We start from the raw sequence: 57671 nt of genomic DNA, 5'->3' as shown, positions 1-57671 counted from the left end.
AATCGATGCAAATGCAGGGAAATTACCTTTGAAATGCGCAGTATCAATCTCAATTTTCTCAACGTGCCCCGCTTGTCCAAGCGCAATAATACACCAGTCATAACCTGGCGCACGGCGACGCTTGGTCTCCCAGCCATCCCCCATATTCACACCACGCCCAGGGCTAAGCAGATTGTTCGGATGACCAAAATGCGCATCACTATAACCGACAATCCGCCCGCCATTTTGCATCGCTGCCACATCAATTAATGTGCCTGCTGTTTGCGCTGGTAACACCACTTGACCATAAATACGCAGACGAGCAACACCGCCATCAGGGAAAATATTCAAACGCAAATGCGTGATTGGCTGATCTGCCTCAATATCAAAGAAATGATGATGGTCAGGTTGCAACTCACTATTGACCAGAATCTCAGTCCACGTAGCATTTTCGAGTTGATCATCTGGCGCATAGCAGGCTTCTAAGGACGCCGAAGCGGGATAATTTCCCGTAAAAAACGAGGTATCAATATCCACACCAGAGATTACACCTGCCACACCCAATTTGATCACGCACCAATCATAGCCCGCTTCACGCTTACGACGTGTCTCCCAGCCATCCATCCATTTGCCATGATCATCATATTTGCCTTCGATAAACTGCGCAGGATGACTTTGCAACATCCGATCTGCCTGCGCAAAAAATTGATCTGAACACGATACGATCGATGTGCCCATTTTGGCATCGGCAAGATTAATCAGCTTTTGAAAATGTGATGGCAATTCAACCACTTTGGCATGATGTACAGTCATAGTCATACTCTAAATTTAAAAAATAATTTCATAAGAAATACATAGGCAAATTTTATACCAACTGGTCAGACCAGAGTGTGATTTTTTTAGCAAATTCTCCTTTATTTATGCTGATCGGTGGTTAAATTCAATGGAATTGATCGATAGCACTTCCCATCAGGCGGACTTTGGCGCAAAATTTGAATAGGTTGAAGACTAGCTACTTGATGATGTACTCGATGAAATTACAATACACCTTAAAAAATACCACCACGCAAGTGACTGAACAAGCAGTACAAACGATATTACATGACATTCAGCAAGGCACCTATCCCGTCGATAGCACCTTGCCTGCTCAGCGGGAATTGGCTGGGCAAATGGGTATTAGCCGTGCCTCACTCCGTGAAGCGTTGACCCGTTTGGAAGCACTGGGCATTGTTGAAATTCAAGCGGGTAAAGGCGTGTTTGTCCGAGCGCTTGAAGCAAAGACCGCAGACAGTTGGCGCATGAATCATCAGATTTCGCTGAAAGACTTTTATCAGCTCCGTTATGTATTGGAAAGTTTTAGTGCATTTCTCGCTTGTGAATATATCGAAGCACAAGATATTGCGTATTTGACAGACAACCAAGCGCAGCTCAGTTCAGCGATTAACCAACAAGACTGGAGCAAGGCGGCGAAGTATGATTATGAATTTCATCAATATATTTTTCAGCTCAGTCAAAATCAAACCATTATCGAAACCCTCAAGCATCACACCCAATCCATTCAGCACAGCCAAATCTTACCCTTTATTCAGCCCAAACTCGCCCATAAAACCATCGCAGAACATCAAGCCATTCTGGATGCCCTCACCGCAAAAGATGCCAAACAAGCTGAACATGCGATGCGTAATCATTTAGTTTGCGCCGCTCAACGTGCAGGAATTTTCTTTATCAGTCACCCATAAGCTCGATTTTGGAAAAATGGAAATTAAAGATCGGCACGTCAAGATCATCAACTTTTATACTTGAATCCACCCTTTTTAAAATTTGATGATTATTAAAACTTGCGCATAGATGAATTATTTTAGTGCGTGATGCACCACTTTGAATGTTTGCGCACCATTTTTGTATCTCCCTGCATTCTTTCGTGAAAATTTGAATTTTATTCTAGCTATCTGGTCAGACCAGATACTTATTGACGTCAATGGATTTGATGATTTTTCTTTCATCGCACAAATATATTGCAAACCTTTAATATTATTTAACTTTTTTAAATTCCTGAAATTTTGTAAGGTTTTGGCATATTTTTCGCAGTAATCGGTTATATCTTATTGCGTGATTACACAAGGTCTCTCATGAATATTATTATTATCGGTGCAGGTATTGGCGGTCTGACAGCGGGCATTGGCTTAAAGCAACATGGGCATCAGGTCACGGTCTATGAACGTGTAGAAAAAATTCTGCCTGTAGGTGCTGCGATTTCGATTTGGTCAAATGGAGTGAAGTGTCTGAATTATCTCGGCTTAACTGAGCAAGTGAAGAATCTCGGCGGTGATCTACAGCAGATGGCATATATCGATGGGCTTAGCCAAGACACTATGACGCAGTTTAGCCTACAGCCACTCATCGATGAGATTGGTCAACGCCCTTACCCCGTTGCTCGTGCCGAGTTACAACAGATGCTAATGCAAGAATTTGGTATGCAAGATATTCGGCTGGGAATGAATCTTGTGGATATTCAAGAAAATAGCGAAGACGGTAGCGACAGCATTCAAGCGATTTTTGCCGATGGAACAATCGCTTCAGCGGATTTACTGATTGCAGCAGATGGGATGCATTCGATCGCTCGGGAATATATTCTGGGCAAAAAACTCGAGCGACGTTATGCAGGCTATGTCAATTGGAATGGTTTGGTGGAAATTGATCCTGAGATTGCTCCTGATCAACAGTGGACAACCTATGTGGGTGAAGGCAAACGGGTTTCACTGATGCCGATTGCGGATCATCGTTTTTATTTTTTCTTTGATGTGCCTGTCGAAGTCGGCTTAGAAAATGATAAAAGCCAATATCAAACAATGTTAAAACAATACTTTGCAGGTTGGTGTCCACCTGTGCAAAAGCTGATCGATACGATCAATCCGCAAACCACCAACCGTGTCGAAATTCATGACATTGATCCATTTAATACATGGTACAAAGGACGTTGTGTCTTACTCGGTGATGCAGCACATAGCACCACCCCAGATATAGGACAAGGTGGCTGTATGGCGATGGAAGATTCGATTTATTTGATTCGCTCGCTTGCTATCAATACCAACAGCTTAGACGATGCACTGAAACGCTATCAAGATGTGCGCAGTGTGCGTGCCAATGATTTGGTTATGCGAGCACGCAAGCGTTCAGATGTGACGCATATGATGGATCCAGCCACCACTGAAGCGTGGTATGCCGATCTGCGCAAGGAAGATGGCACACACATTATGCAAGGGATTTTGAGCAATATGGTCGGCAATCCGCTGGACTGATAAAACTAATAACACAACTCAGCCAATTCAATATCCTTAACTTCATGCTGAATCTATGTGCTTTGGTTTGCGCTTGGACTCAGCATTTTACTGGAAATCTTGGCATCATCTGCTGCGCTGATTTCCAGTAATCCATAGCGAAACGGACAATGTATTAGCCCAATATTGCTTATTCTGGATAAAATCTAAATCCACGATCAATGGCAAAATCGACACGGCTGTACATGGGAAAAATCAATATTTTACACCCAAAAATGAATCATTCATTTTCTACAATATTCATAACTTGATCGCACCCTAATTCTTTAGTTAAGCCAAAGTGGTTTAACAATTGTAATGCTACAAAAAAAACCGCAAGTCAGAACTTGCGATTTTCATCAACAAAAGGAAAGATTTAGTTAGAATTTATAAGTCAATGCCAAACGGTTTTGCCAGAATGGATCGTCATATCTTGGTGACACTTGCACCCCAGCAAAGTTACTCAGGCTCAGTCCTTTGAGTTTGCCGTCAAAGTTGTAGATACCAAACAGTAAGTATTCTGATTGATTGCGGCTATCAGCATCGGCACTTTCTTTGAGATCCATAAATGAATAGCGTGCACCTAAGATGGTGTTGTGATTGAGCTTGCCATCAAATGAGGTCATCAAGGCATGCCCTGCGCCCAAATCCTGTGTGCTGGTAAAAAATGGCTGAGCAAAGATCACACTCGAAGAGGTATTGTTAGAATATGGTGTAACCAACGCACCATTACGATAGGCATCTTCCTCAGGTTTGATATAGTCATAAGCAACTTTCCAATTTAATTTTGGCGTGAGTTTTAAGTTGCTTTGCACGCCAAACACTTGGCTGTCGACATTGCCCACAATAGCATCACCTTGCTCTTTACCCGTCAAATATTGCACTGAAATTTCAGGCGCAAACTGCGCATTAGGAAAAGCCACACTGCCTTCAGCATAGAGTAGGTCGGTATAATCCTCATAACGCTCAAACCAGAGTTGACCTTTGAGTTTGGTATCGGCGTTGACTGCATAACTTTTACCTAAACCAATCGCCCACATGCCATCAGTTTCGATGGTTGAATTTTGCCGTGTTGTTTTAAAGAACTCATCATTGGCAAAACTTTTAAACTTATTGATCTTGGTTAAGCGTAAGAAATCGCTTTGATTGCCCCATTGGAAATCGGCAGCTTGGTACACGGCTTCAAGTATACGCCAATCGGCATAATCACCGACAAATGGCAGATTTAAACGCTGATTACCGACGGTCAGTCGGACATCGTCATTTTTCCAAGTGACATAGGCTTCTGCCAGACCATCACGATCCTCTTTGAGCTCACCCACTTCATTATTGCCTTTTTCATCGTCTAAACGGCGCTGTAAGTCATAACTTGCGCCCAATTGAAAACCATAAAATGGCGCAGTTTCATATTTGATATATCCGCCTGCCGATGTGGTATCTTGATTAAAGCCTGAAAAATAGGCATTATTGGTTGAATAATAAAGCGTTTTTATTGCACCGTGAACACTGCCACACGTGAACATTTTGCTGAATTGATCCACACCATATTCACCCGTCGCACAGTTTTGCTCCAGATTAAACAGGTTATTGATTGAGGTATCTGCAGCAAATGCCTGCTGTGTCAGAGCTGTACACACAGTTGCAAATGCAACCACCAAAGGAGAAAGTTTTAATTTACGCATGACGATCGTTTCCCACCCAAAAACTGAAAATTCACTCTTGATCTAGCAAAAAATCAATCAATTCAAAATGCTAGACCACACCTACTAATACACCACCACATTCATTATTCGCACAAATTCCGAATAATGCGCACCACCGCCTTTTTTAAAGGCAAAAGCATCCTCGCTACGCTTTACAGCGCAGAATTTTTAAGTAATTAAAAACGAGGACTAGAAAAATTAAACGGCTTAGCTACCGCGATATGTCGTATAAGAATATGGGCTAATCAACAACGGCACATGAAAGTGCGCATTAACATCGCTCACCATAAAATCAATACATACCCTTGGATAAAAGCAAGCCACTTGCTTGGACTGAAAATAATCAAGAATCTCAAATACCAACTGATAATGCCCCGCTTTAAAATCAGTCAGTGTAAAATCTTTAATGCGACCATCTGCATCGGTACGCTTTTGATCGAGCAAAACATATTCATCGTGTTGAAAAAACTTGAGCTGTACATTAACTTGACTTGCGGGTACACCCGCAGATGCATCTAAAATATGTGTGGTAATCGCACTCATGCCTGAACCTCCGATTGCAACCGTAACAGTGCAATTTCACCCAATTGGTGGATCACTTCAGCCTGTTCTGTCTGTAAGTCGTTACTTAGACGGCGTTGCAACTCTGCCAAGATTTGCTCAGCACTACGTCCCGCAGCACGAATCAGAAAAATAAAGCCAAACTTCTGTTCATAGTCCACATTGCCCTGGTATAAAGCCGTCGATGTGTCTTCACTTAAATCCACTGCGGATTGCTCCTTCGCAGAGAAATTTTGCTCTTTTTCACTCAAATGATTGGCTGCTTTTTTTTCGCCAATGCGAGGATGGAAAACTAAGGTTTCTTCCACCTCACGCCATGTCCAAGTATCGATATTTTCTCGTGCACTGCTTTCGAGTGAAGCTAAGCTCTGATAAGGTCGTGCCTGAGATAAATTGTCTATCCACGATGGAATATGTACACAATTTTTCAGTATTTGCTTGGCTTCTGCTGTATCGAGCTGATTAAATTCATTTAACTGCATAAGTGACCCATTTTGAATTTGTCTTACTGGTCTGACCAGTATTGAGTAATAAATAGCAATTGTTATGCCAACTTTTTTGCCTTAATTGTCCTGTTTATTCAAGAAGAGTACCGATCAAACGGCAGAATGGATGCATTGGCAACGCTCACTTGAGCAATGCTAGTGCATAAATTACTTTGAATACACTTTTTTGCATTATTTTGGACAAGTTGCCAGATCCATGTGGTATTAAAAGAAGCCAGCGTGCCAATTGAAAAATCGAATCTAAGATGACACCAAGGTCTGTAAAAGTGCTTGTTCAAACCTGAGCCAATCTTGCGCAATGTCACTAATGATTTCCAAGCGATTGTCTCGAGCAGGTTGTGCCCTAAATTCTACATGAAGGTCATTTGGATGATCATTATGAAGGTCATTTACAGAATCATTTGGAATTGCATTGAAATTGATCCAGCCTTGCGTCGTATTGAGTGTGGCTTTGATCCTGACCACCTGCTCTAGTGTGCGTAATCGTGCAAGCAAGTCATTCGTATTAAACTGCCACGATTTTGGCATGTGCCAACCCGCCACATCAAAGCCCTGCTGCTCGCTGTGATAGTGATAAGGTAAGGTTTTCGGTGCAGTCTGAGCTGTAGCCTGATTTTTGGTCAATATGTGTTGTTTCGTTAATGTGTGCTGTTGAGTCAATGTCAATTGCTGGGTCAGCAAGGCTTGCTTTTGAATGCGTATAGCTGATCGTACTTTATCGAGTGCTGACAATGCCACATGACCATGATCCATGCCTTGCCAATGCTTTTTAGGATAGAAGTAAGTCTGTTGTAACTCCTGCAATTGCTGTTGATCTTGATCAGTCATTTGAGACTGATGTGAAATCAGCACAATATCTGCAACTTCAAGCTGTTGTAAAAAGATGTCATGCTTTAACCAAAGCTGCTCATGCAAACGATGCCCATTGAGCACCGTAACCACCTGCCGTAACGCTAAGCTATTTTTCCAGTGGGATTGACTGAGTTGCTCAATCAATTGTCGTGGATGTCCAAGTCCAGTCGGTTCGATAAACAGTCGATCGGGTTTAAACTCGGATAATAGCCGAGCCAGTGCAATCTGCATCGGTAGCTGTGACGTACAGCAGAGACAACCACCCGAAACTTCTTTGACCGCAATGCCCTGCTGTCCTTCAAGCCAAACTTGATCAACGCCGATTTCACCAAACTCATTCATCAGCACTGCCCAAACTTCATTCTTTGGTTTTTGTGCCAGTAAATGACGTAATAGCGTGGTTTTTCCTGCGCCGAGAAATCCTGTAATAATATGGGTTGGGACAGCTTGGATCGGAGTCATAAGACGATCTTGGTTAGAAAATATTGGTGATTAAAAGATATTTGTGATTAAAACCGTTGATGATTAACACATGATCTGGATGGAAAGACTATCTTAACGGAAAAATCATGTAACGCATCATTCGCTTTGATTGGCAGGCATGCTTAATAAATCGTGCAAAGTCTGTTGATAGATCTGAAAACTGTCCTGATCATAACAGACAAACAGAATCCGTTTGATCCATTTCAAGTTCGCCAATTGCTCGTCAAGTACCGCTTTCACCTCAGTCACCGCTTGCGCTTTGGGGTAGCCATAGACGCCTGTACTGATATTTGGAAAGGCGATACTTTCACATTTTAATTTTTCAGCTTGGGAAAAACAGTTGCGATAGCATTGACGCAGTAGCTTCGGTTCTTGATTTTGCCCACCCTGCCAAATCGGTCCGACCGTATGTATCACAAAGTTCGCCGATAAATTACCCGCAATGGTGACCACCGCCTGCCCTGTTCGACATCCACCCTGTTCGGCACGGATAATTTTACATTCATCCAAAATCTGTGAACCGCCCGCACGATGGATCGCCCCATCGACACCGCCACCACCGAGCAAAGATGAATTGGCTGCATTGACAATAGCATCGGCACTAATTTGGGTAATATCCCCGAGGATGACTTCAATGATCGGCATGTAATTTACTCACTGAGGGTTGACTGAGAATTGATTGAGGACTGACTGGAGATTGGTTGAATGTTATCGCAATAATACAATATAAATCATGTGGATATTACAAAAAACGCTTAATGATCCGATCTAGCTATTGTTCGTCCTTATTCCAAAAAAACTCACCAAGCCCCGCAATAAAACCGCCCAAACCAACGCCTAACAAGGCATAACCAAGAATACTGCTAAAATCATAATACAGTTGCACCGCACCTGCACCTGCCAATACCGCAGCGATCAATAACAGGAAAATAAATAATAATGGTCGAGTTTTTTGATTGCTCATTGAGATCAATACACATTTAAAATCATTGTGCCATTGTACACCGATCATTACATAAATTCATGTAGGGCTTGCAAATACAGCTTGAGTAGCATTTGTATATATGATAATTATTATCACTACGATTATTTGTTTTATTAAGGATTCCTCATGGCTTTTGAATTACCTGCATTACCTTATGCCTATGATGCGCTAGAACCACATATTGATAGCACCACAATGGAAATTCACCATACCAAGCATCATCAAACCTATATCAACAATATCAATGGCGGGATCGCAGGCACTGAATGGGAAAAACTATCTGTTGAAGAACTGGTCTCTCGTGTCAACGATGTGCCTGCCGAACTGAAAGCCAATGTCACCAATAATGCTGGTGGACATGCCAATCACAGCTTATTTTGGACCGTGATGTCACCAAATGGTGGCGGGAATCCTACAAGTACGATCGCTACTGAAATCGATCAGGCTTTTGGCAGCTTTGATGTGTTTAAAGAGGCATTTATCAAAGCGGCATTAACTCGTTTTGGTTCGGGTTGGGCATGGTTATCTGTGACCCCAGAGAAAAAACTGATCGTGGAAAGCTCTGCCAACCAAGATAGCCCATTGATGAGTGGCAACACGCCAGTATTGGGCTTGGATGTGTGGGAGCATGCGTATTATTTGAAATATCAAAACCGTCGCCCTGACTACATCGCTGCATTCTTCAATGTGGTGAACTGGGATGAAGTGAATCGTCGTTATGCTGAAGCAACGCAATAAACAAAATCGAGGAATAGTCTGATTTACTTAAAAGTTGCTTGAACGAAGACCAACCTGACAGCCATTTCAATCATGAAATGGCTGTTTTTTATTTTAGAATTTCTATCAGGCACAGCCATCTCACTAAGAATCAGTTAAAATAGCGCCATACTTTCAATATCATTGCGATTTTATTTTGCCATCATGACTCAAAGCAACAGCAACATCTCTCGCCTATCTAGTAATAACAGCACCGATCTCGATACACAGCAGGTCTGGACGGCGGTTGACGATTATATCGAGGCGCATTTACTCGAGGACAATCCTGCACTGAATCAGACACTTGAAAACACCGTACGTCAGGGTTATCCAAGTCATTTACATATCGCCGCCAACCAAGCGCAAATGCTGTCGATGCTGATCAAAATGAATGGCGCAAAACGCATTTTGGAATTTGGCACTTTTGCAGGCTATAGTACCATTGTCATGGCGCAAGCCTTACCTGCAGATGGCTATCTACTCACCATTGAAAGCCGTGATACACATTATGCCTTGGCGCAGGAAAATATTGCACATGCAGGTTTAACAGATATCATCGACGCACGACTTGGACTCGCCAATGAGGTCATACATAGTTTAGATGCAACGACCCCAGCCTTTGATTTTATTTTTATTGATGCAGACAAACAAAGTTATCCAGAATATCTGGAACTGAGTTTAAGACATGCTCGCTCAGGGACGCTGATTATTTTGGACAATGTGATTCGAGCTGCCGAAATTATCGATCCAAACAACCATAAACCAAGCATCGTCGGTTTACGTGAATTATTCCAAGCGCTACAGAATCATCCGCAAATCGCCGAATCTACTGCGATACAAACTGTGGGATGCAAAGGCTATGATGGCTTTGCTATGGCAGTCGTCAAATAGTTTAACTTTTACACATTCTATCAAACATCGCCAAATCTGCTGATCTGATATTCTTCTCTTTTATTCAGTGCTTTTATTTAACGTGCTCGTTCAAAATCATGGCAGGTCAATTGGGCAAGGATGCTGTTATTTTCACCGACTTGAGCATTATTTAATTCGAGTAGTTATTTTTTAATCAAGTTGCTTCAAAGCATGTCAGCACAAGGGATTCACGCTTTTATGCGCACAGTTATCCACATATTTTGAGGATAACTGTGCTTAACTTTTACAATGTCTACCGAGCGACCAACATCGGCACTTCAGATTCTTGGAAGATTTTTAACGTGGTGCTTCCCACAAAAAATTGTTGAATCCGACTATGACTAAAGGCGCCCATGATCATCATGCCAAGCTGATGTTGCTGTTGGTATTCCAATAGACTCTCGGCAATATCGCCATAAATATACGCACTCTGCACATCCAGCCCTGCGTATTTGAGGTAATCCGTCGGCTGTGCCAAGATGCCATTTTGATCACCGACATAGACGATATGGCAGGTCATATCTTTGAGTAGCTCACTTTGTCCGACCCGTTTCAACATGGTTTGACAGACTTGAGAGTGTTCATAGGCAAATAGGAAACTGCTCGGTGCGACGAATCGCTCGCCGACTGCGAGCACGGTTGATTTCGTCCCACGAATCAAGCCTTCGACATTACTGCCGACAGGTTTATTTTTTTCCGCCGCATTTTCGCCAATCTTGCCAATCACGGCAATATCTTCAGGCTGGAGCTCATCAAAACTTTGTTCTAAAAATTCCCCACGACGCTGGATAATGGTCGCTTCGATGTCATATTTTTCTCTGATCAATTTGGAAATATGTTGCAAAAGATCGTCACTATATTGCTGTGCTAATTCATATTGTTTTTCATCCAGCTCGGTCAATTCTTTGAGTAACATGGCATTGCTCTCAAAACCAATGACGCCACTGATCTCCCCCAGATGGTAGCTTGCTGGGCGATAATCCAAAACTTGCAGTAACACCAATGGTCGTTTGGTCTTTTGTGCATACCAAACCGCCGCCTCAGCAGTGGCATTGACACATGGTGACGCATCGATACAGGCAATGACTCGTCCAGTGGTATTCGTCATCATTTTCCCCTGCTTGTTATTTTTGATGATTTTTATACTAAGCCAAAATCTGGCGATGTAGTGCATTTTTTTGAGGCTTTATGTAACTTTTTTCACTGCGCTCAGTTTTTTACTGCGTTCATTTTATTTACTTTTTAGCTTTCAAAACCTTTATTTCTTGTTTCGGCGATCGCCAATCACTTGTGCAGGATTTCCAGCCACGATGGCATAGTCTGCAATATCTTTGGTGACTTGGCTATTCATACCGATCACCGCATGGTCGCCAATGCATACACCATCGACAATCCCCACATCTGCACCAATCCAGACATCACGACCAATGTGAATGCCTTTGGAGCTAACCGCCTGATCGTAAATTGGCGCATCCATTTTCATACCATGATTAAAAGCGTAGAGATGCGTGTACGCAGCGAGGCGAGCCTGATCGGCAATGATAATGCCTGATCGACCGCCATCTAAGGTACAGTGATGATTGATCGCCACTTCATTGCCAATCGTCAAGGGTCCATGAAGAACGCTATCGGCTGCGACAAAACTGTTATTGCCTATACTGATCTTCCGCCCACGCTCAGCAAAGATATGCGCCAACGGTGAAATAAAACAATTTTCACCAATCTCAACATCTTCCATCTCACGCAGATAATCTTGATAGTCTTGTTGCCACGATCTTGCCCACACAAGATGCTTATCTTTGAGTCGCCAATACAGCCACGGCATATAATTCAGCCGATGTTTATGCTGTTCACGATATTTTAATAAAGGATCAGAATCTGCCATATTAAACTTCAAAATTTATCTTGAATGGACAATTGTTCACGCCCACGAGTGAGATTTTGCAAAAAAGGATTGATCAACCCGATCTGATCTTCAGTCATTTCCGCAGTGATAAATACTCCATCCGCCAAATATTCTGCCTGAAAAGCAATCTCCAGCTGTCCGAGTTCATACTCGATCTGCGCCAATTCAGCAAACTCGCAATGCAATGTCACGGCTTGCGTGGCGATCAACTCAACACGCTGTGCCAACTGTATCGCCTGACTGGCACAGCCACCATAAGCTCTCACTAAACCGCCTGTACCGAGCTTGACACCGCCATACCAGCGATTGACCAAAATCAGCACGTTGCTTAAGTCCTGCCCCTCGATCACCGCAAGGATAGGACGCCCTGCTGTGCCTGATGGCTCGCCATCATCATTAAAACGCACATGATGTCCAATTTTCCATGCCCAACATTGATGCGTGGTGGTTGGATCTCGATGACTTTGCAAAACATCTTTCACCGCTTGCTCCGATTTGACAGGCACAGCAATGGCTTGAAAGCGACTTTTTTTCGCCTCTAGCTCTGCATTCACAATCGTTGCAATGGTATACATGACCTTCTTTATATCTCAACTCAACAACAGTTGGCATCAATAACGCCAATTCTTTCAATGTGCTTGGGCATCATATCGATTTCTGGTTTGATATGCAAAATGATTCTATTTTTCAATAACTGGACGATAGTTGGTTGATTTGCAGTCATTTTTTTAAACAAATTTCATCGAATTGATACAAATCATTGCTTTTTTATGAATTGTTTTTTGCTAATTTATTGATACGGCTTGATTCAAATAAGGAAAATCAAATGTCACACTTTTCACACAAACCTGATTACTTCTTACATGCGCATCTTTTGGCGAATTATTTGAGTAATCGTATTCAAAAAGCTGGGGAAATCACAACGCTGACCATGACGGGTAAAGAGGTTTATGATTTGTTCGACCATGATTTTGCTTCTACCACCAGTGATTTAGAAGGCATCATCAATATCACTGACAATTATCATGTGGCAGAAAACAGCCCTGAATATAAGCTGATCGCAGATTATAAAATCCATGCTGAACACAATACCGTGACGTTTAATTTTAATCCCAAAGCAGTGCAAGCCTTAGTTCAAGGTCAAGCCTTGCTCGCACCAGACGCTAACAGCTATGAATAAATCGCCATGAATAATGAATAGCGCCATTTGAACAATAAAATTTTGGGGCGTCATGCCCCTGATTTTTTGACTCAATTTTAGGATCACAGTGACCACAGATCAGTAGAAATACCGTTTAGAAACAGATCAAGCCCAAATCACCAAAATCGCTGCAACCACTACCAGAATTAAACCGAGATGATCACTACGTGCCAATTTTTCTCTGAAGAAAAACGCCGAAATCAATAGACTAAATAAAATCTCAATCTGTCCCAAGGTTTTCACGATCGCTACACTTTGCATACTCATCGCACTAAACCATCCCAGCGATGCCAAGAAACTACAGATACTGACCCGCAAGGTTAAACCTTTATGTTGCCACATACGCGTCAATGTCTCAGCTTGGAATATACCCAGTGTCATCAGCATAATACTGGCTTGAAAGCTGATCACCAAGCACAACACCCACGCTGCACGGATCAGAAAAGGCAAATTACCCAGCTCCAAACTGGCTTCTCGAACCAGCAAAGAGGTAATGGCAAAGCATAAGCCACTGCCGACACCGATGATCAGCGTTTTCCATGATAGTTTGAGTTGTCCTGCGCCTTTACTCAGCAAAAATACAGCGACACCACCAATCAATACCCCGAGCCAGCCAAAACCATCCAAATATTCTTGTAAAAATAAAACACCGATAATGGCTGCTAAAACTGCTTCACTTTTGGCAAGTCCAACGCCGATGGCATAATTCTTTTGTTTAAACAGCATCACCATCAATGCGGTAGCGAGAATTTGGCTCAATCCTGCAATGACAATGTATATCCAAAAGCGTGGGGTAAAATGAACGACGTCAACTTGCGCTGCATAATGATGATAAAGCAATACTAAATAGCTGATCGCAAATGGCCATGCAAAAATAAACCGTGCCAGCGTCACCCCATACACATCAACATAATGACTAAGCTGCTTCTGAAAGGCATTCCGCCAAGCCTGCATAAATGCCGCCATGATGGTAAACGCAATCCACGCCATAACCTGCGCTCTATTTTGAAATGAGTTGAGAATGATACCGTAAATATCAGACTGAATATCTTGCAATTTATCTCATTATAAAAAAACCCAGCCAAAAAGGCTGGGTTTTCGCATGGTCATTGATGATTTTATTCATCAGCTCACATGAATATCAATTCACATAGTTATTGATTTGCAGGCACAATCGGGTAGCTAACATTACACATTTGCTCTGCAATGCGTAGCACTTGGCAGCTATAACCGACTTCATTGTCATACCAAACATACGCAGTTAAATGATTCCCTGAAGAAATCGTTGCTTGCGCATCATATACACCTGCAGTACGTGAACCGATAAAGTCACTTGATACCACTTCTGAGGAATTGGTATAACCGATCTGACCTTGTAGGCTCGATACGATCGAGATTTGACGAATATATTCGTTCACTTCGTCACGATCCGCAGGATTCTCAAGGGTCAAATTCAAAATTGCAAGCGATACGTTTGGTGTTGGTACACGTACCGAGTTACCTGTTAATTTGCCTTTCAGCTGTGGCAAGGCTTTAGCAACGGCTTTGGCTGCACCCGTTTCAGTGATGACCATGTTCAAGGTTGCCGCACGACCACGACGATCCGCCTTGTGATAGTTATCAATCAAGTTTTGATCGTTAGTAAATGAGTGAACAGTTTCCACATGACCATTTAAGACTTTGTATTTCTCATCAATGACTTTAAGCACTGGTGTAATGGCATTGGTCGTACAGCTTGCAGCAGAGATGATTTTGTCTTCATCCAAGATGTCCGCTTGGTTGACGCCATAAACCACATTTTTCATGTCGCCTTTACCAGGTGCAGTCAACACTACACGGCTGATGCCTGCGCATTGTAAATGTTGCGCCAAACCATCCACATCACGCCATTTACCTGTATTGTCGATCAACAATGCATCTTTGATACCATAATCGGTATAGTCAATTTCACTTGGGTTAGAGGCATAAATCACTTTGATAAAGTGACCATTGGCAATGATCGCTTCATTTTCTTCATCCACAGAAATCGTGCCTGCAAATGAACCATGAATTGAATCACGACGGAGCAACGATGCACGCTTTTCCAAATCGCCATCTGCTGTTTTACGCACAACGATCGCTTTTAAGCTCAAACCACGACCAAGACCCGATTGACCAATGATCAAACGTGCCAAGATACGACCAATACGACCGAAGCCATACAATACCACGTCTTTGGTTTCGCAAGTTTGTGGCTGACCTTCGATTGGTTTTACAGCTTGTGCAACGAATGCATCCACATCACCACCTTGGGCTTTATACTCAATCGCCAATTTACCCAAGTCAATTTCAGCTGAACCGATATTATCGATTTTCACCAACGCCTCAAGCAAAGGAATGGTATCAACAACCGAAAGCTCAACATCCATCATACGTGTACGACGATGCGCTTTGAGGATTTGAATCACAGAACGATTCACCAAAGAACGAGAGTAAATAGACGTGACGATGTTTTTTTCACGATATAACTGACCAATTAAAGCGATCATGCGCTCGGCAATTTCTTCGCGGTTTTTCCAACGACCTTGATGTTCTTGATGTAGGGCGATGATAGTGTCTTTACTCACGGATGACGTCCTCTAGTGATGTAGGCAAAACATGGCTTTGTCGATGCGGTCACAAATTTTTTGCAACTGCACCGCAAACAATGTCTCTAAAAAATGTCCACATTCTAAAGGAAAATGATTATTTTTAAAATCGAAAAACACCGCAATCACAAGACTTAACAGTTCATCATCCCAAAGTGCTTAAAAATGATATGAACAAACAAGGAGATAAGTGACTTTTGAGCGCATTAGACCTTAGTGAATCTTGATCAATCAGCGTAAAATTCATCCGCAAAAAGGCGCATCAGGTAATCTTTCAGTCAAATGAGTGCAGAAATGCCTGAAATACCAACAAAATCAAAACTAACGGACAACTGCAATTCTTGAAGGTGCGATTTGCGGATTATGATCGACAAAAATCAGATCATCAGTATCAAAGCCCTGCTCACGGGCAAATTCCAAATAATCATCAACAATGCGTGGATCGATATTGGACTGACGGGCAAATAACCAGAGCCGTGTACGCTTTTTATTGCCGACCAAACAGACTTGATAGTCATTGTCCAAACGCATAATCCAAAAATTGGTTTTTTTGCGTTTTTTCAGCATTTTTGGCGCATAACTGACCAAATACTGGCTGTTTTCAGGGGGATTTTTCACCATCGCTTCCCCTGAAAGCTGAATCACCCGACCCTCTTTGGTTTGATAGCGCAATACTGTTGACAGTTTATTTTCACCCACCACGTGATATTCATAAGTAATATGATGAAAGGACTTGCGCTCAATACTGACGGGCTTACGGGCAATCTCAAACCACGTGCCACTAAAACGATGCAAATCAACATAATGCGCCACATCGAGTTTCTTTGGAATCATGCCCCAAATCAACCGCCCTGCACCTAAACCAGCAAGTGCGGCAGCACCGACAGCGAGCTTTAAATGGCTGAATGGTTTACTTTGATTATGACTCATCGTGACTGAAATCCTTGTGACATGTGCATTAATTTTTTTGGTGTACAGAAATATAGAGTAAAAGCACTAATCATGACAAGCAAATTGTCAAACAATCATCCCTGTGAATACATTTAGCGATGCTTTTCTTCACTACTTTACTGTAATAACATTGCTTTTAAACGCAAAATTTCATCACGCAGTCGTGCCGCCTGTTCAAATTGAAGCTCTTTTGAGGCTTTGAGCATTTCTTTTTCCAGTTTATTGATGTGTTTGGAAAACAGTTTTGGATCAGCGATTAGATGTTGTTCATCATTGGTGAGCTTTTTCTCCGATGAGTGTGCTTGAATTTCTGCATCTTCATCATAGACCTCACCAGTGTCTATCTCTTTAATCACTTGACGTTTGGCACTACGTGGAATGATGCCATGTTCTTCATTAAACTGGATTTGTTTATTACGACGACGCATGGTTTCATCAATGGCTTTTTGCATCGAATCGGTAATTCGATCGGCATAGAGAATCGCTTTACCTTTGATATTCCGTGCTGCACGACCAATCGTCTGAATCAGCGAGCGCTCAGAGCGCAGAAAGCCCTCTTTATCGGCATCAAGAATCGCCACCAAGGATACTTCGGGCATGTCCAAACCTTCACGCAGTAAGTTAATCCCGACTAGCACATCATGAATCCCAGTACGGAGTTCATGGATAATTTTTACTCGTTCCACCGTATCAATATCTGAATGCAGATAAGCGACTTTGACGCCATATTCCTTGAGATAACTGGTCAAGTCTTCCGCCATGCGTTTGGTCAAGGTGGTGACTAAAACTCGTTCATTGAGTTCTTTACGAATGTTAATTTCGGACAAGACATCATCGACTTGGGTGAGCACTGGACGGATTTCAATCTCAGGATCAATCAAACCTGTTGGGCGTACCACTTGTTCGACCACTTGCGCCGCATGTTCCAATTCATAATTGGCAGGTGTCGCTGACACATAAATGGTATCAGGCGTAATGCGTTCCCATTCTTCAAATTTCATCGGACGATTGTCCAAAGCACTTGGCAAACGGAAACCATAATTGACCAAATTTTCTTTGCGTGAGCGGTCGCCCTTGTACATCGCACCGATCTGTGGAATGGTCACATGTGACTCATCAATGATCAGCAAACCATCTTCGGGCACATAATCAAACAAGGTCGGCGGTGCTGCGCCCGCTTCACGCCCTGACAAATGCCGTGAATAGTTTTCAATCCCATTACAATAGCCAAGCTGTTGAATCATTTCTAAATCATAGCGTGTACGTTGCTCAAGGCGCTGTGCTTCGACCAATTTGTCATTATTCTTAAAAAATTCCAGTTGTGATTTGAGCTCGGTTTTAATTGTCCCGACTGCACGCTCTAAACTTTCTCGTGGTGTGACATAGTGACTTTTTGGATAAATGGTCACCCGTGGCACTTTACGTATCATCTTCCCCGTCAGTGGGTCAAACCATTTAATCGATTCGACTTCATCATCAAACAGTTCAATGCGAATCGCATTTTGCTCCGATTCCGCAGGAAATACATCGAGAATCTCACCTCGAATCCGATACGTCCCTCGGGTAAATTCGAGTTCATTGCGACTATATTGCATCGCCACCAAACGACGAATCAAATCATCACGATTGACTTGATCACCCTCAACCACGTGCAACAACATCTGCATATAGGCTTCAGGATCACCCAAACCATAGATCGCAGATACCGAGGCAATGATGATCGAATCGCGACGCTCTAACAGCGAACGTGTCGCCGAGAGTCGCATTTGGTCAATGTGATCGTTAATGGAAGCATCTTTTTCAATAAAAGTATCCGACGACGGCACATAGGCTTCAGGCTGATAATAATCATAATAACTGACGAAATACTCCACCGCATTGTGCGGAAAAAATGCCTTAAACTCGCCGTAAAGCTGCGCCGCCAAAGTCTTATTATGCGCCATGATAATGGTTGGGCGTTGCGTCTGCGCAATCACATTCGCCATGGTATAGGTCTTGCCCGAACCCGTCACACCAAGGAGCAATTGATTCTTCTGCCCTTGCTCAAGCCCTGCCACCAATCGCTCAATCGCCTGTGGCTGATCACCCGCAGGGGCAAAATCGGTGACGAGTTTAAAGGCTTGAGATTCGCTCACAGGACACTCCAAGGATAAATAAGGAAATAGTCAAATTAAAAAAGATGATGACAGTTTTAATGGGGCTAATTTGGCAGAATTAAAGCATAGCAAATAAAAAGCACGAAATTGACAATGCCGTTGTAAAATCCACAATCTTGACTTGACCAAAGGGTGTGATACACGCAAGATAAAATGATTCTGAAATCAAGCAAAACTAGAAGTCATCTATGCCCTATCAATATCACGACGAAACCCATATCCATCAACTTCCTGAAGATACCGTTTTTGTCTTTGGTAGCAATCTTGCAGGCAAACACGAATGTGGCGCAGCGCTCACGGCGTATAAACATTTTGGTGCAATGACACATTTTGGACGTGGCTGGGCAGGACAAAGTTTTGCCATCGCCACAGAAAATGAACATCAGCAGGCGATGCCGATTCATCAGATTGCACATTATATTGACGACTTTAAAATCTACACAAAGAATCATCCACGACAGACATATTTTGTCACGGCGGTCGGATGTGGACATGTTGGCTATGACGCCAAAGACATTGCGCCACTGTTTCAAGGTGTTACTGACAATGTGATTTTGCCGATACGCTTTAAGGTGTATTTAGAGGCTTAGACTGCTCGTATAGAATCACTCAAAATTTTCTATTTCGGCATCGCATTTTAATTAGGGTCTGTTGACATTTCAACAAACCCTATTCTGAACCACTTCGATAAGGTTCTACAGAAGTCCACACCCGTCCACGCATATTATTCAGCTCATAGCGATCTGTTTCAACGTTATAGCTAAATTCATAGTAGGGGTTGGCAGCCCAGATCTGGTCTAAGTTGCCCGCCCAACGATAGCTATAGAATTCCGAGCCAAAGTTACGTGTGAAATAGCTTTGTTGTTCACCGATTTCACGGATAAAGTCATCGGGATAAAGCAAACTCAAAATATTCATACTTTGAAATGCTGGCGTTTCTCCGAGGCTGGTGTCTTCTTCAATAATAAAGACTTTATTCTCGGCAATACGCTCATCCAAGACAATGGAGTTGAGACTTGCAGATTCAGCCAACTCCGCATCACTGACGGGTTGTACGGCGAGACTGAGCTGAGAAAGACCTAACTGTAAGCTGATTATTGGCATGACAATCAACACTGATCGCTGTGATTTTAACCAAGATTTCATAGACATCCCCTTGTCTGCTTTGTTGTTTTTACATCTATCCGATGCTTTTTTATACATGCCTATTTAAGCTAACAAGTTTGTCATGATCCTGCAATCAAATCGCTCACCATCTGTCGAAAACTCATTATTTTTAGGGTCTAAGCAGAAGTTAATTTTTATTATTCATTTTTATAAATTATTTTATATGTCACAAAAAATAAACCATTGACGTCAATCAATGGTTTTATTTCTAAGTCAACTTAACGATTGAACTGGGAGTAGTCATCATCGTTAAAACTTGGGCTAAAGTCTTCATCTAAATGCTGAAGATGCTCATGCATGGCACGCTCGTGTTGAATTCGTTGATAGATTTCTTCACGATGCACCGAGACTTCTTTCGGCGCATTAACACCGATTCGCACTTGATTCCCCTTCACACCCAATACTGTCACACTCACTTGATCACCGATCATGAGTGTTTCACCCACACGACGTGTTAAAATTAGCATTATTGCCTCCTTGCTAATAATTGCGTGAAACTGATGAAATTTCAAATTTAAATACAAGACAAAGAAAAACTTCTTTTCGCACAACCGCTTTTAATTGATTGTAAATAAATCCGAGGTTTAATATAACAGAGCCACTATAGAAGTATAGTGGCACATTGTCGGGCAAAATTGAAAATAATGTGCAATTGCCCTGTATTTCGTCGCTATTTGCTTATTTTTTAAGCACGCGCGCTACTTTCACCAAATTCACGATCAAGACCAAAGGCAGTGTGTAAGGCACGTACTGCAAGTTCAAGATATTTTTCATCGATGATCACAGAAATTTTAATCTCAGAGGTTGAGATCATCAAAATATTGATGCCTTCATCAGCAAGTGCGGTAAACATTTTACTTGCTACACCTGCGTGTGAGCGCATGCCGACACCAACGATAGAGACTTTAACAATATCATCACGGGTGTTGACTTCACGTGCGCCAATGTTTTGCGCTGTTTCATCCAGAATTTTTTTGGCTTTTGCCAACTCGGTACGATTCACAGTGAAGGTAAAATCTGTGGTGCCATCTTCTTCGACATTTTGTACGATCATGTCAACTTCGACGTTTGCCGCACCAATCGGAGAAAGAATTTTTGAGGCAATGCCTGGCTCATCTGGCACACCAAGAATTGTTAATTTTGCTTCATCACGATTGAACGCAATACCTGAGATAATTGGTTGTTCCATAGTGTCTTCCGATTCTGTGGTAATCAGTGTACCGACCGTTTGTTTAAAATGATCATCAAATGCGCCGTCATCGTCATTATCAAAACTTGATAAGACCCGTAGTGGCACTTGATATTTCCCTGCAAATTCAACCGAGCGAATTTGTAATACTTTTGAACCCAGTGACGCCATTTCCAGCATTTCTTCAAAGGAAATTCGATCGACTTTTTTCGCCTTTGGTGCCACACGTGGGTCTGTGGTATAGACGCCATCGACATCGGTATAAATCTGACATTCATCTGCTTTCAATGCTGCAGCGAGTGCCACACCCGAGGTATCCGAACCACCACGTCCTAAAGTTGTGGTGTTGCCATCAGCATCAAAACCTTGGAAGCCTGCAACCACGATCACCCGACCAGCATCTAAGTGCCCTGTCATGACATCGGTATCAATCGCTTCAATACGTGCCTTGGTAAATGCGCTGTCCGTTTTGATACCGACTTGGCGACCTGTCAACGACTTCGCTTCAACGCCGATCGAGTTGAGCGCCATTGACAACATCGCAATGGTGACTTGCTCGCCTGTAGAAACCATTTGATCCAATTCACGTGGATCAGGGCTTTCGGTAATCGCCTTAGCTAATGCCAACAAGCGGTTGGTTTCACCACTCATCGCAGATACAACCACGACCACCTTGTGACCATGATCATGCCAACGTTTGACACGTCGAGCCACATTTAAGATGCGCTCAGGTGTACCCATCGACGTGCCACCATATTTTTGAACGATTAAAGCCATAGCATTATTCCAAATTCACCCAAAAAACCTAAAAGCTAAATTTTAAACACAGATTGAAATCTTCACTTTCAATTGTAAATGCTTAAAATCAAAATTTCTCACCCAATGATTTGCTATTGATCATTAACAAATCAATCAATTACTGATTTGAGAGCCAAGCACCTAGACCCGCCACCACACTATCAACTTGATCACTCATTGGCGCACCACCTTGTGCCAAATCAGGCTTACCGCCACCTTTACCACCGAGTTCATTGGCAAGATGTTTGATAATGTCGCCTGCTTTGACTGTAGCTTGATGTGATTTTGCCACTGAGGCAATCAGACTGACTTTGTCAGATTCTGTGCCCACAAGAACGATCACAGCATCATCCAATTTTGATTTGACACTGTCATGTAAATGACGCAAAGATTTGGCATCGACATTGTTGACCTGTGTAATCAAGGTCTTACGCCCTGCGATCTCTTGTACATTTGAAAGCAACTCTGTCGCTTGGAAGTTAGCCAATTTTTGATTGAGTTGCTCGATTTGCTTTTGCAATTGCACCGCATGATCAGCTGTGGCACGGACTTTTTCCAAAGTTTGATCTTTTTGCGCTTTGAGTAAGCCATTGATCTGTGCAATGGTGGCATCGGCATGTTGCACATTTTCTAGCGCTTTACTGCCCGTCACCGCTTCGATACGACGAATACCTGCTGCCACACCACCTTCAGAAGTGATCTTAAACAAACCAATATCGCCAGTACGCTGAACATGAATACCACCGCAGAGTTCGATCGAGAAATTACGCTCATCACGCACTGTCCCCATGGTCAAGACACGCACTTCATCGCCGTACTTCTCACCAAACAGCATCATTGCGCCTTTGGATTTCGCCGTTTCAATGTCTAAAACTTCGGTCAATACTGGGGTATTGGCAATCACTTCACGATTCACCAAACGCTCGATGTCTTGAAGTTGCTCAAATGTCACAGGCTGATCATTGGCAAAATCAAAACGCAAAATATCACTGGCAACCAATGAACCTTTTTGCTGTACATGCGTACCTAAGATTTGGCGTAAAGCAGCATGCAATAAATGCGTTGCAGAGTGATTCTTTGCAGTATTGGCACGAATATCAGCTTTGACGATCGCTTCAACTTTTTGTGATGCTTTGAGTTGACCGACAGTGACAATCCCTTGATGCACGAATGCACCGCCAGATTTCTTGGTGTCTTGGACTTCAAAAATCCCTGTTTCATTTTTGAATATGCCTGTATCACCGATCTGTCCGCCACTTTCTGCGTAGAATGGCGTTTGATTGAGTACAATCAGTGCTTCATCACCTTCAACCACTTCGTCAACTTGCTCACCGTCTTTGTAGATCGCAACGATCTGACCTTGACCTTGTGTCGCATCGTAGCCGTCAAACTGGGTATCGCCTTCGACTTTAACGATAGCGTTATAATCAACATTGAATTTGCCTGCATCACGAGCTCGTTGACGCTGTGCCGCCATTTCCACTTCAAAGCCTGCTTCGTCAATGCTGAGTTCACGTTCACGTGCAATATCGGCGGTCAAATCTGTTGGGAAACCATAGGTATCATAGAGTTTAAAGACAGTTTCGCCTGCGATGACTTTGCCTTGTAGATTCGCCAATTCACCTTCAAGCAATTTCAAACCTTGTTCCAAAGTCTTGGCAAATTGTTCTTCCTCTTTGATCAATGCCGCTTCGATACGGGCTTTATTGGCTTCCAGCTCAGGATAGGCTTGACCCATTACCTCGATCAACGGTTGCAACATCTTGTAGAAGAATGTGCCAGTTGCGCCGAGTTTATTACCATGACGCACCGCACGGCGGATAATACGACGTAGCACATAACCACGCCCTTCATTCGACGGATTCACACCATCAGCAATCAAGAAACAGCATGAACGTGCATGATCGGCAACCACACGTAGCGACGGCTGACCTTCATCTTGAATGCCAATAATGTCCGCAGCAGATTTTAATAAATGTTGGAATAGGTCGATTTCATAGTTGGAATTAACATGTTGTAATACCGCAGAAATCCGCTCTAAGCCCATGCCTGTATCAACTGACGGTGCAGGCAGTGGATGCAATACGCCGTCCGCAGTGCGATTGAACTGCATAAAGACGTTATTCCAAATCTCGATAAAACGGTCACCATCTTCTTCTGGTGTACCTGGTAAACCGCCCCAAATATGATCGCCATGATCATAGAAAATCTCAGAACACGGCCCACAAGGCCCTGTATCGCCCATCGCCCAGAAGTTGTCTGATTCGTATTTTGCGCCTTTATCACCGATACGGATAATACGATCTGCGCTTAGCCCAACGTCTTTGTTCCAAATTTCAAAGGCTTCGTCATCTGTTTCATAAATGGTGGCGTATAGACGATCTTTAGGCAGACCAAGCGTTTCGGTCAAAAATTCCCATGCGAATGTAATGGCGTCTTTCTTAAAATAATCGCCAAAGGAGAAGTTACCCAACATTTCAAAGAAGGTATGGTGGCGTGCGGTGTAGCCGACATTGTCTAAGTCGTTGTGTTTTCCGCCTGCACGCACGCATTTTTGTGAGCTAGTTGCACGCACGTAGTCACGTTTTTCCAGTCCCAAGAAACAGTCTTTAAACTGGTTCATGCCTGCATTGGTAAACAGCAAGGTTGGGTCGTCACTTGGCACCAATGAGCTTGAGGCGACACGTGTATGCCCTTTTGATTCGAAATAACTTAAAAACGCTTCACGAATATCAGCGGCGGTCATCAAACGTGTACTCACTACAAGTCACTCCATAGATTGGGCATTACAAAAAATTAGTTGATCGACGATACGAATTTCACGCAAAACATGAAAATACGCAGACGAAGGCGTAAAAGCGCTAAATTATAACGGAGTTTTGGGTCAAGACCAATGTTTTTACATGAGTTCAACGATGTTTTGGAATATGTAAGTTGACTGATTTATTTTTGAAAAGATTTAAGCAGATTTCGGTCGCCTGTGGCGACCGAAATCTGCGGGCGGGGTTGGGGGCGAAGCCCCCATACCCCCACTCGCCTCGACACCGAAGGTGGCGAGGCGAGTAAATCGATTTAAATATTAACTCACTCGATTACAATCAATTTAGTTATGGAAGATTCATGCAATGACGATGATAGCCTCAAATTCAAGCAACTTCCACCTGCTTCACCACTCTTCCAACATGATGATAGCTACGGTTAAAGTACACCAAACTTTTATCGCTTTTGCTTTCCTGATCAGCATTGTGCTGTATCGCCACAATCCGACAGATAAAAATATCATGTGTCCCCACCGCTTGCACTTGCTCGATCTCACAATCAAAACTCACCAAAGCATCGTTTAACACAGGCGCACCTGTTTCTAAAGTCGTCCATTCACCATGCAGAAAGCGTTCATCAGAATTCATTTTAGAAGCAAACACATTGGAAATGTGTTGATGCTGTGCACCAAGCACATTTACCGTCAGGATTTTATTTTCAGCAAAATGTGTATGCGAACGTGAGGATTGATTCATACACACCAACAAAGTCGGTGGCGTATCAGTAACACTACACACCGCCGATGCGGTAAAACCATGACGATCCGCCACACCTGCCGTCGTCACCACACTGACGGCACTGCTCAATAAAGACATTGCATCTCTAAAATCTGTTGCTTCAACCATCACATTTTCCTCATAAACACAATTTACGACGCCCCCTCTTTTTTAAAGAAGGATGGTCAAATAAAACCCCATCCCGACCTTCCCCTTAAAAAAGGGAAGGAGACACGAATCTAATACAGATGAGAATTCGAGTAAGTCTCCCTTTTTTTAAGGGGAGATTTAGAGGGGTTAAATCACATTCTCGATAGCTATTTGCCCAAAAGCTCTTTACGAATAATTTCCGCACCTGCGCTCAGCGCTTGCAACTTGCCTCTTGCCACGGCACGTGGAAGTGGTGCCATACCACAGTTGGTTGATGGATAGAGTTTATCCGCATCGACAAATTGCAATGCTTTGCGTAAGGTATCAGCCACTTGTTCAGGCGTTTCAACTGTATTGGTCGCCACGTCGATCGCACCGACCATGACTTTTTTACCACGAATCAATTCGATCAAATCCATTGGTACACGTGAGTTTTGACATTCTAAAGACACAATATCAATTTTCGATTGTTGTAACTTTGGAAAGGCTTCTTCATATTGACGCCATTCATTGCCCAATGTTTTTTTCCAATCCGTATTGGCTTTGATGCCATAGCCGTAGCAAATATGCACTGCGGTTTCACACTTCAAGCCTTCGATGGCTCGCTCAAGTGTTGCCACGCCCCAGTCATTGACCTCATCAAAGAACACATTAAATGCTGGCTCATCGAATTGAATAATATCCACCCCTGCCGCTTCGAGCTCTTTGGCTTCTTCATTGAGGATTTTGGCAAATTCCCACGCCAATTTTTCACGGCTTTTATAGTGCGCATCATATAGCGTATCAATCATGGTCATTGGACCAGGCAGCGCCCATTTGATCGGTTGTGAGGTTTGCTGACGTAAGAATTTGGCATCTTCAACAAATACAGGCTTTTGACGAGATACCGCACTGACGACGGTCGGCACACTCGCATCATAACGATTACGAATACGCACCGTTTCACGTTTTTCAAAATCAACGCCATCCAGATGCTCAATAAAGGTGGTGACAAAATGCTGACGGGTTTGCTCTCCATCACTGACAATATCAATGCCTGCTTGGACTTGCTCATGCAAAGACAAACTCAGCGCATCTTGCTTTGCTTCGATCAGCTCATCGCCTTGTGGCTTCCACGGTGACCAAAGTTTTTCAGGTTCTGCCAACCAAGATGGTTTCGGCAAACTGCCTGCGGTTGAGGTCGGTAATAAAATGCTCATAGTTAATCTTCTATCCAATATCTTCTATTCAATGCTTAATAAAATCGTCGATAAATCAGTTGTTAAATGGCGTATCCGTTTTAAACGGCGTAGTTGTTCGACCATTGCTCAAGGATGGTTTTGTACGGTTTGATAAAGTGCTGTTCCGTCCATTTACCCTGTTCAATCGCCAGTTGCGTGCGCTCTTCACGGTCATACACAATCTGCGTCAATGAATAATCTTGATACTTCAAGCTCGGCTGATACGTCTGACCTGCGCTCGAGTTGGCATTGTAGATTTCAGGACGATAAATCTTCTGGAAAGTCTCCATGGTGCTAATCGTACCAATCAACTCCAACTCACTATAATCATTGAGCAAATCGCCACTATGATAGAACGCAAACGGCGCAGCACTGTTTGGCGGCATGAAGTAACGCACCTTTAAACCCATTTTTTCAAAATAAGCATCGGTCAATGAATATTCATCTTGGCGATATTCCAAGCCCAAAATTGGATGTACATTGGCGGTACGATGATAGGTTTTGGTGCTGGATACGCTCAGGCAAATCACTGGGGCTTTATGAAATTTGTCTTGATATGCATCGGATGCGATAAATGACTTAAAAATTTTGCCATGCAAATCACCGTAGTTTTCAGGAATGCTAAACTTTGCTTGATCCTGATTGTACGCAGGCAACAACACACTAAAATCATAATCACGCACATACGATGAAAAGCTATTACCGACAATACCCTCGATGCGTTGATTGGTTTTTTGATCAATGATGGTCGGTTGCAATATTTCGATGGTCGGGAAAGTCTCACCATTGCCCTGCACATCAATATCAACGGATACAATGTCAATTTCTACCGCATAGCGATCTGCAGTCGGATTATCATAAGATGCTAAGGCATTGAAACGATTATTAATCATCGCCAAAGTCTTGCGCAGATTTTCCTGACGGCTTTCGCCACGAGCCAGATTGGCAAAGTTGGTGGTCAGGCGCGTATTCGATGACGGCTGATAATGTTCGTCAAAGCGAATGCGTTTGATCGAAAAGGTAAAATCTTGATTCGAATTATGCTGAGTCATGGCAGTGTTGCCCCTAAAATTTGAGAGATAAACAGTGGATCAATCTATGCCGCTATTTATACCGAAAATCCAACATGAATAAAAACGACTTAATTTCACAAAAAGCTGAATAAAATTCACCTCAACCATCTAATTAGCCATCTAAGCACCTCAAATGCCTAAATTTTCCACTGAATCATCTGCACCAGTCGCTATTTCTGCATCTATCGTGCATTTGCAAGGGATTTCATTTTTGTTTTTTGCCACTTTTGCTTTAACATGGCAGCACTTTTCTTGCGTCATCATTTTCTTCGAGGTTTGCCATGCAACGTATCGCCATCAATGGTTTTGGTCGGATCGGACGCAATGTGCTACGGGCATGGTTTGAGCATCCGCAAAGTTATGATTTTCAGATCGTGGCGATCAACGATATTGCTGATGCCGAAACGCTACTGCATTTGTTCAAATACGACACCACACATGGGCGTTTTGCAGGACAGGCAGAGCTGGTTGAGGAAAATGATCAACGCACCTTAAAGGTCTCTACCGCACAGAAGTCCTTAGACATTCAACTGTTACAACATCCTGATCCCATTGATCTGCCGTGGTCTGATATAGCACATGGATTAAATGTCGATGTGGTACTGGAATGTACAGGATTGTTTCGCTCCCGTGCTGATGCAGGCAAACATCTGCAAGCAGGCGCAAAGCGAGTGATTATCGGTGCGGCGCCATTTGATAGCGTCGATGCTGCGGTGGTCTACGGCATCAATCATCAAGACATCAAAGCCACCGATCAAATCATCTCTAGTGTATCTTGTACTACGCAAGCATTGGTGCCTTTGGTCAAGATCATGGATGATGCTTTTGGTATTGATACTGCCCTGATGACCGAAATTCATGCGGTGACAGCCGATCAATCGGTGCTCGATCATGCCCATCGTGACCTGCGCCGTGCTCGTGCTTCGGGACAAAACATCATTCCGACCACGTCGAGTGCACTCGGTGCATTAAAACAAGTCATGCCACATATGGAACATCGCATTGATGGCTATTCCATCCGTGTGCCAACCATCAATGTCGCTGCGATTGATTTAACCTTTGTGGCAAAAAGTAAACTCGATCGCCAAGCAGTGAATCAAACTTTAATCACCGCCTCAAAAAAGCAATTTAGCGACATCATGCAAACCACCGATGAATATTTGGTGTCGAGTGATTTTAATCATTCACCGTATTCCTTGATCGTCGATCTGACCCAAACCATGGTGGTTGGTCGTCAGGTGAAAGTGTTTGCGTGGTATGACAATGAGTGGGGTTATGCCAACCGTTTGCTGGATTTGTGTGCACAGCTTTAAATTAGCTCACCTTCTCCTTCTTTCAACTGCTTTGTTGCTTAGCCGTCAGTCCGATGCGCATCTGATCATCGCCATGTAATATCACACGGAGTATCATCAGGCAATATCACTACGTTACACAAAAAATTAAACAAATGATTAAAATTTTGGTTTAAAGGCTGGTTTTTTTGGCAAAAAATGCCATAATCTCAGGCTGAAATTGTTCAATTTTTGATGGGGTATTCCATGTTGCAACGTACACTCCTGCTTTCGCTGAGTATAAGCATGCTCACGCTGACAGGTTGTCAAATGGTGAGTGTTAAAGAACAAAAAGTCGGCACTACACTCAGCAATGAACGTGACAGTATATTGACCCGAGATGAGCTGAGTGAAGCCAGTCTCAATGTCCTGTCGATGTCTGGACAAGAAACCAAAAAATGTATCAATGATCCCAATCAATGCATGGAGGATTTGGCGCAAATCCCTGAAATCATTGATGAACAATATCTCTCTGCAGCCAGTGAGATTTACCTTGCGCATGCGATTCAATTAAGCAAATCCTCAAACTGTGATTTTGCCAAAACCCATGCCAAAAAAGAGCAAGATCAGCTCAATGATGAACAAAAAGCCAAGTACGATACGCTCGGCAAACAGTATATTCAATGTACCACGCAACAACTCGAGTCCTTAAATCACGCCATCCGTTATAGTTATGCCTATTTGTTTGATACCAAGCGCCCACCGACCCAGCGTTTGTTTGACAACCGACAAGTGCAAGTGCGAGATTTTTATAATCAAGCCATCGCCAATTTGGTCAATAAATTTAACGAGCAAAAAATTCAAGAAAAATCATATAGCCAAGGGCAAATGACCATTGGTGATAGCACCTATTTGATCAACTTAGAGCAATACCCAAGCCTGAAAAAAGATGATGTTGAGCGCCTGATTAGCACCTACAATTTGAGCTTCTCTGGTCTACGCTCGGTGAGTCGTCGTGATGGTTTTGGCTCTGAATTTGCCATTGAACTGAAAAAATCGGATAAAAAACCATTTAGCGAATTTAAAATCGATCCATTCTTAAATCTGCAAAATATTTATGATCACCCCAATATTCATCAAGCACAAAACCTACCAGCAACCATTGTGGTTGTACCTAAGCAACGAGAATCTGTAGATGCCGTACTCAAAAGCAAAGAGTTGATCATCAACGCAGTTGATCCCAACAAATATCAAGACATTAAAGTTGATGAACACACTTACCCTTTGGCGGCAAATTTCTCTGCGCCTTACGGGCTCTGGCTTGCCAATAATAAACTCGGTGCGGCGGGCTATTTGACGCTACTTGATCGTGAGCAAGATCTGATCATGCCGCACTTGTTTATGCTTGAGCCGTACAATCCGAACAAAAAAATTATTGTGATGATTCATGGTCTTGCCAGTAGTCCTGAAGCATGGATTACCATGACCAATGATATTATGGGCGATAGCGTGTTGCGTGAGCACTACCAAGTATGGCAAGTGTTTTATTCGACCAACATGCCGATCATGGAAAGTCGTTATCAAATCTATGCGTTGCTCAAGCAATCCTTTGATGGTGTTGCCAAGCTCTATCCCAATCAACCACCGAAAGATGCGGTATTACTTGGTCACAGTATGGGTGGCGTGATTGCACGTTTGCTCATTAGTGATGCGGATTACACCCAGCCTATCATGAAATATCTACAAACCGAAGATCAAAAAGATTTCAAAAAAATCAAAAACATGGGGGCTGCTCAGCAACGCTTTAAAATGCATGCTTTAACGCCACCATTTGATCGGGCGATTTTGGTGTCTTCACCTTTTCATGGCACCGACTTTGCTGATCGCTGGTTTACCCTCGCTGCTCGAAAAATTATTCGCTTACCACAAAACTTTTTAAAAGCAGCATTAACCACAGCAAAAGCAGGCTTGGGAGATGATGAAGCGCAAGCGGTGATGGAACGCATTGGCAAAGACTTTTTGCAAAATGGACCAAGTGATCTGAGCAAAAAATCTGCTTTCACAAAAATTACGGGTGATACCAAAATCAATAGCCATGTGAAATATCATTTGATCATGGGCAATGATACCGATTCCACCAATCCTGATGAGATCACCGATGGTATTGTGCCGTATCACAGTGCGCATATCGACGGTGCACAGTCGGAGAAAATCATCAAAGGCGGACATTCGATCCAATTCACCCCAGAGGCGGTGCTTGAAGTACGCCATATCTTGCGCCTGCATTTGCAAGAGCTTGGACTGTATAACCCTTAAACTTTATTTAGGACGGGACAGGTGCTACACAAAAAAGCAGATCAACCGATCTGCTTTTTTTTCGAACCGGCCTCGAAACAATAAAATCCCCTTGCGGAGTATACTCCTCATCCTCCTTCACAGGGGAAAGACCACTCAGTTAAATCAAATGGTTAGAATTCCTCCCCTTATTAAGGGGAGGTTAGGTGGGGTTGAAAATTGGATTTTGAGACAGCTTCTTTTTGTTAGCTCATATAGAACTGTGTTGATGGAATCAACTGGCTGCAATTTTCTTCAATACGATCGAGCCAATCGAATAGCCCGCACCGAATGAACACAGTACACCATATTCACCGACTTCGACTTCATGTCCCGTCTTATGCATGGCAATGATCACCCCTGCCGATGAGGTATTGGCATATTCATCCAGCACAATCGGCGCACGTTCTTGCTCAATATCTTTACCCAACATCAGCTTTAAAATTAGTGCATTCATGTTGGCATTGGCTTGGTGCAACCAAAACCGTTTTGGCGCATTGACATCAATATTCAGTCGTTCGAGTTGTGCCGTAATGGTTGACGCCACCAATGGCGAGACTTCTTTAAAGACTTTACGCCCATCTTGTTTAAATAATAATCCTTGAGTTGCTTCCTCACTTGCGTTCAGGAAGCCAAAATTATTGCGGATATTATTGGAAAACTTGGTGACCAATTGACAGTCTTGAATCTCAAAACCTGCTTTAGTCTCCGTACGCTCAACGATTGACGCTGTTGCCACATCACCAAAAATAAAGTGACTATCTCGTGTGCCAAAATCATTGTGACCTGAGGTAATTTCAGCGTTCACCACCAACACACAATTTGCCCCGCAGATGATCGCATCATGCGCCTGCTTGATCCCAAAGGTCGCCGCCGAACACGCCACATTCATATCATACGCATAGCCATCAATGCCGAGTGCATCTTGGATTTCGATTGCCACCGCAGGATAAGCACGTTGCATATTCGAGCAAGATAAAATCACCGCATCCACATCTGCTGCGGTCACGCCTGCTGCTTCCATGGCGAGTTTCGCCGCTTTGACACCAATCTCTGCTTGGATCGAGATTTCATCGTTACTACGCTCACGTAACTTTGGACGTAATCGGTTAATGTCTAAAACACCCGATTTTTCCACCACATGGCGAGATTTTACCCCAGAGGCTTTTTCGATAAACTCAGGTGTAGACGGCTTTAACGCCTCTAACTCACCTCGTTCGATGGCATCGGCATTTTGCGTATTGTACTGCGCCACATAAGCATTTAAGCTGGCAACCAATTCTTCGTTGCTAATCGACTCAGGTGGCGTGTACAGCCCTGTGCCAGTGATACGAATGCTCATGTAAAACTCCTTATGACTTCTTTCCAGACCACGTACTTATTGATGCGCATGATCTACTTATTGCTTTCGATTAAATTGTCTCTCGCTTAAACTGACGATTGCTTAAATTGACAATTGCGTGAAATACGTCTTCTAAATTCAGCAAATGACTCAATTTAAGATTTAATACCCAGTTCATCCCAAGCCTTTTGCAAACGCTTGGAAGAGATGGCGAATTTGGTTTTCATCGGCTGTGCAAACAATGAAATACGCAGTTCTTCAACCAATGGGTAAAAGTCTTGCGTATGCTTGCGCGGGGTATTGAAAAGTTTATCCATCCATGGATCAATAATTTCTATAGCATCATGATCTTTGTTAAGATTATGCGCTAATCGCTCCAAACGCAATTGCAAAGCTGCTAAATATCGTGGATATTCTAACCAAATCTGACTACCCAGCTGATAAACAAAACCATCCAATTGCATCAAATCCAATTGATCTTCAATATCATCGACACTGCGTGCAAAGACATTTAAATCAACACCCAACAACATCTGCCTGATCGACTGCCACGTCAGATAAATCTCAGACAATGTCTGTAAAACCGTCTGACCAATCGATAAAAACTGCTGTTTGCAAAACTGAAGCAACTCATCAAAACTTTGTGCATCTGTTGCATCAACATGATTGACCGTCTTAGATTGTTTACGATTAACCGCCCAGCCGTGTTCATCTAAACAGCGTTGTAAGGTGGCATAAATCAGTATCTGTTCCAGCTTTTGCTTATTGCCAAGCGGTGAAAATGCCAAAGCAAATGACTTACTAATTTGCTTTTTCAACTGACGTTCTAAGTCACCGAGTTGCAAATGGATCAAATGAATTAAACCTTCACGATGCACTTGCATGGCTTGCTCAACATCATGGAAATGCTGAATCACTACACCAATCGTTTTATCATTTAAATCCACATCTTGGAATGCGACTTTTGGTGCAAGTGCTTGATAACGCTGTACCATCACACCAGACACTTTCGTTGCAGACTCAAACACAAAATCGTGAGGAAACTCAGTGAATGTGCCTTTGGACTCAGTCACTGGACGCTGTGTTTGCACCTGACAACGTGCTTGCAACTCGTCCAAATCACGTCCTTGAGCAATGATCTTTTTGCGCTCATCAATGACTTTAATCAGTGGTAACAGATAATTGGGCAATGACTCCAAACTAAAATCTGTTGCTTGAATTTGTTCGGCACGTAATTTAAATGCCAGCACATCAAAAATATGCTTTTGAAGATCTTGCTCGCTCAAATTCTGATGAATCTTTTTCGCTGTATCTGGAATAGGTACCAGTTGACGGCGTTTATCTTTGGGTAGATTTTTTAATAAGGCTTCGATCAATTCTAATCGCCAACCTGCAATACCCCACGACCAACGGGCTTGATCAATCTGCGACAAGGCTTGCACAGGAATCGTCACCATTGCACCATCTTCATCATGGCTTGGGTCAAAGCGGTAATTCACCGCAAAGCGCAATTGTCCATTATGAATAAAGTCTGGAAATTGGTTTGTCGTTGGGCGATCACTTTGCCATAGTACATTTTCATCAAAAAATAAAATCTTGGGCTGTTTTGGCTCAACCGAAGCACGCCATTCATCAAAACTACGCCGTGAAGCGACTTCTTTGGGAATGCGCTCAGCATAAAATTGATACAAGGCTTCTTCATCAACGATCAAATCACGACGGCGCAGCTTATCTTCAACCCGTTCAACTTCTTGTAACTTCTGTACGTTATGCGTTAGGAATGGCGGATTTTGCCCAAGCTGATTGGCCACCAAAGCATCTCGTAAGAAAATCTCATGCGAGGCTTCGACATCGATTTTTTCAAAATTGACCAATTGTTTGGCTTGAATAATTAGACCGAATAATGAAATCTGTGCATAAGCATTGACCACACCATTTTTCTTCGACCAATGTGGCTCAAAATAGTGATATTTCAACAGATCTCGTGCCGCAAGCAAAATCCATTCTGGCTCAATCTTAGCAAGGGTTCGGATAAAGACTTGCGAGGTTTCCACCATTTCAAATGCCATTACCCACGGCACTTGCGCTTTATGCAAACTACTAGCAGGGAAAATCCGTGCTTTTTGCTGACGCACTGCTTGATAGACATTGCGTTCATCGGTCTTTTGCGCAATAAAGGACAATAAACCTGTTAAAAGTGCACGATGCAGATTTTCATAGTTTGCAGTTTGACCAGTGCTTTGCTCATTACTTTTCTCAGAATTTTTTTCGGCACCTGTCTTAGAACTGCCTTTCGACATGTCATTCATCGACATGCCAAGCTGTTCCGTCATCTCACGCAACTGCTGATAGGTCTGTCGCCATTCTCGCAGGCGCAACCAACTGAGAAAGTGCTGTCGAGCAAATTGACGACGTTTATTTTCACTGAGCTGATGTTCTTTTTTGAGATTATCCAGTGTATTCCACAGCTTGAGATAAAACAGAAAATCAGAATCGGCTTCTTTAAACAACGCATGCTTTTGATCGGCTTGGGTTTGTTTATCGGCAGGACGCTCACGTGGGTCTTGTACCGCCAAGGCACTAACGATCACCAATGTTTCCGCTAAGACACCGAAATGCGCACCACCCACGAGCATACGTGCTAGGCGTGGATCAATCGGCATTTTCGCCATAGTTTGACCGACTTTGGTGAGTTCTCCACCTTTGTGTGAATCTCCCCTAGCCCCTCTTTTTGAAAGAGGGGAACTTCCCCCTTTTTCAAAGGGTGAGCAGTGCTGCTGCGCAAGAGCGGAATTTGACGAATTTCCCTCTCCTTCCAATGTTGATCGAGGAGGATTCAATGCACCCAATTCGATCAACAATTTCCGCCCATCATTGACCAAGCGATGATCTGGTGGCTCAATAAAATCAAATTGCTCCAAATTGCCCAAACCGAGACTTTGCATCTGCAAAATCACCGAGGCAAGATTGGTACGCTTAATTTCAGGCTCGGTAAACTCTGGGCGAGATTGAAAATCTTCCTCGCTATACAGACGAATACAGACACCTGCTGCGATACGACCACAACGACCTTTGCGCTGATTCGCCGCCGCTTGGGAAATCGCCTCAATCGGTAAGCGTTGCACCCTCGAACGATAGCTATAGCGTGAAATTCGTGCAAAACCACTATCAATCACATAACGAATATTCGGCACCGTCAACGCCGTTTCTGCGACATTGGTGGCGATAATGATACGTCGCCCTTTACCACTTGGGCTAAAGATTTTCTGCTGTTCGGACAGTGCTAAGCGTGCATACAGGGGTAACACTTCGGTATGCCGTGGACCATATTTTTCTAGCGTTTCTTGGAGCTCCCGAATCTCTTGCTCGGTGCTGGAGAAAATCAGAATATCGGCATATTCAGGATGACCTTTGGCTTCGGCATCAGCAAAACATTCCTCTACCGCTTGCACCACCGCCCGAGGCAGATTTTCTTCAAAATCGTCAAATTCATCATCGTCACTTCCGCCAATGGTCATCTCAGAAATTGGGCGATAACGCACTTCCACAGGGAAGCTCCGTCCTTCGACTTCAAAGATCGGCGCATCATGAAAATATTGGCTAAAACGGTTCACATCAAGCGTCGCCGAGGTGACGATAATTTTTAAATCAGGCCGTTTCGGTAAAATGTTCTTCACATAACCGAGAATAAAATCAATATTCAGCGAACGCTCATGCGCTTCATCAATAATAATCGTATCGTACTTGATCAGATAGCGATCATGCGCAAGCTCAGCAAGCAAAATCCCGTCGGTCATCAGACGCACAAAGGAATCTTGATTGCCTTGCTCATTAAAACGGACTTTAAAGCTAATGCTTTTGCCGAGTGGTTCTTTCAGCTCTTCTGCAATCCGCTGTGACACACTTCGAGCCGCAAGACGGCGTGGTTGGGTATGTCCAATTAATCCTGTTAATCCACGTCCAGCAAGCATGGCGATCTGCGGTAGCTGAGTGGTTTTCCCTGAACCTGTTTCCCCTGCGACGATGATGACTTGATGTTGTTGAATCGCCTCAATTAACTTGTCTGCATATTGACTGACAGGCAGATCTTGATTGAGCGAAATGTCTGGCAAGCGATTTCGACGCTCAATGACTTTTTCATGCGAACTTTGCAAAAGCTGTTGGTACTTATCTTCTGCTATATTTATTTGGTCTGTTGATTTTTGATCTGTAGGCTTTTGCTTTTGAGCTTTTTGTAGATCTTTTTTTAGACGTGACAAACGATGGCGATCTTTTGCCATGACGGGTAGATTTTCAGGGTATAGCGATGTTTTTTGCGTAGCTTGCGGATTTGACAACAATTTTTCCTAATCGAATACAGTAAATAAATTTCAACAGAAATTTTAAGGCAGTCATTTTACTCCTTTTTTTTGATCTTTGCTTTGTTTCGCCGATCTTTTCAATGTAAACGACGTTCCGCTACTTTTCTGTCATATCTAGTGACGTTTTTTCCTGCGAACTTGAGCAAAATCACGCAAAAATCAGGCAATTGACCTTGAATTTTAACCAAGACCCCTTACATTAATGTGCAGCGAGAAGCGATGGTGGATTGGATGATGATTTAATTTTCCGATTAAAGGTATGTAAAAATACTGTTTCACCAATCGAAGAAAATCACTTACTCTACTTTCCGAGTTAAAACATTTACTCTTTTTCTTTTCGTGCTATTTATGAATTTTTTGAAAAATTTTTAAATGGTCATGAACATGAACTTAAACATGGAGACATATAATGAGCTTGATTAATACTGAAGTTAAACCTTTTAAATCAACTGCATACCACAATGGTCAATTCGTTGAAGTGACTGAAGCTGATCTTAAAGGCAAATGGTCTGTTGTATTTTTCTACCCAGCGGATTTCACATTCGTATGTCCAACTGAGCTTGAAGACTTGGCGGACAACTATGCAGAATTCCAAAAATTAGGCGTAGAAATCTATGGCGTATCGACTGACACGCATTTCACGCACAAAGCATGGCACGACACTTCAGAAGCAATCAATAAAATCCAATACCCATTGATCGGCGATCCAACTTGGACTTTGTCTAAAAACTTTGACGTGCTTATCGAAGCCGACGGTCTTGCAGATCGTGGTACGTTCGTGATCGACCCAGAAGGTAAAATCCAAATCGTTGAAATCAACGCTGGTGGTATCGGTCGTGATGCATCAGAACTTCTTCGTAAAGTAAAAGCTGCACAATATGTTGCATCTCACCCAGGCGAAGTTTGCCCTGCAAAATGGAAAGAAGGTGACTCAACACTTGCGCCTTCAATCGACCTTGTTGGTAAAATCTAAGTTTTTATTTATTAAAAATACTTAAAGATTTCAAGAAAAAGGACAGCACATGCTGTCCTTTTTCATGTAAATCAATAAAATACTCAAATCAGGTAACTGATGATGCTTTAAAGTATTTCTTCCTAAGCCACAGTGATACGCTCACTAAGGCAATCAATACAGGCACTTCGACCAATGGTCCAATCACCGTGGTAAATGCTACAGGTGATGCCAAACCAAATGTTGCAATCGCTACCGCAAGCGCCAACTCAAAGTTATTCCCTGCTGCGGTAAAGGAGATCGCCACCGTGCGTGGGTAATCATTGCCCATCCATTTACTCATAAAGAAGCTGATAAAAAACATCGCCACAAAATAAATCGTCAATGGGATGGCAATGCGAATTACATCCATCGGCAAGCTCACCACATCAGCGCCTTTTAGACTAAACATCGCCACGATGGTAAAGAGTAACGCTAATAAGCTGAGTGGGTTGATTTTCGGTAGAAACTCATTTTGATACCAATCTAAGCCCTTTTTCTTGACTAAAATCAATCGTGTTAAAAAACCGAGTAAAAATGGAATACCTAAATAAACCAACACCGCATGAGTGATTGTCCAAAAGCTCACATCAATCACTTGCGATGCCACACCAAAATACGGCGGTAAAAAGGTGAGGAACAGCCACGCATAGGTACTAAAAAACACGATTTGGAAAATGCTGTTAAACGCTACCAATGCCGCAACATATTGATTGTCACCACATGCTAAACCATTCCACACCAAAACCATCGCAATACAACGTGCTAATCCAATCAATATCAAACCCGTCATATATTCAGGATAATTTTGCAAAAAGATAATCGCCAAAGCGAACATCAGACACGGTGCAATCAACCAATTCTGAATCAAGGACAAAGCGAGTGTGCGCTTATCCTCAAAGACTTTGGGTAAGGTCGCATAATCGACTTTGGCAAGTGGTGGATACATCATCAAAATCAAACCCATCGCAATCGGAATATTGACTGTACCGATGCTCATCTGGTTTAAGGTATTTGAAGCCTGCGGAACAAATACGCCAATCGCCACACCTAGTCCCATGGCAATAAAAATCCATAAGGTCAAATGACGATCTAAAAAAGATAATTTTGCTTGTGCCATTTTTCTATCCGTTAATCCGTCGATTCAGCAACTTATTCAATATTGGAAATCTGATTGATTTGCGTAGTTAATTCTGTTCGTGTCAAATTATCCAAATCTAAGGCAAATAAGGCATCCAAACGACGATTGATATGCTCAACAGTGCGCATAAACGCCTCTAACTTTTGATCTTCGGCTAAGTCTAGATGTGATGGATCAGACAATCCCCAGTGTGCCTTGATTGCCCCACCGAGATATAATGGACAAGATTCTTGTACAGCTTGATCACAGACGGTAATCACCACGTCAGGCTGATATTGCTCACAATCATCAATGGTTTTACTGGATAGTCCGTAGGATGGTAGACCTAAGTTTTCTAAAGTTTTAATGGTCAGCGGATGGACTTTTCCAGTCGGTTTACTCCCTGCACTATAAGCAACCCAACCTTGAGGTGCACGTTGATTAAACAGCACTTCAGATAAAATGCTACGGCAACTATTTCCAGTACATAAAAACAAAAAATTCATAGCGAAACCCTAAAACAATGAATAAAAATGAACATTAAAATTCTAAATTTTGGTGACTAATCACAATGTGTAGTGATTGATACGTGCTGTGTATCCAAGGGTTGATGAGAATCATCCGACACAAAAATCTGATGTAATACCGCAACAGCCCACTCAGGCAGATCGGCATTCAAACTGTAATAAACCCACTGCCCTCGGCGCTCATCCTGCAAAACCGATAAATTACGCAATAACGCCAAATGCCGTGAAATCTTCGGCTGGCTTAGATCCAACTGCGCAGTCAGCTCACAAACACAGACTTCTTGCTTATCGAGCACCAGTTTTAAAATATCTAATCGAGTTTGATCAGATAAACATTTAAAAAAATCGGTCTGTTGTATCGCATTCATCCTGCACCACGAATCACAAAATATCTATAAATACAAATATACGCACATCCATATATATTATCAAGCCGAAAATGCGACAATTTGCTCCGTACTAAATATGCATGTAATCGTTGCGCATGAAATCCTGCTGTTGCATGTTTTTTTAGAAATGATTTGACAAGCCAAATTCTGCTCTATATTATACGCACACCTCACAACGTCCCTATCGTCTAGAGGCCTAGGACATCGCCCTTTCACGGCGGTAACCGGGGTTCGAATCCCCGTAGGGACGCCATTATTTTTATAAATTTAATCTCAATTTTGATCTATATTTTCGCTTATTTTATTGATTAAGTGCTTATTTTTACTTTTTTAATCTTCAGTTTCATCATACACTTTAGCCTATCTTTGATTTGATTACGCTGCGCCTATGTTCTCGCATTTAGATGATTATTATTGTTTTGCTATGGTCGTTGAACACGGCGGTTTTAGTGCAGCAGAGCGTGCCACAGATATTCCCAAGTCTAAACTCAGTCGGCGCATTCAAAAGCTCGAAGAATATTTGAATATTCGTCTGATCCATCGTAATTCTCGGCAGTTTTCGGTCACGGATATGGGCATGCAAGTCTATGAACGTGCCAAAGTCATGATCGAAGCGGCAAAGTCCGCCGAAGATTTGGTACAGAATTTAAGCGATACGCCACGAGGTACGGTGAAACTCAGTATTCCCACATCAATGGCACAAAATGAATTTACCAAAATATTGCCTGAATTCCTAAACCGTTATCCCGAAGTACGCCTACAACTGGTGATTAGCAATCGTCGGGTTGATCTGATTAACGAAGGGATTGATCTTGCGGTGCGCGTGCGTACGCAACTGGATGAAGATAGCAACCTCATTATTCGCCGTTTTGGCATTAGCGAACAGCATCTCTGTGCCAGCCAAGCCTATCTCAACCAATACGGCACACCGAGTACGCCAGAAGAATTAGAAACGCATCGCATTTTGAGCATGTCAGATCAATTTATCCAACAAAGTATTGAGCTCAAATGCACTGATGGCAGTTTGGAAAAAGTACAGATTCAACCTGTTTTGCTCGGTTCTGATTTAATTATGCTGGCGGAGCTTGCTGCCAAGGACTGCGGGATTGCGCTACTGCCCGACTCGGTGACGACGGATAAAATCGCCTCAGGTGAATTGGTCTATGTACTACCTGACTATCATGCACAGCACGGTATCTTCCACATGGTCTATCCAAGTCGCAAAGGTATCTTGCCTGCGGTTCGAGTATTAATTGATTTCTTGGCAGAAAAATTAACCGAAGAATGTGAAATTGTGCTGACCTAATTGACAAAGTTTGTGCAAAAACCGATTGAAACTCAACTTTCGTTGCAAATTTAAAACAGTGTATTGTAAATACAATACTGCATGATATTTCGTTCAACTTTATACTGCATCTGTCTTGTTAAATTATCTGAACAATCAGCACATATTGAAGGAATATCACCATGTCATTTCTTGATCAAATCAAACAACGCCGTTCAATCTATGCAATCGGCAAAAATGTCAGCCAAACCCCAGAACAATTAGATGCCGTGATTCATGAAGCGATCAAACAGTCGCCATCATCGTTTAACTCACAATCTTCTCGTGCAGTGACACTTTACGGTGATTCTCATCACAAATTTTGGGAAATCGTGCGTGAAACCTTGCGCAAAATGGTACCAGCGCAAGCCTTTGAAGCGACTAGCCAAAAAATTGATAGCTTCTCTGCAGGTTATGCAACGGTTTTATTTTATGAAGATCAAGCCGTTATCAAAGGCTTACAAGAACAATTCCCACTCTATGCAGACAACTTCCCTGTATGGTCTGAGCATTCAACAGGCATTGCACAATTTGCAACTTGGACAGCACTTGCAGAAATCAATGTCGGCGCATCTTTGCAACATTACAATCCAATTGTCGATGAAGAAGTTGCACAAACTTTTGATATCCCTGCAGATTGGAAACTTCGTGCACAGCTCGTACTCGGTTCGATCGAAGCGCCTGCGGGTGAAAAAACATTTATGAATGATAGCGAGCGTTTTAAAACATTCCGTTAATTCGAATTTTCAATGCCGTAAAAAAATCCCTCATCGTGTTGAGGGATTTTTTTGCATACTAGAATTCTAAAATACGATTAAAAAGTACAGCTCAAAAATACGATTTCAAAATGCAAGTTAAAAAAACAGCACTAAAAATAAACCGCATTTGCCGCTTTAAAGGTACCAACATGCAGTGGGACAAGGTTGTACATCCGCTGATAACCACCCGCCAAGACAAACATGATCGGAATGTTATGTTGCTTTGCCAACTCGAACACATATTTATCACGTTGATAAAGCATATCCGAATCAAACCATTCTGAACCAAATTTATCCGCTTGATGGCAGTCCATCCCCGCTTGATAAATGATTAAATCCGCACCCCAGTTGATCGCCGTTTCAAAGCCCTCATCGACCGCATGCAAATATTGGGTAAAGTTACCATTTTTTTGATCAATCAAACGCGTCACACTTCGGTCATAGGTCGCACAACCAAATTTATGCCCGAAAATCGTGAAATTAAATAAATTGTCTAAACGTAAGGTAAATTCTGCCGTACCGTTACCGCCATGTTGATCGCAGTCGAGCACAAAGATTTTTTTATCAGGGTACTCTTGAGCGACTAGCGCCAAGCCATTAAAAGTACAGTACGCCCCGCCATACTCATAGACCGCATGATGAAAACCTTGCGCAATATTGGCAGCAATCCCTTCTTGGAATGCCAGCTCGGTGGCTTTGAGCTGTCCCGCTTGCACTGACAGCACTGCATCTCGAAGTTGCTCATTCCAGTTGCGAAAGCCCTGAAACGATGCCAACGGCTTGATGCCATGCAAAAACGCATGCACATACTTTGGATCGTGCAAGCGATTCAAGATTTCAGTATCGATCACCCCTGGATCGACCAACTCTGCAATGTGTTGTTCTTTCAGAACATCCGCCACTGCGGTGAGTTTTTCCATACTTTTGGTATGGGTTTCAGCATAATATTTTGCCGAATAACACGCTTTTAACATAACATCATCCGCACTTAAAATTGCGACTGAGCAACCTTAAGGATTTGATTAAGTTCAGTAATATGTGGATTTAGCAAGCCATTTTGTACTTGTTGTTTGAAATGTGTTGTAAATGCACGCGCACGGTTTTTTGGCGTCACTGCCAAAGTGGTAAATCGTAAAAACCACAACTTCACGTCATGTATCGGAATGATATTGCCCTTATATTGTTTGTTTTTCGGATAATCTTGATAGTGATTTTCTTGATAATCTGTTGAAAATAATGAACCTGCTGGCAAACGCACGCCGTTCAGCATCAATGGTGCAAGACTAATACAGGAATGATTATCACCCATATTGAGCTTTTCCATCAGCACAGGACGATTGTTTTCATCGACAAAAATGTTGATTACACCCTGACGTAGCAACTGATCATGCGCCACTTTTAAGAAAAACTTCTCCGCCATCGGACAAGAACCGACTTTGGGCTTTTCATCGATTTGCTGTAAATCTGGGATGTGTAAATGCGCTGAAGATTTTGGCAAGATAATATCTTCGATCAAATCACAAAGTAGTTTACTTTCTTCAAGCTCTACACGCTCCGCCACACCACGCAACGCCTGCTGAAAAGCGACTTCTTTGCGCAGAGATTCACTAAAAGTATCGTCTTTGGCTTGTGCCAAGAATGCACTCACCTCTGGATTAGTGTCCAAGTTACGCCAACTGGATAAATTCAGCTGATACGCACTGGCTTGATCCAGCAGGTTGCTGACCGCACGCACTGGATATTGATCAAAAACTTTTAAATCTGCTGTATCGATCGCATCTCGGGGTTTATTGACAAATTCTGCAAGCAAACGCGTCGATTGGGTATAGCCACAGCCACGACGCTCGGTTTGATGGCTATAATGCTCACTGAGCATTTCGGTAAGCGTCGATGATAAAGGCTGAAGATGATCTGCAAAGTATTGCAAAACTTCATGACTTTTTGTTTGGTCGAGGGCAGAATTCACAAACAATCCTATAAAACTTTAAATTGATCACAGTATATATTATCTAAAAAAAACAGAAGTTAACGCAATCATTATTTCTATTTTCTAGCATGAAGACAAAATCCACACACATTGTAGATCCGCAAACATGTGCCAATGGACTACTTCACCACGTATTTTGCGGGTTTACCATTGAGTACCAAGACCAAATTTTCATACGCCAATTTATTCATTGCATAACGTGTAGCTTCGGTCCCAGAACCTATATGTGGCGTCACCACCACATTGTCTAAGGCAAATAATGGCGATTCTTGGAGTGGTTCTTTCTCAAAGACATCGAGCCCTGCGGCAAAAATTTGTTGTGATTGTAATGCCTCGATCAGCGCCGCTTCATCAATCACTGCACCTCGAGAAATATTCACCAACACCGCAGAGGACTTCATCAAGGCAAATTCTGCTGATCCCAATAAATGTTTGGTCTGTGCATTTAAATCCACCGCCACCACGACAAAATCGGATTGCTTTAATAATTCTTCTAAACTCAAATATTGCGCTTGGAATTGTTGTGCGGTTTCGAGTTTTTCACGGCGTCCATGATAGACAATATTCATATTGAAGCCGTAATAGCCACGTCGAGCGATCGCTGCGCCAATATGCCCCAGACCAATGATACCCAAGGTTTTACCATGCACATCCATACCAAATTGTGCGCTGGCAACGGTGCGTTGCCATTGCCCTGCCCGTGTCCATTTATCCAGCTCTGGAATACGCCGTGCCGCACTCATCAGCAAGGCAAAGGCTGTATCTGCGGTGGTTTCGGTGAGTACATGGGGGGTGTGTGCTAGTTGAATCTGACGTGATTTGAGATAATCCACGTCATAGTTGTCATAGCCAACGGTGACTGTAGAGATAATTTCTAAATGTTGCGCAGTTTCTAATTGCGCCTCGCCAAGCAAGCGCCCTGCGCCGATCATCCCGTGCGCATCTTGTACAGCTTCTCGAATTTGTTGATTCACATCGCCAAGTTTTGGGTTGATTTTTACTACATCGAACTCTTGACGCAGTTTTTCTTCAAACTCAGGATAAATTTGACTAAAAATCACCACTTTCTTTTTATTGTGTTGCGTCATGCTTTGATCTTGGGGTGCGCTCAGGTGGGAAGTATTTAAATCAGTCATCAAAAGTCCTTATACAGGCAATGCGTTAAAGGACTAACATAGCATATGCACTAGGCTGTCGACATTAGACTTTGTATCGTCATCCACAATTTTCTTTTGGCGTCAGCACTTTCGAGCAGTTCTGCGAGTGTTGCATGTGCTTCGAGCTGAATCGCCATTTGATTAATCTTGGGCAACTCAAACTCGACCTGCCCCAAAACGAGAATATGTTCTACGGCAAAAGCCTGCAAAAATCCATGAATATAATCTTGCACATGCACATCACCCAGTTGCCAATGCCGAATCGATAAGGGCCATGTTAACTGGATCGGTGCTTGGCGAATTTGGCAGGCTTTTTGGATATTTTGCAGGAGTCGATGCTGTGCAGAATTTTCCGCTTGGGCAAAAATCAAAAATGCATCATGCACCAACACCTGATAATGAAATTGAATGGTCGAAACAACTTCTATTTCATCTTCTAAAGTGCGATCGGTTTGATTTTCAATAGATGAGTCTTGAGCATTTGCTTCTTGAAAAACGTCTTCTTGAGCTATTAATTCTTGCGAAACAGCTTCTTGAACTACTTTTGCTTGAACAGCGATGCCTTGACTAGAAATATCTTGAACCGTTGATGCTTGTATATTTGTTTGTGCTTTTTTAGTGTTTGCAACGGTTTTCGGTGCGACTGACTTGTCGTGTTGTTCAGGATGTACAACTTGATTCAGATGTTGAGATGTAATGGATAATTCATTTTGCGTGACATCAGCCTGATCACGCCACAACATCTGTGCCGAGACGATATCGGTCACAGCAGTTCGTTCCACCCAAGGTGAAATGCCGAGTTGCTTCAGGATCAATTGCGCACGTGCCGACATAGCGTGAATGGCTCAACATTGAAAAGGGATTAAATTGCTCATCGCATTGTAGCAGTAATCTCCCCTCTGTCGTAATGCAGTTAGCTTGTTTTTCACGTGCGCTGTTTACCAACTCCTACTGTCTGAATTTTCTTTGACCATTTGATATTGTAAATTTTTTCAATACAATGCGTAACATACACGCATGCCTTGCGACCGATTTTGGTTATTTGCACTGATCTGTAGAGCAAAAAGATGCCACTTGAACATTTGCCACGTTGGATACAGCTTGCCATGTTTGCCCTAGCCTGCAATGCGGGAATGGTCAATACGCTGGGTTTGCTCATGTTATTACATCAATCCATCTCACATATGACAGGCAATGTCAGTTTGATTGCGATTCATCTATGGCAACATGATTTTGCCCAAGTGCTGTTTATTGTGGCGGTGATCGTCAGTTTTGTCTTGGGCGCATTTTATAGTGGCTATATCTTAGGCAATGCCCGTTTTAGTTTGAATCAGCGTTATGGTATCCCATTAGTTTGCGTTGCACTATGTATCGGGTTGTGTTGGCTATTTACGCCGTATTTTCCACGTTATGCCTTGTTGTGGGCATGTGTTGCTATGGGCATGCAAAATGCGATGGTCAGCCATTATCAAGGTGCGATTATTCGCACCACACACTTATCTGGTGTACTCACCGATTTAGGTTTGGTTTTGGGATATTTCTTCCGTGGCTTAGCCGTGGAGAAACGGCGGGTTACCTTGCATCTTGCGATCTTACTGGGTTTTATTTCAGGTGGTTTACTGGCAACTATGAGCTATCAGTATTTGCATTATCATGCTTTTTTGTTGCCTGCACTGAGTTCTGCTGTGCTCAGCCTGATTTATTGGCTACACTACTGGAAGCAAAATTCAGCTTAATCTATTGTGCGACAGTCACGGTATCACTATAGATATTTTTAACATTCAATTTGGAGATGTTCATGGTCAAAAACGCCTTACAAGCACAGCTACTCAAAGCGGGTTTAGTCGATGCCAAACAAGCCAAAAAGACCAATAAGCAAAATCAACATGCCAAGAAAATGGGGCAAAATGATCAGCAGCAATTGCAAGCCGAACTCGCCCAAGCCAAACAAGAAAAGCAAGCCAAAGACCAAGCCCTCGATCAAGAAAAGCAACAACAGCTTGAACAAAAAACCGTGATGGCGAATATTGTACAAATGATTAAACAATATCAAATCAAAGATACCGATGGTGAGATTGGCTATCAATTTATTGATGAAGGCAAAATCAAAAAAATCTATGTCAATCAAACAGTTTATAATGCCATCGTGGCGGGCAGTTTGCTGGTGGCTCGCTTGGCATCGTCAAATACAGCGCAAGCCAATGGTTATGCGCTAATCCCAAAAGCCTTAGCAGAACGCATCGAACAGAAAATGACGGGCTATATCATCGGACTACAACAGCAACAACAAGATCAGAGCACCGATGAAGAAGACCCATATGCAGACTATGTGATTCCTGATGATTTGATGTGGTAAGTATTTCGGATACAAAAAAAAGCGCTAAGGCTTAGCGCTTTTACGTCAACACTTTTCGACAAGCTGAGCAGACTTCAGTCAACTCATTTGTTTAAACTGAGTAATCGATTGATCCAAGTCTTTAAAAATTGATCTGCTCTGCATCAATTGTTACTTGTTTAGTCGGTTTATGATCAATGTCGATTTCACCGATGACTTCAAGTTCTTGTCCAGTTTTCACAGCTTGGTTTTTCCATAGCTCATCATCGATTTCAACTGTGATCTGCCCTGTTGAATCTTTTAACTGATATTCTTCATTACCCAGTGATTTCACCACTTTGGCTTTAATTTTGACTTTACTGTTATCAGCAAGTTTTAGCGCATTGGCGACTGAGGTGGTTTGTGTTGGGGTCAATGCTTGCTGATTCACTGCATTTTCATTGGCGAATGCTGTCATTGACGCAATTGACAACGCTAAGGCGACACTACTAAACACGACTTTTTTCAAAATACATCTCCTTAATCTATTTACAGCAAAATTGTACTAAAGCTGCAAGGTTTGCAAAATTTGCTTTATGTGATTGCTTTGTAAGGCGCTTGACTATTCTGTGTAAAAAATTTGACTGCAAAGTTACTTAATACTATTTAAATACTCAGTTGGGACAGGTTAAATATCAGCTTATTCCATAAAATCGGATCGTCACATGTTTGAAAAAATCCAATTTACCTGCGCCGATGGTTACGTCCTGCAAGGTCGTTTTTTTCCAAAACAAAAAGATTCAACGCAGTTGCCGATTTTGATTGGCTCAGCAACAGGTATCAAGCAAGGCTTTTACCAAGCCTTTGCCACATGGCTGAGCGAGCAAGGCTATGATGTGATGACCTTTGATTTTCGAGGTATCGGCGATTCCTTATACGAGCCTGTTGCCAAATCCAAAGCCTTTATTCATCAATGGGGACAGCTTGATCTGGTGGCAGCTATCGACAAATTATGCCAATTGAGCAATGTCAGCCAAATTCATCTGATCGGACACAGTGCAGGCGGGCAATTGCTTGGTTTGGCACAAAACTATCAAAAAGTAAAAAGTGTCGTGGCTGTGGCAGGCTCATCAGGTAATACCAAAGGGCTTGGTGGCAAAACCAAGTTCCTCGGTCCAATTATGTTCAATGTAATTTTTCCAGTATCGAGCTTTTTCAAAGGCTATGCGGCAACGCACTTTATTGGTATGGGGGAAAACCTACCAAAAGGTGTCGGTGCAGAATGGCGTGAATATTGTAACAAAGGTGGCTATGCGACCAATGCCATCGGCAAAACCGTTTTTGAAGATTTCCATAGTGAAATTCGCAGTCCGATCACCGCTGTTCATGCGCTAGATGATGAGATCGCCACCAAGCACAATGTACAAGATCTGCTACGCACCTACCCCAATAGTACCACCAAAATGATCAGCTTGGCACCCAAGCAATATGGTCTATCGCATATCGGTCATATGGCGATGTTTAAACCATCACATCAACAGCTTTGGTCGATCATCGCTGATCAACTACATGCTCAGCCACAGCATGCAGCTTAGCCATTATTTTGATGAGTGAATGGTGTATATGCACCATTCATTTTTTTCACCGATGTCCTACGCATGCATGTTTTGCTATGAATGTTTTGCTATAAATGTTTCACCATGAGCAATGAATATCTTTCAGCCAAATCATGCTAAGATGAATCATATTAATCAAACATTCATCGCATCGATATCATGTTAGAACTCCGTCATCTTCGGACTTTACAAGCGCTCCGCTATCATGGCTCATTGGTGGCTGCTGCCAACGAACTCAATCTCACGCCATCTGCAATCTCGCATCAGCTCAAAGAGCTTGAGCATTGGTACGATGTGGACATTGTGAATCGGCGTAGTCGTCCTGTGCAATTTTCCACTATTGGACAGCGCTTACTACAGCTTGCCGATGATATTTTACCGCAAGTGCAACTGACTCAATCCGACATTACCCGCATCGTACACGGTCAGACAGGACGGATTATTTTGTCCTCAGAATGTCATAGCTGTTTCGATTGGCTGATGCCGCTGCTCAATCAATATCGACTGAATTATCCTGATGTGGATTTGGATTTTGCCTCGGCTTTTGAGGTCAATCCACATGAGCTATTGCAAAATGGTGAATTTGACCTACTGATCACCGCCGATCCGATTGCACTCAAAGGCATTGAATATTTTCCAATCTTTGAATATGAATCTCGACTGGTGTTGGCACATACCCATGCGTTAGCACGTAAAAATGACATCACGCTCCAAGACCTCTGTGATGAAACACTGATCACCTATCCTGTCGATAAGCATCGTCTGGACATCATGGCGCATATCTTTATCCCTGCCAATGTCCAACCAAAGCACATCCGCACCACTGAACTTACACAAATGTTGATCCAACTGGTCGCCAGTGGTCGAGGGATTTCAGCATTACCTGACTGGGTGGTGAATGAATATGAACAAAAAGGTTGGGTCACCAGTCGTCGCTTTGCGTTTGTTGCAGAACACGGGCTACGCCGTACATTGTACGCTGGCTATCGGACTGAAGATAAACCAAAGGAATATTTCGCAGGATTTTTGCAACAGCTGGAAAAATTCTCGAAAAAACGAGACAGTTATTATGATTAACTTCTGATTTGAGCATCTAAGACATAAAAAACGGCGATGATTCAAGCATCGCCGTTTTCTGTTTTTAAGATAACACTTTTAACTTACCACTGATAAGTCACACGCATATCTACAGAACGTGATTCGCCATAGTAACAATAGAAAGAACAGCCGCTGACGTATTCTTCATCGCCCAAATTCGTGGCATTGATTTGTAAATTAAACTGCTCTGCTAATGGATAGCTCAACATCGCATCGACCAATGTATATGAGTCAATTTTCACGCCAGGATACCATTGTTCATCCGTCGAGCTTCCCACATAGCGTACACCAGCGCCAAGTTTCAAACCATTGAGAATGGTATCACCGATAAATTGATAGCTCACTTTGGCAGAGAACTGATCATTTGGAATCAACGGGGTGCGAACGGTGTTACCCACGGACAACACTTGATCTGAGTCATTATGTGTATAGGCAAATTGTGTTGCCAAATTATCAGTAAGATTTAAATCAGCTTGTAGCTCCACCCCTTTATTGGTGCGCTCACCTGCTTGAACTTGGACATTCGATGAATCACTGACTAAGGCATTTTTCTCAGTCAAATCAAAATATGCCAATGTAAACAAACCATCGATCCATTCTGGCTCATATTTAACCCCAACTTCAAATTGCTCGCCTTCATACGGTTCATAAAAACGTCCTGATGCATCTTTACCTGTAGTCGGTTTAAACGAGGTTGAATAGCTGAGATATGGTGAAATACCCAGAGGCGCATGATACATTAGCCCTGCACCGTAAGTCGTATGATCAACATCATAGGCTTTCGTACCATCAACGGTAGACTCTGCCTGATTTTGACGGACATTCAAATTGATGTCGAACATATCATTAATGTTCATCTGATTGGATAAATAAAAACCAAGCTGTTCAGTTTTGAGGTTATACGGATCAGCAGTTTCCAAAATAAAGTCAGGTGAATGTACAGGATTAAACAAATCTATTGATGACACAGTAGTCCCAAAGCCTGTGTTAACACCGTCAGTTTTATTATGTTGATAGTCGATACCCGCCATGACAGTATTCGATGCTACACCAAAATTAAACTCTTTCAACACACGGTTATCAACACTATATGTATCGGAAGTACCATTGGTGTAACTATAGCCACGATTACCCAAACGATCATTATCTGACCCATATACAAAAGTAGAGAGCTGATCAATGTCTAAACGTCCCCAGCGGAAGTTTTGACTTGCCGTTAATCCATTTTCAAACTCATGAGAAAACTCATAGCCCACCGAATACTGCTCTAGCTTAGTATGGTCACGATCAGGCTCACCCAAATGTGTTTTCGGATTGATTTTGCCATAGGGTGTATCCAGTACCGTGCCGTAAAGTGGTAAGAACCCTGACGTCGGCACGCCATCTTTTTTCAAAAAACTACTCAGTAAGGTGAAATGCGTTCGATCGGTAATATCCCACGCAAAGCTCGGTGCAACATAATAATGATCCATGGTTGAGCCATCTTGCTGACCATCCGCTTGACGGAATAATCCAACCATACGATAGCGCACATCACCATCATCGGTGAAGAAACCGCTATAATCCCCACCAAATTCTAACTTGTCATTACTACCCACTGCATAAGTCAACTCGCCCTGTGGTTCGAGCGTCGGGCGTTTTGAGACTTAATTCACATTTCCGCCTGTATCAGATGCACCATAATTAAAAGAACTTGCGCCTTTGACCATTTCGATACGTTCCAAACCATAGACTTCTGGCTCCCAAACGAAGAAACCATTTGGTGCGAGTGCCGTACCATCTAAGGTTTGACTTGCATCAAAACCACGGATTTTAAACCATTGTGATTTGTTATCTGCACCATAAGGCTGAGCCAAAACACCTGCTTCATAAAACAAGGCATTATCCAATTTGTCTGCACCACTTTCTTTTAATTGTTCTTGATCAATGACACTGGTTGAAAGTGGTTGCTCTAAAAGCGCCTCACCATCTTTTGCTGCTGAACCTACAATGATAATCGGTGCAAGCGTATGTACTTTTTGTTCGTCACGCTTTTGTTCATCACTATTTTGCTCTGCTGTTTGAACAGTCGGTTGTTCTGCATCCGCTGCAGCATACGCCAATACATTTGCACTAAGTAGTGCAATCATTAACGCCAGTTTGGTTGGTTGTGCTTTCATCATTGCGCCCTAAATTCCATCAATTATTTACATAATGTTACGCATTATGAATGAGAATGATTGTATTTAAAATAAAAAATTCACAAACCCCGTCACAAAATAAGCAATGTCTTGGTTTTTAAATACATTTAGTTGACATGATACGGTCATAAAACAACATTTAAACCTGATGAGATGGTTTAGATATTCTCAAAACCAGCGTAAAAACTTGCGATATAACTGTGTCGTGAGCTACATCGAACAGGGTTCGCTTTGAATGTTAAATTTACTTTGAATGTTAAAACAGTAGAATCCCTTGTAAACAGATCAATATCCCAGCCAAAACAACCGCCAAATAGCGTGTCCACGACGCTTGATATGCTTGTATATAGATCAACAGTGCCACGATAAAAGTAAGCAAACCAAACCATGCCGCCAAGCCGATGGGTAGATTCCAAATGTTGATACAGCAATACATCGACAGGAGCAATAGGCTCCAACCCAGCACCCGAAACAATATTAACTTTGGTGTCGAGAACGGACGACTAAATACACTTTTATAGTGCTTTTCCATCGAATAACTTAAGCACAACATGCCCAAAAAGATCAAAATCAATGTCGATAAGACCATCAGTACAGCATCATTCATGAGCGATCCTCATTGGAAAGCGTGTTGTGCATTGTGCTTTCGAGAATTGTGCTTTCTGGAATCGTCTGCTGAGTAGTCATTGAAGCACTTTTCTGTTTTTTGGATGTTACTGGACTTTGCAAAATCGAATGACGTTTGCGCCAGACAAAATAGCTACAACCCGCAAAAATAAAGCCAAATAAAATAAAGCCGAGATCAATGCTAAATAGTCCCCAATCCCCAGCTTGTGCAGTTGCCCATAGATGTCGATCAGTGGTCAACGCATTGAGGATCGGTAGTAACAAATACGCTACCGCAATCAACGACAATAACTCAAACCACGCTCGAGGGATTGGACGCAGATAAGCATAAATCCATGCGAATAAAATACTCAAAAACAAGGCATGCATTTCCCAGCCAGCACGGGTTTCAAGCGTAACGGGCAATAAGCGATTTGCCCAAAAATACATCGCCAAACCCAACGGTAAACCTGTAATCATGCCAATATTGAGTCGCTCGACCAAACCATGTGCAAAGCTCATTTTGCTGGCTTTTAGCTGTTTCGGACGGCGCTTCACCGTCCACAACACCAAACCTGTGGCAATCATCGCTGTACCGATTAGCCCCGTAATGACATACATCCAGCGGATCAATGCAGAAGCATAATAGCCGACATGCAGCCCGACAAAAGTATCAGCAACGACACGTGCTACAGGTTTAGGTGGTTTATCTTTGAATGCAGTGCTGCCATCAGCATGTACGATATATTCCAATGTGGAATTTGGTCTCGTGATTTCGTGACCATGCTGGCGTTGCATATTGACTCGCATTGGGGAGTATTGCGTAGCACTATAAATGGTCAACCCTGAGACTTGATCCTGTCCCCAATATTGATCAGTCTGTGCAATCAACCGTGTCAAAGTCGCTTGCGTTGGAGCTAAAGTTGATAGCGCAATGGACTTTGCAGGCGCTTGATTTTCATTGAGCTTGACTTGATCTGGATAATATTCTGGGTAGACATCTTGATAATAGCGCTGTTCATTTTCCGCACCAAAACCATACACTGACGGCACACCGAGTGGCATATACGCATTTAAGAAAAAAATCAGCCCGCTATACGTCACCATCAAATAAAATGGCAAAGCAATGACGCCAAGCACATTATGCGCATCAAGCCACGAGCGCTGTCCTTTTCCTGAACGAAAAGTAAAAAAGTCTTTAAAAATTTTCTTATGGGTGATGATGCCAGAGATCAGCGCCACAAACATAAACATGGTACAAATACCAACAATGCGAATCCCCCAATCATAGGGAATATAGTGCAAGGTATAATGTAGGGTAAATAATGCCTGCCCGCCACCTGTTGCCCGAGGTGGATGAGCACCCGCATAGGGCTGTCCTGTTGTGGTATCTAAAGTGGCTTGACCATAAGCACCATAGGCTTCACCTTCTTTAGCAGGTAAAGACCAATTCAATTCTAAACTTTCATGACCACGCTCGGCATTTTGCAGATTGATTCCCCAACGCTCGGCATGTTTGGCATCGTCATGTTGGCTTAAAAACGTCAATGCTTGGGTTAATTGTTGTGAGGTAGGTGCATAGTTGGCTTGTTGCATTGGGCGTTCGGGTTGCATCCACCGATTGATTTCATCTTTGACATAGCCAGTCGTGCCTGTCAAAAAGACAAAAAATAGAATCCAACCGACCACCAAACCTGTCCACGTATGTAACCATGCCATGCACTGACGAAAGCCCTCTTTCATACGCCACTCCAATATTTCAAGCCATAGGCAAGCCCTGCCATCACCAGCAAAATGATCAGACTAATTATTCCGAGCTTAGCGATAGTTTTGCAACTAAATACAAAAATAATATAGCCAAGCCAGACCACAAAACCCAGTAACATCCCCGTAAAGGTCGCAATGCCAAGTGGCTGAGGCAAGCTAGTGGACGAAAACTTTTGCAGGGCTCTTTTTAGGGTTTAGCTTTGCCAGTATCTTGGGCAGTATGGTGTTTTTGCTGAGTTTGCCACACGTCGACCGCATGTTGGCACCGCAGCTTGGCATGTGGACGATTCCGTGGGTGTGGATGTTTATGTTTTTTTTCGCCTATCTCATTCCCAAAGGTTGGCAAAGTATGGTGATTTTTGCCATCGCCAATGCGATTGCCTATGGCTGTTTAATCTTGGTTCGAGGATAACATCATGAAAATTCGAGCCGATTTGATCAAAGTATCGAAAAATTTACACACATGGGTCGGCATCACTGCGGGCATTTTTCTGTTCATTTGCTTTTTTGCAGGTGGACTGACCATGTTCCAGCATGATTTAAGTCGTTGGGCTGCCCCGCCTGAGCAACGTTTGGCGCCCATCAAACTGAATCAATATGACGATTTGGTTCAGCAAGTGCGCACTCAGCATCCCGAAGCCTTTGCACAAGGATTTGAGCTCAATTTTGCCTCAAAAGAATTGTTTAATGCGCCAATACAGTGGGAGCCTGTGCATGCCGATGAGGCGCATGATGATCATCACGAGATCGACATTGCACAAGGTCGGATGCTGGCAACCTTAGATGAGCAAGGACAATTACTCGTCGCCCAAGAAAATGTTTCCAAAGTCGGCTGGTTGATCGAACAACTGCATGAAACCGCTGGCGTGCCTGGCATGTTAGGGCACCATACGCTGGGCGTGTACATCATGGGCATTGTCTCAGTACTGTATTTTCTGGCAATTATGTCTAGATTGATCGTACTACTACCAACACTGGTCAAAGACTTTTTTGCCATCCGCAAAGGCAAGAATAAAAAGCGCTTTTGGCTTGATACGCATAACGTGGTTGGTATCGTCAGCCTACCTTTTCATATCATTATTGCAGTGACGGTCATTGTCTTCGCCTTTCATGACTTACTGTATGGCGCAATGGGGACACTTGCCAAGCAAGCACCTTTTGACCGTACGCGTGCCGAAGTCAGCTTAGTGGCTGATCCTCAGCTGAACATTGCACAGCTCTATCAAAAGCTATCGCAAACTGCGCCAGAATATCAAATCATCGGCATGCGCATGAATAATTTGGATACACCTCAAAAAGCCAATGTTTCTGCAGCCTTGTATAGTCCAGATCAAATGTTGCGTGGTGATAATTTCGCTATTGTCAATTTTAATCCCTATCAATCGACACCGATCGACACCGCAATGCTCACTTCTGAAAGTGGTGCACTGGATAAATTAATCAACTCCATGTTTGCCCTGCATTTTGGAAACTTTGGTGGCGACCCAACCCGATGGATGTATTTTATTCTCGGCATTGGTGGAGCATTTTTATTTTATTCAGGCAATATTCTGTGGGTAGAAACACGCCTGAAAAAGCAAAAAAATCCAAATCTGCCTCAACCACAACAACGCAAAGATGTGATGTTTATGGCAAATCTCACCATCGGCACCTGTCTTGGCTGTGTGCTTGCTGTGTTTGCCAGCTTACTGTTTCTGCGCTGGGCATATGTGATCAATCCTGAGTTACTCAGCATCAATCATCTGATAATGTATAGTTACTATGTGCTGTTTGTGCTGAGCGTGGTCTATGCTTTTGTGGTTGGTGCAGCCAAAGCCTTACCACAATTCTTCCTGATCATTGCACTGATCTTGTTTGCGATTCCTGTGACCAGCATGATTGCTGTGCTGATACCACAACTCGGCTTGTGGCATGCAGGTGTTGATCTAATCTGGATTGATGTGTTCGCATTGATTTTTGCCTTGGCATTTTGTCGCTTTTATCAGCAAGCACGTAGCCGTGCCCAAGTTGCACCTGAAGGTTCAATTTGGTCACCGATCAAACTCAAACAAATCCCTTCGGAAAGTTAGTTGCTTCACGCCAAACACAAGCGCCAAAGAAAATAATCACTCAACAAAACTGCTGAAATCAAGATCATTTCAGCAGTTTTTTTATTTCTGAGCCTTTTATCCCGCATTGACCACTTGATAAATTGCCGCTTTCATCTGATGGGCTTGTAGACCACGCTCACCATGTTCAGCCAAGATATCCCCTGCCAGCGCATGCAATGCCACCACTTCAGCTAAAGTAATGTCATCTGAAAACTGTGCTTTTAACCCTGCGATCATGCCTGCCAAGACATCGCCCATACCCGCCGTAGCCATACCCGCATTGCCAAAGGCACACACATTTAAGCGATCTTGCGCTAAGCTCAGACTGGCGGCGCCTTTCAACACCCAAGCACCGCCATAGCGCTGGTGTAAATCCTGAATTGCCTTCACCCGATCGGCTTCAATCTCAGT

The 57671-nt window shown here is 42.9% G+C and carries 52 protein-coding genes, 1 tRNA gene and 2 pseudogenes (2 of these 55 running past the window's edge); 18 read left to right on the top strand and 37 right to left on the bottom strand.

Annotated elements, in window-relative coordinates; genetic code table 11:
- Positions 1-792: the 5' portion of an allantoicase gene (gene alc, locus BLQ60_RS07910; protein WP_092618446.1), read on the bottom strand. It extends 210 nt beyond the left edge of the window; the window shows 792 of its 1002 coding nt (coding positions 1-792); its start codon is at positions 790-792; its stop codon lies beyond the left edge, outside the window.
- Between the two features lie 218 nt (positions 793-1010).
- Between alc and BLQ60_RS07905 the strand changes: the two genes are divergently transcribed.
- A complete protein-coding gene (locus BLQ60_RS07905) occupies positions 1011-1718 on the top strand; it encodes a FadR/GntR family transcriptional regulator (protein ID WP_092618443.1) in 708 nt (235 codons plus the stop codon).
- A 390-nt stretch (positions 1719-2108) separates the two neighbouring features.
- Positions 2109-3278, top strand: a complete 1170-nt coding sequence (gene hpxO, locus BLQ60_RS07900; protein ID WP_092618440.1) for an FAD-dependent urate hydroxylase HpxO — start codon at positions 2109-2111, stop codon at positions 3276-3278.
- 398 nt (positions 3279-3676) lie between these two features.
- Here hpxO and BLQ60_RS07895 read toward each other — a convergent pair whose 3' ends face one another.
- From BLQ60_RS07895 to BLQ60_RS07870, 6 genes are all read right to left on the bottom strand, one after another.
- Complete coding sequence (locus BLQ60_RS07895) at positions 3677-4978, bottom strand: hypothetical protein (RefSeq protein WP_092618437.1); 1302 nt, start codon at positions 4976-4978, stop codon at positions 3677-3679.
- 228 nt (positions 4979-5206) lie between these two features.
- Entirely contained in the window at positions 5207-5542 is a 336-nt protein-coding gene (uraH, locus tag BLQ60_RS07890) for a hydroxyisourate hydrolase (protein ID WP_092618434.1), read from the bottom strand.
- Positions 5539-6042 carry a 2-oxo-4-hydroxy-4-carboxy-5-ureidoimidazoline decarboxylase gene (uraD, locus tag BLQ60_RS07885; protein ID WP_092618431.1) on the bottom strand — a complete coding sequence of 168 codons (504 nt, stop codon included), beginning with the start codon at positions 6040-6042 and terminating at the stop codon, positions 5539-5541. Before uraD ends, uraH begins: the two co-directional genes overlap by 4 nt.
- Before the next feature lie 264 nt (positions 6043-6306).
- Positions 6307-7380 (bottom strand): CobW family GTP-binding protein, encoded by a 1074-nt coding sequence (locus BLQ60_RS07880; protein ID WP_092618428.1) that lies wholly within the window; start codon positions 7378-7380, stop codon positions 6307-6309.
- A gap of 117 nt (positions 7381-7497) precedes the next feature.
- Entirely contained in the window at positions 7498-8046 is a 549-nt protein-coding gene (locus BLQ60_RS07875; protein ID WP_092618425.1) for an O-acetyl-ADP-ribose deacetylase, read from the bottom strand.
- 127 nt (positions 8047-8173) lie between these two features.
- Entirely contained in the window at positions 8174-8365 is a 192-nt protein-coding gene (locus BLQ60_RS07870) for a hypothetical protein (RefSeq protein WP_143005202.1), read from the bottom strand.
- A gap of 147 nt (positions 8366-8512) precedes the next feature.
- On the opposite strand from BLQ60_RS07870, the gene BLQ60_RS07865 reads away from it, so the two are divergent.
- The gene (locus tag BLQ60_RS07865; RefSeq protein WP_092618419.1) at positions 8513-9124 is read left to right on the top strand and encodes a superoxide dismutase; all 612 of its coding nucleotides are present in this window, start codon (positions 8513-8515) and stop codon (positions 9122-9124) included.
- Between the two features lie 183 nt (positions 9125-9307).
- Positions 9308-10033, top strand: a complete 726-nt coding sequence (locus tag BLQ60_RS07860) for an O-methyltransferase (protein ID WP_092618416.1) — start codon at positions 9308-9310, stop codon at positions 10031-10033.
- A 274-nt stretch (positions 10034-10307) separates the two neighbouring features.
- Here BLQ60_RS07860 and BLQ60_RS07855 read toward each other — a convergent pair whose 3' ends face one another.
- The 3 genes from BLQ60_RS07855 to BLQ60_RS07845 form a co-directional block, all read right to left on the bottom strand.
- Positions 10308-11162: a universal stress protein gene (locus tag BLQ60_RS07855; protein WP_092618742.1), complete on the bottom strand. Its 855-nt coding sequence runs from the start codon at positions 11160-11162 to the stop codon at positions 10308-10310.
- A gap of 150 nt (positions 11163-11312) precedes the next feature.
- Entirely contained in the window at positions 11313-11939 is a 627-nt protein-coding gene (locus tag BLQ60_RS07850) for an acyltransferase (RefSeq protein ID WP_092618413.1), read from the bottom strand.
- Positions 11940-11947: 8 nt separating this feature from the next.
- Positions 11948-12535: an IMPACT family protein gene (locus BLQ60_RS07845; protein WP_092618410.1), complete on the bottom strand. Its 588-nt coding sequence runs from the start codon at positions 12533-12535 to the stop codon at positions 11948-11950.
- Between the two features lie 251 nt (positions 12536-12786).
- On the opposite strand from BLQ60_RS07845, the gene BLQ60_RS07840 reads away from it, so the two are divergent.
- Positions 12787-13140, top strand: a complete 354-nt coding sequence (locus BLQ60_RS07840; protein WP_092618407.1) for a hypothetical protein — start codon at positions 12787-12789, stop codon at positions 13138-13140.
- A gap of 126 nt (positions 13141-13266) precedes the next feature.
- On the opposite strand, the gene BLQ60_RS07835 is transcribed toward BLQ60_RS07840, so the two are convergent.
- The 4 genes from BLQ60_RS07835 to uvrB all read right to left on the bottom strand — a co-directional run bounded on the left by BLQ60_RS07835 (position 13267) and on the right by uvrB (position 18874).
- Positions 13267-14151 (bottom strand): DMT family transporter, encoded by an 885-nt coding sequence (locus BLQ60_RS07835; RefSeq protein ID WP_092618739.1) that lies wholly within the window; start codon positions 14149-14151, stop codon positions 13267-13269.
- A gap of 164 nt (positions 14152-14315) precedes the next feature.
- Positions 14316-15767, bottom strand: coding sequence for a glyceraldehyde-3-phosphate dehydrogenase (locus BLQ60_RS07830; RefSeq protein WP_092618404.1), 1452 nt, complete (start codon positions 15765-15767; stop codon positions 14316-14318).
- 342 nt (positions 15768-16109) lie between these two features.
- Positions 16110-16718 (bottom strand): lipocalin family protein, encoded by a 609-nt coding sequence (locus BLQ60_RS07825; RefSeq protein WP_092618401.1) that lies wholly within the window; start codon positions 16716-16718, stop codon positions 16110-16112.
- 137 nt (positions 16719-16855) lie between these two features.
- Complete coding sequence (uvrB, locus tag BLQ60_RS07820) at positions 16856-18874, bottom strand: excinuclease ABC subunit UvrB (RefSeq protein ID WP_092618398.1); 2019 nt, start codon at positions 18872-18874, stop codon at positions 16856-16858.
- A 209-nt stretch (positions 18875-19083) separates the two neighbouring features.
- Here uvrB and BLQ60_RS07815 point away from each other — a divergent pair.
- Positions 19084-19479 (top strand): annotated as a pseudogene (locus tag BLQ60_RS07815) (A1S_2505 family phage non-structural protein); the annotation flags it as partial.
- A gap of 85 nt (positions 19480-19564) precedes the next feature.
- On the opposite strand, the gene BLQ60_RS07810 reads toward BLQ60_RS07815, so the two are convergent.
- The 7 genes from BLQ60_RS07810 to BLQ60_RS07780 form a co-directional block, all read right to left on the bottom strand.
- On the bottom strand, positions 19565-20041 hold the full coding sequence (locus BLQ60_RS07810) for a hypothetical protein (protein ID WP_092618392.1): 477 nt from the start codon (positions 20039-20041) through the stop codon (positions 19565-19567).
- Positions 20042-20280: 239 nt separating this feature from the next.
- Complete coding sequence (gene csrA, locus BLQ60_RS07805; RefSeq protein WP_092618389.1) at positions 20281-20529, bottom strand: carbon storage regulator CsrA; 249 nt, start codon at positions 20527-20529, stop codon at positions 20281-20283.
- A gap of 218 nt (positions 20530-20747) precedes the next feature.
- Complete coding sequence (locus tag BLQ60_RS07800; RefSeq protein WP_092618386.1) at positions 20748-22028, bottom strand: aspartate kinase; 1281 nt, start codon at positions 22026-22028, stop codon at positions 20748-20750.
- A gap of 139 nt (positions 22029-22167) precedes the next feature.
- A complete protein-coding gene (gene alaS / locus BLQ60_RS07795; RefSeq protein WP_171259078.1) occupies positions 22168-24810 on the bottom strand; it encodes an alanine--tRNA ligase in 2643 nt (880 codons plus the stop codon).
- Between the two features lie 385 nt (positions 24811-25195).
- Positions 25196-25714, bottom strand: a complete 519-nt coding sequence (locus BLQ60_RS07790) for a flavin reductase (protein ID WP_092618381.1) — start codon at positions 25712-25714, stop codon at positions 25196-25198.
- 188 nt (positions 25715-25902) lie between these two features.
- Positions 25903-26934 (bottom strand): methionine synthase, encoded by a 1032-nt coding sequence (locus BLQ60_RS07785; protein ID WP_092618378.1) that lies wholly within the window; start codon positions 26932-26934, stop codon positions 25903-25905.
- An 80-nt stretch (positions 26935-27014) separates the two neighbouring features.
- Complete coding sequence (locus tag BLQ60_RS07780; protein ID WP_092618375.1) at positions 27015-28007, bottom strand: DUF1852 domain-containing protein; 993 nt, start codon at positions 28005-28007, stop codon at positions 27015-27017.
- A 302-nt stretch (positions 28008-28309) separates the two neighbouring features.
- Here BLQ60_RS07780 and BLQ60_RS07775 point away from each other — a divergent pair, with 302 nt between their 5' ends.
- Together BLQ60_RS07775 and BLQ60_RS07770 are read left to right on the top strand one after the other, a co-directional pair.
- Complete coding sequence (locus BLQ60_RS07775) at positions 28310-29341, top strand: type I glyceraldehyde-3-phosphate dehydrogenase (RefSeq protein WP_092618372.1); 1032 nt, start codon at positions 28310-28312, stop codon at positions 29339-29341.
- 225 nt (positions 29342-29566) lie between these two features.
- Entirely contained in the window at positions 29567-31615 is a 2049-nt protein-coding gene (locus tag BLQ60_RS07770) for a lipase family alpha/beta hydrolase (protein WP_244515992.1), read from the top strand.
- 253 nt (positions 31616-31868) lie between these two features.
- On the opposite strand, the gene BLQ60_RS07765 is transcribed toward BLQ60_RS07770, so the two are convergent.
- Both BLQ60_RS07765 and BLQ60_RS07760 read right to left on the bottom strand, forming a co-directional pair.
- Positions 31869-32975 (bottom strand): beta-ketoacyl-ACP synthase III, encoded by a 1107-nt coding sequence (locus tag BLQ60_RS07765; RefSeq protein WP_092618366.1) that lies wholly within the window; start codon positions 32973-32975, stop codon positions 31869-31871.
- Between the two features lie 155 nt (positions 32976-33130).
- Positions 33131-37255: a DUF3418 domain-containing protein gene (locus BLQ60_RS07760; protein WP_092618736.1), complete on the bottom strand. Its 4125-nt coding sequence runs from the start codon at positions 37253-37255 to the stop codon at positions 33131-33133.
- 490 nt (positions 37256-37745) lie between these two features.
- Here BLQ60_RS07760 and ahpC point away from each other — a divergent pair, with 490 nt between their 5' ends.
- A complete protein-coding gene (gene ahpC, locus BLQ60_RS07755) occupies positions 37746-38309 on the top strand; it encodes an alkyl hydroperoxide reductase subunit C (RefSeq protein WP_092618363.1) in 564 nt (187 codons plus the stop codon).
- 88 nt (positions 38310-38397) lie between these two features.
- Here ahpC and arsB read toward each other — a convergent pair whose 3' ends face one another.
- The 3 genes from arsB to BLQ60_RS07740 are packed head-to-tail and all read right to left on the bottom strand — an operon-like array spanning position 38398 to position 40342.
- Positions 38398-39447, bottom strand: coding sequence for an ACR3 family arsenite efflux transporter (arsB, locus tag BLQ60_RS07750; protein WP_092618360.1), 1050 nt, complete (start codon positions 39445-39447; stop codon positions 38398-38400).
- Positions 39448-39479: 32 nt separating this feature from the next.
- The gene (locus BLQ60_RS07745; RefSeq protein WP_092618357.1) at positions 39480-39953 is read right to left on the bottom strand and encodes an arsenate reductase ArsC; all 474 of its coding nucleotides are present in this window, start codon (positions 39951-39953) and stop codon (positions 39480-39482) included.
- A gap of 56 nt (positions 39954-40009) precedes the next feature.
- The gene (locus BLQ60_RS07740) at positions 40010-40342 is read right to left on the bottom strand and encodes an ArsR/SmtB family transcription factor (RefSeq protein WP_378235206.1); all 333 of its coding nucleotides are present in this window, start codon (positions 40340-40342) and stop codon (positions 40010-40012) included.
- A 198-nt stretch (positions 40343-40540) separates the two neighbouring features.
- On the opposite strand from BLQ60_RS07740, the gene BLQ60_RS07735 reads away from it, so the two are divergent.
- The 3 genes from BLQ60_RS07735 to BLQ60_RS07725 all read left to right on the top strand — a co-directional run bounded on the left by BLQ60_RS07735 (position 40541) and on the right by BLQ60_RS07725 (position 42424).
- A tRNA-Glu gene (locus BLQ60_RS07735) sits at positions 40541-40616 on the top strand.
- Between the two features lie 135 nt (positions 40617-40751).
- Positions 40752-41669 carry a LysR family transcriptional regulator gene (locus BLQ60_RS07730; protein ID WP_092618353.1) on the top strand — a complete coding sequence of 306 codons (918 nt, stop codon included), beginning with the start codon at positions 40752-40754 and terminating at the stop codon, positions 41667-41669.
- Positions 41670-41830: 161 nt separating this feature from the next.
- Positions 41831-42424, top strand: a complete 594-nt coding sequence (locus BLQ60_RS07725) for a nitroreductase family protein (protein WP_092618350.1) — start codon at positions 41831-41833, stop codon at positions 42422-42424.
- 131 nt (positions 42425-42555) lie between these two features.
- On the opposite strand, the gene BLQ60_RS07720 is transcribed toward BLQ60_RS07725, so the two are convergent.
- From BLQ60_RS07720 to BLQ60_RS07705, 4 genes are all read right to left on the bottom strand, one after another.
- Positions 42556-43419 (bottom strand): arginase family protein, encoded by an 864-nt coding sequence (locus BLQ60_RS07720; RefSeq protein ID WP_092618347.1) that lies wholly within the window; start codon positions 43417-43419, stop codon positions 42556-42558.
- Between the two features lie 14 nt (positions 43420-43433).
- A complete protein-coding gene (locus tag BLQ60_RS07715; RefSeq protein ID WP_092618344.1) occupies positions 43434-44411 on the bottom strand; it encodes a hypothetical protein in 978 nt (325 codons plus the stop codon).
- 140 nt (positions 44412-44551) lie between these two features.
- On the bottom strand, positions 44552-45520 hold the full coding sequence (locus tag BLQ60_RS07710; protein ID WP_092618730.1) for a 2-hydroxyacid dehydrogenase: 969 nt from the start codon (positions 45518-45520) through the stop codon (positions 44552-44554).
- 98 nt (positions 45521-45618) lie between these two features.
- Positions 45619-46422: a hypothetical protein gene (locus BLQ60_RS07705; protein WP_092618341.1), complete on the bottom strand. Its 804-nt coding sequence runs from the start codon at positions 46420-46422 to the stop codon at positions 45619-45621.
- Positions 46423-46656: 234 nt separating this feature from the next.
- Between BLQ60_RS07705 and BLQ60_RS07700 the strand changes: the two genes are divergently transcribed.
- Entirely contained in the window at positions 46657-47325 is a 669-nt protein-coding gene (locus BLQ60_RS07700; protein WP_092618338.1) for a YoaK family protein, read from the top strand.
- 62 nt (positions 47326-47387) lie between these two features.
- Positions 47388-47945 (top strand): DUF2058 domain-containing protein, encoded by a 558-nt coding sequence (locus BLQ60_RS07695; RefSeq protein ID WP_092618335.1) that lies wholly within the window; start codon positions 47388-47390, stop codon positions 47943-47945.
- A gap of 121 nt (positions 47946-48066) precedes the next feature.
- Here the strand turns inward: BLQ60_RS07695 and BLQ60_RS07690 are convergent, their stop codons facing one another.
- Positions 48067-48432 (bottom strand): NirD/YgiW/YdeI family stress tolerance protein, encoded by a 366-nt coding sequence (locus BLQ60_RS07690; protein ID WP_143005201.1) that lies wholly within the window; start codon positions 48430-48432, stop codon positions 48067-48069.
- A 196-nt stretch (positions 48433-48628) separates the two neighbouring features.
- Between BLQ60_RS07690 and BLQ60_RS07685 the strand changes: the two genes are divergently transcribed.
- A complete protein-coding gene (locus BLQ60_RS07685; protein WP_092618332.1) occupies positions 48629-49498 on the top strand; it encodes an alpha/beta hydrolase family protein in 870 nt (289 codons plus the stop codon).
- Positions 49499-49678: 180 nt separating this feature from the next.
- The gene (locus BLQ60_RS07680) at positions 49679-50596 is read left to right on the top strand and encodes a LysR family transcriptional regulator (RefSeq protein ID WP_092618329.1); all 918 of its coding nucleotides are present in this window, start codon (positions 49679-49681) and stop codon (positions 50594-50596) included.
- An 83-nt stretch (positions 50597-50679) separates the two neighbouring features.
- Here BLQ60_RS07680 and BLQ60_RS07675 read toward each other — a convergent pair whose 3' ends face one another.
- The 5 genes from BLQ60_RS07675 to BLQ60_RS13965 all read right to left on the bottom strand — a co-directional run bounded on the left by BLQ60_RS07675 (position 50680) and on the right by BLQ60_RS13965 (position 55325).
- On the bottom strand, positions 50680-52215 hold the full coding sequence (locus BLQ60_RS07675) for a TonB-dependent siderophore receptor (RefSeq protein WP_244515991.1): 1536 nt from the start codon (positions 52213-52215) through the stop codon (positions 50680-50682).
- A 48-nt stretch (positions 52216-52263) separates the two neighbouring features.
- Positions 52264-52779, bottom strand: a complete 516-nt coding sequence (locus tag BLQ60_RS14140) for a TonB-dependent receptor plug domain-containing protein (RefSeq protein ID WP_244515990.1) — start codon at positions 52777-52779, stop codon at positions 52264-52266.
- Positions 52780-53053: 274 nt separating this feature from the next.
- The gene (locus BLQ60_RS07670) at positions 53054-53404 is read right to left on the bottom strand and encodes a DUF3325 domain-containing protein (RefSeq protein ID WP_092618326.1); all 351 of its coding nucleotides are present in this window, start codon (positions 53402-53404) and stop codon (positions 53054-53056) included.
- Positions 53401-55146 (bottom strand): PepSY-associated TM helix domain-containing protein, encoded by a 1746-nt coding sequence (locus tag BLQ60_RS07665; protein ID WP_092618323.1) that lies wholly within the window; start codon positions 55144-55146, stop codon positions 53401-53403. Before BLQ60_RS07665 ends, BLQ60_RS07670 begins: the two co-directional genes overlap by 4 nt.
- Positions 55143-55325, bottom strand: coding sequence for a hypothetical protein (locus BLQ60_RS13965; protein ID WP_143005200.1), 183 nt, complete (start codon positions 55323-55325; stop codon positions 55143-55145). Before BLQ60_RS13965 ends, BLQ60_RS07665 begins: the two co-directional genes overlap by 4 nt.
- 5 nt (positions 55326-55330) lie before the next feature.
- Between BLQ60_RS13965 and BLQ60_RS07660 the strand changes: the two are divergent.
- Positions 55331-55582: pseudogene (locus tag BLQ60_RS07660) on the top strand (hypothetical protein); the annotation flags it as partial.
- A gap of 4 nt (positions 55583-55586) precedes the next feature.
- The gene (locus tag BLQ60_RS07655) at positions 55587-57239 is read left to right on the top strand and encodes a PepSY-associated TM helix domain-containing protein (protein ID WP_092618320.1); all 1653 of its coding nucleotides are present in this window, start codon (positions 55587-55589) and stop codon (positions 57237-57239) included.
- A 96-nt stretch (positions 57240-57335) separates the two neighbouring features.
- On the opposite strand, the gene BLQ60_RS07650 is transcribed toward BLQ60_RS07655, so the two are convergent.
- Positions 57336-57671, bottom strand: partial view of an NAD(P)H-hydrate dehydratase gene (locus BLQ60_RS07650; protein ID WP_244515989.1) — the 3' end only. Its footprint extends 1233 nt past the window's final position; the window shows 336 of its 1569 coding nt (coding positions 1234-1569); its start codon lies off the right edge, out of view — the gene reads right to left on this strand; its stop codon occupies positions 57336-57338.

It is taken from the genome of Acinetobacter marinus, assembly GCF_900096915.1.
Taxonomy (GTDB): domain Bacteria; phylum Pseudomonadota; class Gammaproteobacteria; order Pseudomonadales; family Moraxellaceae; genus Acinetobacter; species Acinetobacter marinus.
Note: the sequence above shows the minus strand (reverse complement) of the source record. Positions and strands in the feature narration are given on the sequence as shown.

Excerpts from the sequence above, each read along its gene's own strand:
- BLQ60_RS07905 (WP_092618443.1), top strand. The coding sequence starts at position 1,011 with ATGAAATTACAATACACCTTAAAAAATACCACCACGCAAGTGACTGAA.
- hpxO (WP_092618440.1), top strand. The coding sequence starts at position 2,109 with ATGAATATTATTATTATCGGTGCAGGTATTGGCGGTCTGACAGCGGGC.
- BLQ60_RS07895 (WP_092618437.1), bottom strand. The coding sequence starts at position 4,978 with ATGCGTAAATTAAAACTTTCTCCTTTGGTGGTTGCATTTGCAACTGTG.
- uraH (WP_092618434.1), bottom strand. The coding sequence starts at position 5,542 with ATGAGTGCGATTACCACACATATTTTAGATGCATCTGCGGGTGTACCC.
- uraD (WP_092618431.1), bottom strand. The coding sequence starts at position 6,042 with ATGCAGTTAAATGAATTTAATCAGCTCGATACAGCAGAAGCCAAGCAA.
- BLQ60_RS07880 (WP_092618428.1), bottom strand. The coding sequence starts at position 7,380 with ATGACTCCGATCCAAGCTGTCCCAACCCATATTATTACAGGATTTCTC.
- BLQ60_RS07875 (WP_092618425.1), bottom strand. The coding sequence starts at position 8,046 with ATGCCGATCATTGAAGTCATCCTCGGGGATATTACCCAAATTAGTGCC.
- BLQ60_RS07870 (WP_143005202.1), bottom strand. The coding sequence starts at position 8,365 with ATGAGCAATCAAAAAACTCGACCATTATTATTTATTTTCCTGTTATTG.
- BLQ60_RS07865 (WP_092618419.1), top strand. The coding sequence starts at position 8,513 with ATGGCTTTTGAATTACCTGCATTACCTTATGCCTATGATGCGCTAGAA.
- BLQ60_RS07860 (WP_092618416.1), top strand. The coding sequence starts at position 9,308 with ATGACTCAAAGCAACAGCAACATCTCTCGCCTATCTAGTAATAACAGC.
- BLQ60_RS07855 (WP_092618742.1), bottom strand. The coding sequence starts at position 11,162 with ATGACGAATACCACTGGACGAGTCATTGCCTGTATCGATGCGTCACCA.
- BLQ60_RS07850 (WP_092618413.1), bottom strand. The coding sequence starts at position 11,939 with ATGGCAGATTCTGATCCTTTATTAAAATATCGTGAACAGCATAAACAT.
- BLQ60_RS07845 (WP_092618410.1), bottom strand. The coding sequence starts at position 12,535 with ATGTATACCATTGCAACGATTGTGAATGCAGAGCTAGAGGCGAAAAAA.
- BLQ60_RS07840 (WP_092618407.1), top strand. The coding sequence starts at position 12,787 with ATGTCACACTTTTCACACAAACCTGATTACTTCTTACATGCGCATCTT.
- BLQ60_RS07835 (WP_092618739.1), bottom strand. The coding sequence starts at position 14,151 with ATGGCGTGGATTGCGTTTACCATCATGGCGGCATTTATGCAGGCTTGG.
- BLQ60_RS07825 (WP_092618401.1), bottom strand. The coding sequence starts at position 16,718 with ATGAGTCATAATCAAAGTAAACCATTCAGCCATTTAAAGCTCGCTGTC.
- BLQ60_RS07810 (WP_092618392.1), bottom strand. The coding sequence starts at position 20,041 with ATGAAATCTTGGTTAAAATCACAGCGATCAGTGTTGATTGTCATGCCA.
- csrA (WP_092618389.1), bottom strand. The coding sequence starts at position 20,529 with ATGCTAATTTTAACACGTCGTGTGGGTGAAACACTCATGATCGGTGAT.
- BLQ60_RS07800 (WP_092618386.1), bottom strand. The coding sequence starts at position 22,028 with ATGGCTTTAATCGTTCAAAAATATGGTGGCACGTCGATGGGTACACCT.
- BLQ60_RS07790 (WP_092618381.1), bottom strand. The coding sequence starts at position 25,714 with ATGGTTGAAGCAACAGATTTTAGAGATGCAATGTCTTTATTGAGCAGT.
- BLQ60_RS07785 (WP_092618378.1), bottom strand. The coding sequence starts at position 26,934 with ATGAGCATTTTATTACCGACCTCAACCGCAGGCAGTTTGCCGAAACCA.
- BLQ60_RS07780 (WP_092618375.1), bottom strand. The coding sequence starts at position 28,007 with ATGACTCAGCATAATTCGAATCAAGATTTTACCTTTTCGATCAAACGC.
- BLQ60_RS07775 (WP_092618372.1), top strand. The coding sequence starts at position 28,310 with ATGCAACGTATCGCCATCAATGGTTTTGGTCGGATCGGACGCAATGTG.
- BLQ60_RS07770 (WP_244515992.1), top strand. The coding sequence starts at position 29,567 with ATGTTGCAACGTACACTCCTGCTTTCGCTGAGTATAAGCATGCTCACG.
- BLQ60_RS07765 (WP_092618366.1), bottom strand. The coding sequence starts at position 32,975 with ATGAGCATTCGTATCACTGGCACAGGGCTGTACACGCCACCTGAGTCG.
- BLQ60_RS07760 (WP_092618736.1), bottom strand. The coding sequence starts at position 37,255 with ATGGCAAAAGATCGCCATCGTTTGTCACGTCTAAAAAAAGATCTACAA.
- ahpC (WP_092618363.1), top strand. The coding sequence starts at position 37,746 with ATGAGCTTGATTAATACTGAAGTTAAACCTTTTAAATCAACTGCATAC.
- arsB (WP_092618360.1), bottom strand. The coding sequence starts at position 39,447 with ATGGCACAAGCAAAATTATCTTTTTTAGATCGTCATTTGACCTTATGG.
- BLQ60_RS07745 (WP_092618357.1), bottom strand. The coding sequence starts at position 39,953 with ATGAATTTTTTGTTTTTATGTACTGGAAATAGTTGCCGTAGCATTTTA.
- BLQ60_RS07740 (WP_378235206.1), bottom strand. The coding sequence starts at position 40,342 with ATGAATGCGATACAACAGACCGATTTTTTTAAATGTTTATCTGATCAA.
- BLQ60_RS07730 (WP_092618353.1), top strand. The coding sequence starts at position 40,752 with ATGTTCTCGCATTTAGATGATTATTATTGTTTTGCTATGGTCGTTGAA.
- BLQ60_RS07725 (WP_092618350.1), top strand. The coding sequence starts at position 41,831 with ATGTCATTTCTTGATCAAATCAAACAACGCCGTTCAATCTATGCAATC.
- BLQ60_RS07720 (WP_092618347.1), bottom strand. The coding sequence starts at position 43,419 with ATGTTAAAAGCGTGTTATTCGGCAAAATATTATGCTGAAACCCATACC.
- BLQ60_RS07710 (WP_092618730.1), bottom strand. The coding sequence starts at position 45,520 with ATGACGCAACACAATAAAAAGAAAGTGGTGATTTTTAGTCAAATTTAT.
- BLQ60_RS07705 (WP_092618341.1), bottom strand. The coding sequence starts at position 46,422 with ATGTCGGCACGTGCGCAATTGATCCTGAAGCAACTCGGCATTTCACCT.
- BLQ60_RS07700 (WP_092618338.1), top strand. The coding sequence starts at position 46,657 with ATGCCACTTGAACATTTGCCACGTTGGATACAGCTTGCCATGTTTGCC.
- BLQ60_RS07695 (WP_092618335.1), top strand. The coding sequence starts at position 47,388 with ATGGTCAAAAACGCCTTACAAGCACAGCTACTCAAAGCGGGTTTAGTC.
- BLQ60_RS07685 (WP_092618332.1), top strand. The coding sequence starts at position 48,629 with ATGTTTGAAAAAATCCAATTTACCTGCGCCGATGGTTACGTCCTGCAA.
- BLQ60_RS07680 (WP_092618329.1), top strand. The coding sequence starts at position 49,679 with ATGTTAGAACTCCGTCATCTTCGGACTTTACAAGCGCTCCGCTATCAT.
- BLQ60_RS14140 (WP_244515990.1), bottom strand. The coding sequence starts at position 52,779 with ATGATGAAAGCACAACCAACCAAACTGGCGTTAATGATTGCACTACTT.
- BLQ60_RS07670 (WP_092618326.1), bottom strand. The coding sequence starts at position 53,404 with ATGAATGATGCTGTACTGATGGTCTTATCGACATTGATTTTGATCTTT.
- BLQ60_RS07665 (WP_092618323.1), bottom strand. The coding sequence starts at position 55,146 with ATGAAAGAGGGCTTTCGTCAGTGCATGGCATGGTTACATACGTGGACA.
- BLQ60_RS07655 (WP_092618320.1), top strand. The coding sequence starts at position 55,587 with ATGAAAATTCGAGCCGATTTGATCAAAGTATCGAAAAATTTACACACA.